This is a genomic window from Niastella sp. sgz303648 (assembly GCF_059587045.1).
This window is the reverse complement of sequence record NZ_JCAPSW010000002.1, coordinates 692,058-749,728: the sequence shown is the minus strand read 5'-3', so window position 1 is coordinate 749,728 and position 57,671 is coordinate 692,058. Positions and strand designations below refer to the sequence as shown.

Genomic DNA, 57,671 nt, shown 5'->3' with positions numbered 1-57,671 from the left:
TTAAGAATGAATAGAAATCACTTCCTATGTAAAATGATTTAATCTATAACAGAGCCGCATGTGACATTAATAACAGTACCTGTAATAGCAGATGCATTATCCGAAGCCATGAACACGGCTGTGTTGGCTACTTCCTCCAGCTTGGGAAGCCTTTTCAATAAAGTGAAACTTTCCATTAAGTGCTGAAATTCTTTGTGCGATGGCATTCCAATGGCTTTTGCGTGCAATCCGAATACCTCGGTAATAGTATCTGTTTCTGGTAAACCATCAGCCCGCAAACAGGATACCCGCACACCATAGCTACCCATTTCTGCCGCTAATGTGCGTGTTAATGCTTCTATAGTGGCCCAGGCAGCGGCCATTCCGCCAACCAGCCGGGCGGGAAATTTTACCGGAGTGGCCGTAATCGTTACAATTACTCCCCTGTTTTGAGTAGCCATAACTTTTGCCGCAGCCGTAGCAGTAATAAAATGCGACCTTGAATAATGTAAAACCGGTTGCATAAATGCTTCCGGCGAAAGCATGGTTAATGGAATTCCCTGCACACCAATCTGCGGTATTCCTGCAGTATTAAATGAAATATCAATCTTGCCTTCCTGTTTTATTACCTGCTCCAGATGATGGTTCACCGCCTGTTCATCCAATACATCTACCTCATGCGCTACGGCAAAGCCGCCGATAGCGGTAATATCGGTGGCCAGTTTCGTCACCAGCTCCTTTTTATTACCTGTTAGAAATACCCTTGCGCCTTCACGGGCAAAGGCCCTGGCAACGGAAGACCCGATAGCACCCCCTGCCCCATAAATCACAGCTGTTTTGTTTTTTAACTGCATGCAATTGATTTTAGGAATGAATAATAAAAGATTACAGGGCAAATCTATGACCTAAATACACCTGTTAAGTGCCGCTATTTTGACATTATAGGGTGGTGATTTAGACATTTTTGATCATCTTTATAGTAAAAACATGAAGCATCTTGCGCTTACATGGCCTCAGGGGGGAACCACTTTAAGTAGTATGATCCTTACTGCAGAGGTAATTGAAAAGGCCAACGAATATTTTATTGTAAAAGGAAAGCAACCGGTATTCAACATTTCAATTATCGGCAATGACAAACAAAGCATGGTAGATAACAAGGTATTTTATGTGAAACCTCATAAAAGTATGAAGGAGGTGAGCCATGCCGATCTTATTATTATTCCATCTTTGGGCGACGATATAGAACAGGCATTAAAACAAAATAAGCAGCTCATAGAGTGGATAGCCACACAATACAGGAATGGGGCAGAGATAGCGGGGCTTTGTACGGGTTCTTTTATTCTTGCAGCAGCAGGACTGTTAAAAGGAAAACAATGCTCTACTCATTGGAGTGCTGCAAATATTTTCAGGAGTATGTTTCCTGAAATTGAGCTCACCATAGAAAAGGTTATTACAAGTGCGCATGGTGTTTATACCAGCGGAGGAGCACTTTCGTCCATGAACCTGGTATTGCATATTGTTGAAAAATATTATGATCGCGATACGGCTCTCTATTGTGCCAAAGTATTCGAAATTGATCCTGATCGCAACAATCAATCGGGTTTTATAATTTTTTCAGGACAAAAGAACCATGAAGACAATGAAATAAAGAAGGCACAATTATTCATGGAGCAAAATGTGGGTGTTAAAATAGACATTGAAGTACTGTCATCTCAGCTTTCTATTGACAGACGCAATTTTGACCGGAGATTTAAAAAAGCAACAGGTAATACGCCACTCGAATATATGCAACGGGTAAAAGTGGAGGCAGCAAAGAAATCGTTTGAAACCACCCGGAAAACGATTAATGAAGTAATGTATGGCGTGGGATATTCAGATGTAAGAGCATTCCGCGAACTGTTTAAAAAAATCACCGGCATGTCACCGATGGAATACCGCAGCAAATACAATAAGGAAGCAACGTTTTAAAATCGGCCATTTAACAATGAACAACTTAATATATTAACCTGCTAATACCGGCTGATAACAAAGTGTATAATAAAAAAACAAACCCGCCCATTAATTCCTCGAACCTAAAACGCCTTCAAATACAACGATTTGAAGGCGTTTTCCTATCCTGTGTCCCCGAGGGTGGAAAACTCGAACTTTTTGCTGGCGGATTTGATGAATTTGGGTGAATTTTCAGGCAGTTAGGTGCAAATTTTCACCAAGAAGGGTTCGAGGAAAATATTGGGGTTGAGGTTAAAAAAATGGGGTTGAGCCAGCATTTTTTGTACAATTCAATTCAATACCCCCACTTACTTCCATAATTCTGCATCCAAGTAACTGTTCTAACAGCTTGCAGAGAAAGTATGTAGAAGCAGTTCATTTGTCCCTGTTTAGGTAATCGTCAAAAGTCTTATGAGTTGATTCTATCTTACCGTCGCCATTGATTGAAAAATAGTACCCGGGCATTTTCATTATTTCCTCCATAAGTGTCTCACTTAATCCTTTCATATGTAAGATACCTTTAATTAATGTTCTATTTTTGTAATCCATTGGCATGCAAATACTGACCTCCTCATCGTCATGGCTATGTATTTTCATGTCGTCTTCTAAAGAAAGTTCACAGTCATGTATGTAGTACCTTCGATTATTAACAAAGAACCTATTAAATTCTTCAATTGTCTTAAAAGTTTCCAACACGTCTTCTCCTAAATAGTCGTTCTTATGGTAGGCGACAATCTTAGCGGATTTAATTTTGGTAGTGTCATCCAATAAAGCAGTCACTTCCAGGGTTGTTATCTCAGCAAGATGAAACATTTCCCGCTGAGGTTTTTCTATATTATATAATAATCGTTCTATCATCTTTTCCTAATAAAAGTAACTCGTAGCTTAAATTGCGCCTAACGGCAGCATTTAGCTATTGCTTTCAATTTACTTAGGTTAATTGAATCTCAACTTGTTTGCGTTCGGGATCAATTTTAATCCATTCATCTGAAGAATCTTCGGGAATACATTTATTCAAGTTTTTCCGGTTAATATAATTGTCCAATGCACTTGGTCCAAAATAAATTGTCATTTCGTATTCATCTTGTCCATCTTTTCCAATCCAGGCTTTTGTTTTGATAAATTTTTCCAGTTTCAGATTGTCAGCCGATAGAGATTTTATGTCCATAGGCAAATGGTCGATTCCGTCACACCAAAATCCTTTTACATTTTCATCTTCAAGCTGGTTAAAATCAAGTTTGTATTCTAAAACAGCACAAAAGTCCTTATTAAAAGGCGGTTCTATTTTTAGGTTATAATTGAAAGCTTTGCATTTGGGGCATTCAATATATTCTTTGTCTAACTCTGAATAATTACATTGGTGGCACTTTCCAAACTCTGGATTGAAGTGACTAACCACACCCTTCGCTTTACCGTGGTCAATTCCGAATTCATCTTTGAGTTTCTTAACCGCATAGAGTTTTGATTCCTGTACCATAAGCCCCCATAATTCCAGCAGCATTTCTTCGGGCAAGTCAAGCTTTTCTACATGCCATGAACATTTTTTACAAATTGAAGTCATATCCTTTTTAAATATGTTTGAGCCGATAGCTTTGATTTAAAATTCCTATGCCGTTTGCAGATACCCGGCAAAGTTACAAAAGTTCATCGATGGGTGAATTTTGATGCAATTGGATGCAAATGGAGGGGAAAATGTTCGAGTGAAATGATGGGGGTGTGATAAATTATCTTTACTTGCACTGACTGTAAACTAGATATTTCGTTGTAACTATTTTTTAATGACATTTAATATAGTATACAAAGACTTTCAGGTTTCTCTTTTTAACGATACTGATTATAATCCAAGCTCTGTGGATAATTCAAGAAACTATAATCAGGTTTATATCAACAGAGATCATAGCGATTATCTTTATTTAACTAAACACGGAATTAATATATACAGAAACGAAGAATTACTAAATTCTGCATTAGTCATCAGTAGTGGCGGTGCAGCAGGCATTAATGAAACATCTTTTTTAATTGACAATGATACGTTCTTAATTTGTTGCGCTGACAGCATCTTTTGTTTAACACTTCCAGAACTTAATTTAGTTTGGCGTACAATGGCGGATATGGCAACCTGTTTTGAAATTTTCAAATATCAGCATAATTATATTGTTCACAGCTGTCTCGACAAAAATGGAAATGTTACATGGAGCTTTTCCGGAACGGATATTTTTACTACTCCAACAGGTAAGAATACATTTAGAATTATTGACAATATTATTTATGTCACCAATTGGGACGACGTTACGTTTCGATTAAATGCTGATACCGGGCAATTAATCAAATAACCCCAAAGAGACCCCTCGAACCAAAAACGCCTTCAAATTCAACGATTTGAAGGCGTTTTTTTAACCTGTGTCCCCGAGGGTTGAAAACTCGAACCCTTTGATGCTCGATTTTATAGAACTGATTGAAATTCAATGTACTTTATTTACAAAACCAAAGGAAACAGTTCGAGGAAAATGCCCGGTTACTGATTCCGACCACAAACCTTAAAAATTTATTGACACAACGCCTTCATTAAAACTTACGTATTTTGATTGTGTATGGTTACAAAACCAGGTGTGGCGTTGTCAAATCTATTTATCAATTCCTGTATAATCTATGACTTTTGCTAAAGGCAGTATAATAATGTTGCTGGGAACGGCCGGTTTTTTGTCCTGTAAAAAGCACACCAGCGCTCCGGTTGACATAGCAGGTGGGCCCGACTATGGCGATTCGGTATTATACGTTCCCAACCAGCAGGCCGATTACATCGTGTATCCATTAAAAATCCGCACTGGAACATATAGCGGCTTCCCCGAAGGTATTGTCATTGATGCTAATACAGGCGCCATAAATGTGTCAAAAAGCGATGCGGGCTTAAAATACAAGATTTCCTTTGTTCCGGTGGGCACCACGGATACATTTTCAACTTTTATCGTTATTTCGGGAATAAATTATCTCGATGGATTTTATAAGCTCAATACAGCCGACTCCATTCTGCATCCTGTATATAATGCCAATACAACCAATGCCATTCCAGGGATCAACAACGGAACATTATTCGATATTGGCACGGGCTGTAACAGCCAGGGCTGTAATGTAATTGTAAATAATGGAAACATTAACCTTGCGCAAACCGTGCGTAATGGTGTATTTGGCACGGTACCTCAAAATAACGACCGGCATGAATTTGATTTGAATTACGCTATAAACGACGCCAGCAACAAGGCCATTCAAACCATACGGGTCAAGTTGTATTATTTCAATACAATGAACGACGTTACCCAGGAAGTTTTTGATATTATTTCTTCCCGGGTGGGAACTGTTATGCTGGCGGGTAGAACTGCTCCGGCTCCGCCTGCAAAGCCTGCGCGTCCCCGTCCGCCATGTATTTTTATTGTGAGCCATTAAGATGGGGCTAACAACGGTTTTTCGTATTTTCATATGCAATTAACTGATTGTTGCCCAAACCTTCTGCATGTTAAAAGCCGTATTTTGGATCACTTTGTTTTTTATTGAAAGCGTTTCAGTCTCTGCCCAAACCGGCCGGCATACCATTAGCCCTTTTTTACACGCATGGAAACAAGCAGAAGGGTTTTATAATCGTAATCCGGCCTCATCACAAACCGATGCACGTGCATTGCATAGTTATCTGACAGCCATTTCACTGTTTAAAAAAAATACCGATAGCGACAGCCTGTTGTTCGATTGTTACACAAAAACAGGCATTCTTTTCATGCTGAATAACCAGTTTGAAGAATCACTCGCAAACTTTGTTAACGCAATACAGGTAAAAAAAAGTTCGGCAATTTTATCAGATACACTTTTGTTTAAGCCATACCTGTATGCCGGAAACGCCTCTTATCAGCTTTTTAATTACGATTCGGCGTCATATTATTACCGGCTGGCTGAAAACATAGCCGAACTCAACCCCGCTATTACCGATATAGAACGTTTATATAACAAAACCGGTGTTTTATTTTACGATATGGGTGATTACCGCCAAAGCATCCGCTATTTCAGCAAAGCGCTGGAGCTCACCCGCAATAATTCCGGCAACACAGTTTATTTTGTTTTGAATTATACCAACAATATTGCTTCGGCTTACCGCAAATTGAAGGACTACCCCAAAGCATTGACCCTGTACCAAAGTCTGCTCCCTTATCATATCAACACCTCAGAAATATTGCATAATATAGGAGCTACCTACCTCAACGCCGGTGATTACAAGTCTGCATTGTATTACCTTAAACAGGTAACGTATAATAATCAGGTAAGTAACAACGATATGGCCCGAGTATACCTGGGGTTAAAAAAATATGATTCAGCCTTTTATTTTTTGGAGGCGGCCCAACGCTTATATCAGGGCCAGGCAAATCGCAGAAAAAATTATGATTACGCTATTACTTTAAAATGCCTTGGCGACTGGTATGTTGAAAAACAAAAACCAACAACTGCTTTGGTTTATTACCAGCGCGCCATAATCCAGGCGGATCCTGATTTTAATGATACCAGTATAACCCACAACCCGCTCACTTTTGAAGGGTTGCACCAATACATTTTTTTATTTGAAACGCTTGTTGCCAAAGCAAGGGTGCTGGCAGCGATACCTGCCGGCCATGTCAATAACTGGTCGCTGTTGCAGGGCTACAATACTTACCAGGCTGCCATCAATCTGGTAGAGCACGTTGAACGGGTGTATACTACCGACGAAGCCAGGCTTTTTCTGAAAAAACAAACCGATGTTGCTTATAAAGAAATAACAGATCTGGGGCTTCAATTATACGAACTTTCAAAGAATAAAGATTACCTAGAACGGATATTTTCCAACATTGAACAGTACAAGGCATCCGTTTTACAAACCGACCTGCATGAACTGGAGTTGACCAATTTAAAAGGTGTTCCGCAGGAACTTCTACAGCAGGAAAAAAACTTAAAAACTACTGTTGCCAACCTGCACATTCAATTAAGTCATGTACAGGATCCGCTTCAAACAAATGTTCTGGAAGAAAAAATACGCGATTATGAATTACAGTTGGTACAAGTACAGCAAAAGCTTGATACAAATTACCGTTACCATCAATTAAAGTTTTCCAATAAGATAATCGATATCAATGCTATTACCCGGCAACTGAAGCAACAGGATGGAGCGCTCCTCTCCTATTTCTATACCGATACCCGGCTGATATGTTTTTATATATGCAATGGGCAGTTTGGTTATGTGCATACAGCAAAAACAAAAGAGTTGATTGCGAGCATTATGCAACTGCGAGGGGAATTAGACGCAGGTAACGGCAGCAACCGGGCCGCCGTACAAAACCTGTCAGTTTATCTTTTCCGTCAATTGGTGTCACCGGTATTGAACCGGCTTCAGCATGTGAGCAGGATTGTGATTGTTCCCTATAATGAAATTGGTTATATTTCATTCGATATGCTTATCGATCCTAAGAACGATGCATATCTGGTAAAAAAATTTGCTACCAGCTATCTATATTCAGCCAATTTTTTTTCCGGTAATCAATCAGCCACCCAAACTTACCGCGTGCTATCCGTTGCGCCTTTCACCGGCTCTGTACCCCGAAACATATTGCCTACCCTGAAAGCATCCCGTAAAGAGATCTTTGAACTGCCCGGCAAACAGTTGCTTGATTCGGACGCAACCAAACAACATTTCATAACATCGTTAACAGGTTACCCTGTTGTGCACCTTGCCACCCATGCATTGGCAAAAGACGAGGAGCCAATGAACTCCTTCATCGCTTTTTATCCATTAAACCAGTTTGACACCAGTTACTATTTGTATGAACGGGAAATTTATAACCTCGATTTATCAGGTGTAAAACTTGTTATTCTCAGCGCCTGTGAAACAGGGAGGGGACAATTGGTGAGCAGTGAAGGCATTATGAGCTTATCAAGGGCGTTTTCCTATGCAGGATGCAAAAGCGTCGTTGCTTCTATGTGGAAGGCAGATGATGAAACTACAGCCAACATCACTTCCCGGCTCCATCATTATCTTATGAAAGGAATGGCCGTCGATAAAGCCCTGCAACAGGCGAGGATCGATTTCCTGAATAATGAAACCGTTGGTGCGCACTATTCGAACCCTGCATATTGGTCGCAATTGGTGCTTATAGGTGATTTTCACCCGGTGGCTACTTCCTCTTACCAATACCTGTACTATACGGGGGCAGGGTTGTTACTGCTGTTTTTTATTCTTTTTATACTAAAAAGCCGTATGCTTAAACAGCATACGGCCTGGAAAATGCGGCTTTTCAAATAGGATCATTTGTGTAGTGTAATCGCAGGCAGATGTGTATCATCTTTACCGGCTACTATTACCTGTTGTATAACGGTATCTTTATAATTGCCGGCAGTAGCATGAACCAATACAGCATAGGCGCCAGCTTTCAGTCCAACTATCTTAAATTCACCTTCCCCGGAAGGTTTTGCACTGGCAGTGTCGGCGCCATTAATGGCCAACACCAGAGGAAGGGCATCGGCAGGCAGTACGCGGCCTTCAATGCTGCCCGCATTTTCTTTACGGAAGGCTTTCACATGCGGTTTAAGTTCAAAGTCGTTTCCATGACGCCGAATAGAACTATTGGCATCAAAATCAAGCCACCAGTTTAATTGGCTACCCCTAACCAGCTCTTCCAGATTTATAACAACAATATTGTCTTTATCTTTTACAGTAAGCGGGAATCTGATTCCATTGAGCGTTACACTGTTATTAGCTCCCAGCGTAAGCCGTATCTTTTTCAGCGTTTTGGTATTGGGAAAATCACTGCTTGCCAACAGGGTGTCGAGGCCATTTCTGAACCTGAGCACATCATAAACACCTGCATGGATCGAGAGTGGCATCCACCCGCCTTTGGTGTCGCCACCGGCATCATCGCGACCATGTTCTGTTTCATGCTCGCTCTCATCTTCCAACTCAGTGCTGTCTTCGACTTTTATTTCCAGTTGCCGGATATCAATGAATACATTGTCAAAAACAAAAGAAGGATCATCGGTGAGATGAACGTTCACTGTACTGGTCGTGCCCGAACCACCAACGCTTTTCTGGCAAGCGCAAAGCGAGCACAATATTATTGCGGAAATGAATAAAAATGCGAGGGCGCCATATCTGATACTTTTCATACTACAAATTTTTTGGGTGAATAATTATTGTCGCTTTAATTATTGGACAAACTCACATTTCAATTTGTAACCACCTTCACCCAAAAAGTAGCAGATTATTTTTTACGGATAAGCCAATGTAACTTTTGCAGAAACCAGCCACTCACCTGTTTATTATAAGGATGCGATTTATCGGCTTTAATTTTTTCAAACAAAGGCAGCGCTTTATGAGGTTGATCGCTTTGCAGATATGCCATTGCGAGGTAATACTGTAAATCATCTTCAAAATAATGCGAATGGTTTTGCTGGTTTTGTTGCTGGGCCAGCAGAAAACAGGTTATAGCAGTGTCAGCTTTATTCAAACGCATCGCTGCATTCCCGGCAAGAAAACAATCCGTTGCTGTTGGCCGGTGCAACTGATTAAACAATTGCAGTACCTTATTATAAGACCCGGCATTGTACAGCGAGTCAATAGTTGATGCACTTGAACTTCCCCTGCTCTCGTGCAATACAAAAGTTTGGTATTGATCCCTGAACAGGGCGCTGGAAGACAATTGTGTATATTGATATAAAAGACCTATACCAAGCGCCACTATCAATATAGCAGCTATACGTACCCAGGGCTTCGCCATCCGCCGGACCACGCCGGTTTTCATAGCCGGTTGCCCATGCAGTTCCTGCATCATTTCGGAATGCAGCGTAGTGACTTTTTGTTTCAGCCCATGTAATTGAACAACCAGGCGGCTCATCCGAAGGGCCTCCAGTTCCTGTTGCATCGCTGTATTAACGGCAAGTTGTGATTTAAATTCTTCCAATTCATTGCCGCTTAATTCGCCATCGAGGTATTGAATTAAAAGTGCAGTATTTGTAGAGTTATCGTTCATGCGTTAAAAAAGATTGAAGAGTTTCCCTGATCGCTTGATTGCCCGCAATAATTTGCTCCAGTTGTTTCATACACTTATACTTTTTATTCCTGAGCACCTGTTCGTTTTCGAAATGCATCATTTTTAGTATTTCTTTCATCGAAAGGTTGTCGAAATAAAAAGCCAGTAAAATTTTTTTACAATTATTACCCAGGGCCTGTAACAGGTTTTCAATTTGCGCAGTAATTTCCCGGGTGATCATATAGCCACTGGCGTCTGTTTCAACATCCGGTTTTTCGTTGTGAAATTTTTCATCCCGGCGTTTTATCCGTTCTCTTTTTTTTACTTCATTGATCCAGGCATTCCTGGCCAGAACGCTTATGAAAGTGCTGATGCTTGATTCGGCCCTGAACATACCGGCCTGAACGGTTTTTACAAAACTGATCACCACTTCCTGAAAAATATCCTGTGCATCAGCGTCGCTGCCATTGTTTTGTTTGATATAATAATTCACCATCCTGTAATGAGAACGGTATAAATTCCTGATCACATTATCAAGATCGCTTCCTGCCTGCAGTTTTTGTAATACTTCCACATCGGAATAACCTGGGCCTTTTTCCATGCTGATATATCTTTTAAGACAAATGCTGAATTGAAAACGTAATCAAATTATTTCTTTTTTTTTACAAAACACCTGATCTGAAGCATCCGGTGCAGTACCAACCCGGCGTGACATTTACAAATTAAAAACGCCTTCAAATTCAACGATTTGAAGGCGTTTTCCTATCATGTGTACCTTAAGATACAGATTTCGAACTTTTTCCTACCGGATTTGAAACTTTTAGCCAATATGATTGCTTGATTAGAATCACTATTTTGGTTGATAATCAATATAATATATTATCCTAATAGGCATGCCAGCCAGGTGATGGCAACCTCTGGTTATTTTCCTTAATTGCAAAAGGATGGTGCGGAGCCTGAGCTGGAAATGGGGCTGGTGAAAATATTAAAGTAATTTCTGGCAGATTATAATATCCGGTTATGGCTGGATTTAAAGGGCAGTATTCGCAATTACGTTTGAATAATTCTCAGGTTTTTGGCCGCGAAACAACAAGATTACCGGAAATGATAAACCTAATCATTTGAAGCCACACGCCCATTATTAGTATCGGGCGTTGAATCAGAATACATAGTTTAACGGCGCAACATATTAACGGCACTTCCATAAAACGGAAACCAATCTTTGCTTCAGAAAGTGTAACCAAAAGTGTAACAAAATCGGTAACTGAAACTGTAAAATCAGGCAATAATGTGAATTGATACAGAAAATAAAAAACGCCAAAACCAGCCATGGTGATGTTTTCGGCCATAGTAGCCGAATATATGTTGAATTGTCATAAAAACAAAAGGTCATCGTATCTTTAGCAGCTTAAAACTCCGCTTTAATGAAAGGAGAAAACTACCTGCTATCGATTGCTATTGATAAGTACACAGGCCCTACTTACGGCTCATTGAATAATGCCGTTCATGATGCTGAAAGATTAAGAGGTGTTTTGGAGTTTCGTTATGGATTTAAATCAATTCGTCAGCTTTATGATGAGCAGGCAACCAGGGAAAATATCATTGATACATTAGATTGGCTAACATACAACATTACCGAACATGATAACTTGATTATCCATTTTGTCGGACATGGTGATCAACATCCTGTGTCAAAGCAGGGTTTTTGGGTCCCTTATAACGGCGAAACCATGAGCGGTCGTATAATGAATTCCTCAATATATGACGCCATAGAGGCGATTGGAGCGAGGCACATCCTTCTTATTTCTGATTCCTGTTACTCGGGCACTTTTATAACAAGGACTCGGGGCCGCCAGGAAAAACTTACACTCGAAGAATTGGAAAAGCTGGATTCCAGATGGGTGTTTGCTTCTTGCGGTGAAGAAACCGCAGGAGACGGACGAGCAGGGAAAGGAAGCCCGTTTGGCCGTTGTTTGTGCGAATTTTTTGATACAAATCAATCGGAGATAATATCTGCAGGGGAAGTTTTTGAAGCAGTCAGTCGTGCAACCAACTCAATATCCCAACAAACACCCCAAGCCGAACAGATCAGACGAGAAGGCAATAAGGGGGGCCAAATGATATTCAGATTACATTACACAAGAGGAGGAATCCCCAGACCAGTAGAGCCATTGCCTGACCATGCGATAGAAAATACTATTGAGAAGCCTTCATTTCCTATGCCTGAATTACCCGACAAGGCAAATTATATTACGCGCACTGTAACCTTTTACGAACACCAGCAAGAGGAAATTGCGTACTTTTTTCAGCAGGAAAGGGGAAAGATTAAATTATCCGAGGCTATTTCGACTCATAAACGCATCGTCCTATTAGGTAGTGCAGGATCGGGGAAATCGGTTGAATTACTTAAACTCGCTGAGGAACTTTCCCTACCAAATGTACCAACAGTTCCTATCTACAAACGATTAAATCTATATACTGGTCAAGACATTGAATCTTACCTTCCGGATGGATGGAATATGATCCCACCAGAAAACCTGGTAATACTACTTGATGGATTGGATGAAATACAAAGTCAACACTTCTTAACAGCTGTTAAAAAGATAGTTGATTATAGTATTAGATATCCAAAAATGAAATTAGTGATCTCCTGCCGTACCAACTTTTATGACCTTCCGACAAAAAACTTTTCAGGAACCCTAGAAGGGTTCAGTGTCTATACCTTAGATGATTTTTCGCTTAATGCTATTCAAGAATACTCAACAAAAAAATTAGGCATTGATGGTAGTAAATTCATAGAAGATATTTATGAAGCATCCTATCTAGATTTAGTAAATAAACCCTATTTTCTTCATTTACTAGCGACACACTATATTGACAATCGAGATTTTCCATCAAATAGGTCTATAATATTAGAACAATCCGTTTCAAATTATTTTACCATTGATAGGGAGCATTTTAAAAATTCTGGCCTACCATTTACAAAAAGAGAGGCCCTTGCTATTCTCGAAAAAATCGCTTTTATAATGGAGGTTATGGGCAAAAATTTCTTGTCCGAAGATGAATTACAAGAACTATTTCCAATTTCATCAGAGTATGAAAAAATTAAATACCTGCCTACATTTAAAAAACGTTCGGTAAACAATCTATGGATGTTTGAACACAATAACATTCAGGAATACTTAGCTTCTCGCGTTTTGGCACATAAACCTCACAGTAAATTAATCGATATAATTTCATTATCTACCGGTGGAGAACAAAAAATCAAGCCAACCTGGATGAATACTTTGTCTTTTCTTATAAGTATTGGGAAAGAGGATGTTGTTCAGCAACTCTTAGATTGGATCATTCAAAATGACATCGAAGTTCTGATTAAATTCGATCCGGATAGAATATCTAAACAAAAAAGAATAGAAGTATTTAAAAGAATCTTTAACTTTTATAGTGACAAACAAATATGGCTATCTTCCAATAAGTTTACTGATAATGATTTAACTCGATTTGGGTACTATTCTGAAATAATTGAATTCTTGCTGAATCAACTACAAGATCCGAACAGTTCCCGAATCATTAAGTTTAATGCTCTCCGTGTGTTAAATAATTTTAGAATTGCTGATTTTGAACAATACAAGGATTCAATTAGAAATACATTGTTCCCTTTGTTGTATGACCCGCAATTGACTCAACATGATATTTATTATCTTCTTAGTTCTATTGCAAAACTTGGGTTCGCGGATGAGACTACAGTGGTTACTATTGTTTCAAAGTTTAGAAACCGAAAGAACCAATACATCAGAGCTGGCCTTTACAAAATTTTACATACCTCAGAATATATAAATGACTTTGTTGACGTTCTAATTGAAGGACTTGATTTAAGCAGAATAAATAACCCAATAGACGATAGAGACTCCATTAATTTATTAGACGAATCGCATCATCTAAAAATTGCGTTACAGAAAATTTCCAGTCCTGATTCCTTAAAGAAAATTATCAATTATTTTTCAGAGGAAAGAACAAGAAATTTTTATCTTTCTGATTACAGAGAAATTGTAGCTTCATTTATCGAGCAAGCGGTTTTCTTATTCCCAATTGATCGAACCATCTATTTTTCTATTAAAGATTTGTTCATTTCGTCAGAAATATTCCATGAAAAAGGTATTGTAGAGCAAATACACTCATTTTTTAAACAAACAAATACAAACAAAGATTTATTCATATCCATATGGAAAGATGATGATATTACATCCTACCATAAAAGTGAATTAATCGAAATTATATTAGATTCAGATGTGGTTAGATGGTTTATAGAACTATATCATAATCATCATTTCACAAATGAAGATATACAGAAAATACACCAAATAATTTCAATCAATCAGTCTCAACATTCTAATTTCCCAGATTTCTTAACCCAAATAGAGAGCGCTGCAAGAATAAGTGGCTTTATAATTGAAAAGCTTGAATTTAAAGATTGGAATGAAATCATTAGGAAAAGAACCCAAGCCAGTTTTAACCTGCTTTTTAAGCCTACAGAACTGCTTAGGGAAACTAACTCAATCTTCGTTGAAATAGAAAAGGACATACTAACCCATCATGACATCTTTAATTATCAAACATCCCACAACCGTTATCTTGATGAAGCCTTCCTTACTACTGCAGTCGAATTATTAAGAGACTTCACAATGCGAGGTAATGTTGTAAAATATGAAGAGGTTCAGGACTTTGTTAACAACAAGGATTTATTCCCAAATTATCAAATACAAGAAATCCATGATTACTTGACTGGCTCATATAGTCATTACATCAATTTAACAACTAAGCAAATTGAATTCATTCAAGAATGGTGCATTTCGGATGGAAGGAATTGGCGATTATTGTGGTTCTTTATACACCGGTTTAATATTTTGTTGCCAGAGAATAAATTGCTTGAATTGACATTGTACTATGATTTTAATGCCGAATCCAAACTTAATGACCCAGGCACAATTGAACAACTTGACAAATTTTTATCCCGGAATAAATTAAATAAACGAGTTGCTGAAAATTTTAAAAAAGGTATTGAGAACCCCTTAGCATGGATAAGTAATGCGGGGTATGCCATCCGAAATAATCTTGCCCACTGCTATCCAAGGATACTTCAATATCTGGAAATTGCACCAGACAATGACTATAAATTCAATGAAGTTTTAGAGCTTTGGTTTAAGAAGAGTAAAAACAGCGAAAGACTCGCAACGTTCGCGAAAAGTGCTTACTCAGAAACATTAAGATGGAAAGCAATACACTTACTCGTTGATAGCGCAACAGAAACTGCATTTTTGAAGACATTTCTAAATCAAATTTTAATTAACGAACAGAATTCTTTAGACAACCGTTTTACTGCCGCAAATTTTTTAATGGAAATGAATGATATAGATGGTTTAAGATTCGCAACTGACTATATATTGGAGCACAAAAATCCAATCTTTGATTTTCGGCACTATTTGCACAGTATGACGCAACTCACAAATGTAGATAGCTTACCACTTCTTATGAAGTTATTGCGTCTCGGAAAAGAAAAGGAATTTCAAAAAGACAATTTCAATAATTTAGAATCACTGGTAATTGATACCATTTATCGAATTGGAATTGAATCTGACGAAAACTTTAGTAAAGTTCGTGCCGCAGTTGTTAAATTTATAGAAGCATATAATGCAACTATAAAACATCTTAATTTTCTTCACTTCACAGTCGCTAGAATTGAACAACAACTAAATATGAACAAATCAAAAAATTACAACATTCACGAAGCGATTGCAGAGTGGGAGAAATCCGTATACGAATAATGGAGCCAGGCCTTTCTCTGGTTACCCAGCGCAACCGTGTTCAGCGTGTTATAAAGTTCATTAATAAACACATGAAGGAAATAGCGGGTGAATTAGAAATAGAGATGGGAGCGAACTATGAATTAACAACCTATGTAGCCCGGCACTCTATTACTACTAGGCTTAAGCGCAAAGGTGCTTCAACCGATGAGATCAGCGAATACCTCGGTCATGCCAGTGTGGAAACAACTAAACTACCTGGATAGTTTTAAAGATGAGCTGTTGAAGAAAAGAAGTCAATGGCTGGCGGATGATGCGTAGAAAAAGTTGAATAGTTGGAATTTTTCGCTTGTCAAATTCACAAAGTAATTTCTTCTTTTTTCATGTGAGTAGCATAATTATTTAAAACTCTTTTCGTGGCATATTCGAATATCTAAATAATAGTTTTAAAACAAACAGTTCATGTGTCCACCTAATAAGGGAGTAAGCTTCGCTTTTTCTTTAATAAATAAGAAGAATTTTTGCAAGAGGTATATTATTGTATTATTCTCTACGTTTTTGTCCTTATATAATTTTTATTATTCGTTTTGAGAATAATTTCTATTGTCAAATTAGCAACTTGCAAATTTTATTAATTCATTAATTCTTATGTCACTATCTATATCAGAATTGAGATATCTAATTAGCGGTAACAATTTGTTAAATCCTTTCTCTAAAACGTTTAGCAAAGATTCTCTTCAAGATTTAGTAAAGAGCCATGATTCTTTGGATAGTAACGCAGAAAGTTTTATAAGATTCATTGAAATTTCAAGTGAAAGTTATTTGCAATTGATTCAAATGATATGGCACACATTTGACAAGCTTTCTTTAACCAAGGAGGAACTTATAGATGTTCTTTTTCAAACATGCAATGAAGAACATTTTAAAAGTTCTATTTTAATAGGGAAAGCTATGTTGTCAGACCTTTTGAACATATAGCTCAAAAGCAGTTTAATATTCACCAGGCTTATAAGATAGCGATAGCAAAAGGACTTGTATGTTCTCTGAACAATTTTTGCCATGCTTTACGAAACCGGAGGCGATGACAACTGCTACTAATACAGATTTTCATCAAATGTATGGCGTCTTAGAGCTGGCTGGTATACGGGTTACAACCTCTTTTGTTTTTTTAATAAAGGAAACAGTTACGGAATAGAGTTTTGCATTTAATAGAAAAAGCAGGTAGCAAAGAAACAATCACTACCTGCTTTGCGGTGCCGTATTAAATATTAAAGTGGGCTACAAAGCCAATTAATAAACTTGTCCAACCATGTAGGATTTCCAGAATCTGTTGTCATAGAAAAGTGTTTTTAAATTAAGTAATTAATGGTTTTAACTCTCCGCGTAAGAGTATCTGTGGAAGCTCAACTTTGGAATATTCCGTAATAAAAATATTCTACACTAAGAAGAAAAAAATTAAAATATTTTAAGAAAAACTTCATCAATAAACCCTCTAACTTATTTGCACTTCGTTTACGGGATGAAAAAGATTAAAAAATTAATTTAAACAATTTGCTCTTAGCAAAACAACACAATACATTATAACATTTTTTAATCTCATGTTATTTATACGACATCCTGAGAAAAAAACTCATAAAAACATGTTGTTTTTCCCATTCAACTATTTCATTTATAACATTTCATATTAATAGTTTTTTGGTAATTTAATTATTATTAGCCGGCATTCACGCCGAAAGCAAAAACATTAAATAATCTTATCAAATGAAATTACTTGATTTTTTAAGCGCAGTGCAGGCACCCGGCCCCTCAAGAATCAAAATTCAACCACTTTCACCTGCCTTACAAGAACATTTAAAAACAGTTTTAAAAACAAAAGCCCTTTCAAAAGGAGAAAACCTTTTGTCAGATGGGGAAATTTCAAAACATGTTTTTTTTATAGAAAAAGGTCTTCTCAGATGCTTTTACATTTCAGATACAGGGAAAGAAGTAAACAGGTGGTTTATGCGTGAAGGAGATGTAGTATTTTCAATTTCCAGTTTTTATGAACAACTACCCGGACAAGAATTCATACAAGCTCTGGAACCTTCCAGTGTATATTATATCACATACGAAGAACTTGATGAGATTTATTACCAGTATCCGGAATTCGAAAGAATTGGGCGGTTACTGACAATTAAATACCACATTTTATGGGATAAGCAACTTTCCTCGGTTTTGACTAAAACGGCGAGGCAGCGATATGAATGGCTAATGTCAAATCACCATGAATTGTATATGCGGATTTCAGATAAACACCTTGCAAGCTGGCTTGGAATTACCGACGTCACTTTTAGTCAAATAAAATCGAAACGATAATTTCTTATGAAATTTTAATTTTTTTGTGAAACCCTGATAGTAATTTACAAATAGAAAATTATCCCTTCTTGCCGTAGAAAGCCGCAACCTTCAGTTGTTACCATTTCATTTTTATAAACTAAATCTTATCACTATGAGAAGATACACAATAACGATACGGAAGGAAACAAAACTTATTGACGATGCAAGACGCTATTGTGAAAGGAATGAGGCTCGAGAGATCAAAGGTTGTATATGGGAGAACAACAAATATAACCTTATTAAAAATCAATTTGACCTTTTTTGGGATTTAGCCTACACGATTAACATATCAGGAGTATACGGAATAATTATTCCATTACAGAGTAAGGTGATTGTATTTTGCGATAAGTCTAATTCTAAAACACATTTTCCAGATAGACAGCTACTATTATACAAAGATTACAATGGAGAATATCATACGGAGTTAATCGTGCTTGTTCCTGATAATAATTTTCTCACTGACCCATTAACAGGAATACTTTTTTCCGACAACTGGATCGGAAATACACTTCGTCAAATAAAGTACAAAGCAAATAAGAAGTGGGCCGGAAGCATTGGTTTACATTATGATGAAATTCAGCACAATGATTTTATTGAAAATGGCAGCAAAAAACCAGTTGAATTAGTAAATACATTCTCGGTTACAGGGGGGCATAATGGGATTGGTAATATTAAAGATTACATCAAATGCTTTGATAATAATCCAGGCAATGACCATTTATATCAGGTAACTATATGTGTATGTCAGCCAGTCCCTGGTTCCAGAGATCCGTGGGGATTTTCAGGTAGCAATTCTTCGAATACTGGCAATCCTGTATCTGTTGGACATACGTTCCTTATATTGACCGAAAAAACAACCAACAAAATTGTTACCCGTAACATAGGATTTTACCCGGCAGGCAGTGTTTGGCCGTATGATCCCATTGAGCAGGGCCAGTTAAATAATGACGCCTACCATGATTATAATATTTCCTTAACTATTACGACAACCAGCAATCAGTTTACGCAAATACTCCAGTATCTGTCAAAAGGTAATGATCCTGGATACCGCTATAATTTAAATAGTAACAACTGCACAACATTTGCACTAGATGCATTACGTAATGGAGGAGTAACTCTGCCTAGAACTGTCGGGCAGTGGGTACACGGAAGTGGCCTAGATCCGGGAGACCTTGGCGAAGATATCAGATCGCTTAAACTTTCTTCCAAAATGACAAGAAGTATTGTTTATAAGGACCATCCAAATGAGGGCAATTGTATTTAATATTACAGTTATGAAAAAAACATTTGTTACTATAACTTTAATTATTAGTGTCGCTTTTTGTTACTCCCAGCGCATCAAATGGACCGAAACGAAGAACTGGAAACTCTATCGTTTAAATAAGCAAGCTGCTTTTTCTTATCCAGTGGACACTTTGATGAATTTTAAAAGTATTAATTTGGATCAGAAAGTTATTGATTCATTTTTGTCACAGGCGACGATTTGGCAAAACAAAGGAACAACGTGGATGGGGCTTTTTATCGCTACGTACGAAAATAAGGACAATAAAATTAAAAAAGTGGTTTTAAGTAATTATGGTGGTTTCTTTTATGATGAATCATCAAAGCGTTACTATGAACTGCCAAAGAAATTGAGAAATCAATGGATGGACTATTTAAACAATTGCATGGAGAAATTATTTGAAAATTAAATTTTCCGTCGTGGAGAATATTCGCAGGTATAAAAATTTATTAAAAGCATTTGCTATCATTTCCATATATGCACTTTTGGTATTAATATTTTTCCATTCAGACACTATTGGTTTGGGAAGCTTTTTCAATGAATTTATAATTCTAATTTTAACACAATTTATTGGATTGGTTTTAGGCGTTATTATGGTTTTACTACGGATTTCAAGGTTGTTTAAAAGCTCGTCATCTCTGTTATATATTCTGGCAGGGACATTAAATATATTTATAGCAGTTACAGGAATAATTTTATTTCTGGTAAACAAGGCTGACATGTCCTGGCTCCATAAAAGCATTGCCAATTTGTTTGTTGGATTTTTAATCTTGGCTGATGCTTTTATTATTCCTGCAAAAACCGAGAAATAAACGTCCCCCCTACTATTTAACCCTTCTATTTTAACGTATCAAGCTGTACCACAATTCGCCTCGAATTTGTGTGGTCTTAATTTGCCTATTTGCAAAAACATTCCTACGCATGCTTAACCAGCTTTTTTATAATTAAAAAGTCATTCATATGAAAACTTTTATCGACAATTTACATAATCAGATGAACAATACACTTGACGAAATTGCAGGAACCCATGACAATAATCCAATCAAAAAGGCCCAACAAAGCATTACGGTAGTAAAAGAAACCCTCCTTCAGTTAAAAGGCTTTATTATCTCTTTTACATTTACTGATATAAAAGATGAAATTAATTTTTTTAAAAACACTCTTCCTGATTACTATAGCTTGCTTATTTATTATGTTCGAATTGCTAACATTGAAACAAGATTACCAATTGGCAGTAATGAACAAAAAGAAAGCTTTTATCGAAAGGAACTAAAGAGAATTGAGGTATTTTTTTATTTAAATCAGGACGTATACCGTTACTACCGGCTTGAAGAAAATGACAGAGATGAAGAATATTTTTTACGTGATCAGTTCGATAAAATTTTACCATTCGAGGATTCATATCTTTTATATGACACTCGCTTTGCTACCGAAATGAGCTATTTATTTGCTCGCATAAAGGCAAATGAATTACTTATAACTTATTTGCAGCAAAAACTCATGGAATTAAAAGGGCATAAACCAGTTCAGCTAAACCCTTTAATGTGGAAGGGAAAGAAAGTCTTTTTGGCTTTATTGATATATGCACTTTATGCAAGCGAAGTTTTTGGTAAACAAACATTGAAACTCGTAGCTGATACTATTACAAGAGATTGGAATTGCCCACTGTCTAATATATATAAAACAATCGAAGAAATAAGTATTCGAAAAAAAAATCGACTACAAGAACTGGAGCAACTTATAATAGACACTGAGCGTAAAATGGACGAGGCGGAAGAATAAGCCTGATAGGTGATACTCCAAAGGATAGGAAAAGAATTTATGAAAGTGATATGTGGAAATTCAACACTGCATTGGGCTTAATTGAGGAAAAAAAGCGCTCAAAACAATAGATAAAATACCGCATGCCGGGATGAGAAGTGAAGCTGATGGCTTAGTTACAGCCCGGCCACTTGGTGAAGCCGTTTCTTTGCTTCTTTCTTTGTGGAGGTCAAAGAAAGAAGGCCGCGAACAGGCGCGGCGTTATGGGCCTGCCAGCAGGCCGGATAAGGTGAATAAATAGCCTTACCATAATTAAACCTTTAAGGGCCGCCGTTTAAATTCCCTTATATCAGAGAATACACCTCTGTTTTCCGTCATTCCATACCGGAATAAGCTCCACAACAATGCACTGCAATCGTTGGCTATATCAGGGTTGATAAACAAATCCTGCTTTGTCAACGCTTCTGCCAATGAGCAGCTTGGTGTATCGTTTTCTGTCGCTTGCTGTTCCAGCAACATATCTTTAAATTCATCAGTAATGAATGGCAGTTCCTCTACCGTGGTATATTTGTCAGATGCTGGTTGCTTGCTTTTTCCCACTGTTGCTAATACCACCTGCCCTGTATGTTCACTATTGCCACAGTCCAGCCAGTAATAAGGCTCATCACGCGTCCGTACATACCGTTTCTTTATTTGCTTAATTAATGAGGCAATTTCAAATCTTGGCCTTATTTTGTCTACACAGGTAATGTAAATATTAGCAGCGGCGCTTACTTTTATATAGGACCCGCTTTCTTCCGAAAAATTATAGGGAACGGCTTTCCAACTTGTTCCTTCAAAACGATTGATCCGTAAAATAAGTGCTACTGCCTTTTTGAGTCCGATTTCTGCCTCGCTGAATAGTTGCCGTCCGGGGCTTGCATCCGTAACTATATCTTCATCAAACACACGAACGTGCAGGCCGGGATGGTTAAATGCTTTTAAACAATGATGGATAGCAACCAATTTGTGAAGTACCTGGCTGCCAGTGCCACCGGCGCCTATAAGATTCACAGTTACCGGATTGGTAGGGTCAAGCAAATAAGGATGGGTAAAATGCATACGTGGCTTTGTCATTGTAAAATGTCTTTAAGTTTTTTTGATGTTTTGATTAATTGCTCAGCCGGGAATGGTTTGCCGGTAGCAATCAACTCCTTTAGCAGATTTGACAGATTTCCTTTAATACAGTTTCTTTCAGATATTGCATGGCTGAAAAAACTATTGAAAAAATAATCTTCCCATAGTTTCATAAACTTTTGCAGGGAACAGGATGGTGAAAATGTAATGTCCACAGTACCCATACACACTTTCCCATCGTTATGCAAATTGAAGAAAGGTGCATGATACAACAAAGTGCCTGACACCGGCCTTTGCTTATGGGATAGCGCATATATGTACAGATCTTTTTTATTCGCTTTCCATATCATCGTCGGCACCTGCATTTTTCCATCGCGTATTTCCAGATCATCAATAAAATGTAGCACTCTTTCCTGTGCTGGAGTATACCAGATAGCATATGCATTTGCACCAGTCGAAGTGTATAATACTTTTTCAGGCAATACCCCGTCCGATTGTAAAAAACCGGCATTGCATTCATCTGAATACCTTAGCAATGCCGCCAGATCCGCCCCTTCTTCGATGGTCAGCGGCCTTCCATTGAGCGGAAAGCCATCGTGTCCTATGTCGTAAAGCTCCACATATACCTGATCCTTCCGCTGGCTTTTAAAAAACAATAGTGCATGCACTGGCTGGTATACTTCTTTAAATAGGTTCGTGATATTTTGCATACAATTGGTTTAATAGTTGACAAACTTCTTCCATGAGGCTGAAAACCTTTTTTTCAAAATGTAGATTGTGAAAACTTTTCCTTTGTGGCCGGTCAAATAGCTGATAGGCTGTTGGATAATCTACATACTGTAGCTCTCGTAAATGTGAGTTGATATAATCCATGAGAGAATCATAAAGTAACCCGGAATAATCGTAAATAAAGGATATGTAGTGTTGTAACTCCATTAAGGTTTCCTCGCTCTCATCCGTGTCTCTTTCTTCCAGATCGGTAGGAATAGATTCAGCAAGTGAGCGTGCCGGATATTTCTGGTAAAAATCCAATGTCTTCCTCGCCAGTTTATGCACCTCCTTCCCTAATGTATCTGAAGGCCGGAACGCCTTCAGCCTATTCCCAAACTGCTGAAGGTTACCGGGATTACTGATTTCCTTAAATATCCATTCTCCTTCTTTTTCTAACTCTTCCATTTCTGCCGGTTGGTCGCCTGTATCTTCCCCGTCAAAGATCGCAGTATCCAGCCAGTCTTTTATTATAGCATAGCAATTTTCAAGATAACTGCCTGCATGTTTAAAATAAGCGACACCAACAACCTGATACAGGTAGGAAAAAATGGAAATTAACAAATCTGCTTCCTGTGCACGTTCTTTGTCGGCTATTAGCCACACCAGCGGCCTCACCGGTACATAATACAAATTATACTCAGGGTAAAAAGGTTTGGCAGTGGCAATGCACACCGATTGTTTATCACTTACAGTAATTAAGGGCTTTACATCTGACTTAGATTTATTTAATGTATCTACCAGCTTATCGAACGCCTGCCCGATGTTCAAAGGGAACGGCAGAGCGCTGGTATCTTCAATACTGATATTATACAGTTTAGTGATATACTGCAATGACTTATAAAAGTCTGCCGCTACCTTGTCCGGGTTATCCAGAAAAGCAATCCCATCCCTGCGGGGAGAAAAACAAGTCTTTAAAAACTGATATGAAGCAGGTGCAGGGGCGCAGTTGTAGTCGTTTGCTTTTTTACAACTGCGCTGTCTTGTACTTCGCTTATTCCTTGTACGAACTCTGCCAACTGTTTGTGTAATGTGCATTGATTATCATTTGAGATTACTTCCACAGTCTTTAGCGGTGGAATAGTCATTGTTGTTTTTTTATTTTTCATGTTAATACTTATCCTTTTGTGCCCAACGTCGGAACAAATTTGTATTGCACTTCGTCGTTTTCCAACTCCGGGCCTTTGATTGTAGCGGTAGTCAATACCGTATAAGTATGCGAATAAAGATCAAGTACTGCCTCCGGGCTTAAAGAATCATCCGGGTCTGAAAGTCGCATCACTTCACCTTTATATTTAAAAAGGAAAATTCTTTTTAGCTCTATTGCTATTAATTGGTCTGTTGCTGACATATACATTGCTTTTTTTTGAACATTGATTTATACAAACAGTTCCCCGTGCTTTTTGCGTAGTTCTTCCAGCTTCGCCTTAATTTCTTCGGCGAACTCCGGGAATTCTTTTTCCTTCGGCATCTGCCCAATAGCCTGCCCAAACGTGCCTTTGTCTTCCAGTTCCTTGACCTTTGCCATCTGTGCATCATATTTCTTTTTGCGTTCTGTTTCTTCTTTTTTAACCGTCTTATCCTTGTCTAGTTCCTTCTTTGTCTTTGCTGTGGCTTCTTCCAATGCCTTCAGGTAGTCGGCTGAGTTATCAAAGGCTGTTTTTGTTTTCTGCATAGGCACTGAAATGGTAGCAAAAAACTTCTCATCGAGTATTTCGGGTGTATTGGTCAATGCCAGCGGTACCAGTTTTTTAAATGCATCGTCATTTGTCTTCTCAGGCGAAAGCAGGATCGTTACATTCATTAACCCGGTGCCGTTTGTTTTAATTACAAGCGTCCATGTGCCTTTTATTTGCAGGTCTTGCAGTGTTTTAAAAAAGTTCATATACATAATATTTTAATTGATTAGTTTAAAAGCAAACCACTGTCATTGCAAACAATGGTTTGCATACGGGGCCAGGTCAGCAGATTTTGAAATAGCCACGGGCATCCGTTGTTGTATTGATTTGCCTTATGTAGTTAGGGAAACAACTATACAGGTAAGAGTTTCTTTTGGTACATACCTGCAAGGTGTTCTCGTTTATCTGCATGATCTCCCCATTTTTGTGGCTGGCCGTTACAAACTCTTTGAGAAAATCCATATCACCGTTGCCTTTCAATTCTCTTATTTGTTGATTAAAGGCAAGGTGAACTTTATTGATTTTGGTTTTGATAACTGATTTCATAATGAATGGGAATTTTAGTGTGTTGCTATCCTGTTATTCCTGTTCTTGGGCTTCAGGTTTGAATTGCTCATAAAATGCGGATGCCTGTGCCTTGTCAGGGAAAAAAATATCTACACGCTGGTTATTAAAAAATTTAAGGGCCGCCTTATGGCCTTTCCATAAATATTCCTTCTTAGTATCAATACCCCTTCTTAATTCGGCCATTAGATTATAATCCGCTTCTGATAATTGGTTACTATCGAAATAATAAAGTTGTAGGGCAAGCAATAACTTTGGCAATTTTTTACAATCGGGGTCAAGCTGTAAACTGCGGCAGTACGGCGCTGTCGTAAACATATTAGGGAACATTATCTTTTGGTGACACAGCACTGGTATCTTGCTTCTCAGTGACAGGCATTCTTTCAATTCCCCGATAATATATTTTTTCCCGGCTGCGGCCATATCCGTACCTGTCTGAGTAATGATATTTTTAAGCACATCTGAGTAGTGTTCGAACTTAGCGTGTTTCAGCCCTTCCGGTATTTCATATGGGGTAAATGGTACATGGTAGGTGTTCGTAAAATATCCTTCCAGTTCTGCCACGAAGGAAATATTTACCTCGGCTATAGTTGCAGTAAGTTCATTGGCATGCTTTTCCAACACCCGTTGCTCATGGTAAAATGGGTCTTGATATGTTTTTTCAGGTAAATGAGTATTACGATATGAAGCTCTTAGCGCTTCCAACACATTGTATGCGGCCAGATATTCATAGTACAGGTTGTCGCAAAATAACCGGTCACTGGCCGATAATGCATCAGCCACATTAACTTCATTTGATATAGTAAGCATATAAGGTAATTTTTATGGTTAATAAATATGGAGGTTGCCGGGAACAATACCGTTACTTCTCTATAAAGCAGCAACGGTATTTGTATCGGCTGGCATTGTGGTGTTTTCGTCTTGGGGCTGGTTCAGTATATAATCAGCGGCTGCCCTTGCCTGTCTGGCCGCTTTCAGGAAAAACTTATTATCGTTTTTCAATTTTGATAACCAGCCTTTGATATAAGCGGCGCTGTTATCTATAGTCTTTTGCTTGATACCGGATACCCCGCATAAATAAGCGGCTGTTAGCTCAGCGGTTAATTCTTCCTGTGAATAAACAACACCACCGAACCGGTCGGTTTTCATTACTTCTTCTCTGTTCAACCGGCTCCTGTGGCCTGTGGAGTGCGCCAGCTCATGGAATAATGTGCAGTAATAATTCTCATCGGCCAGAAACAGGGATTGTTCAGGCATATATACTTCATCGCGCAAAGGATAATAACAGGCTGAATCCCCACTGTGATGTATGGCAGGCTGTTGGGGCATGCCTGCAATAACTTGTTCGCATGCCTCAATTTTCTCGGTATGGCTGCGCTTTAATAATTCGTCAATAGCGAAGGTGATGCCTTCAGTTTGGGCAATGTTAAATACGGTGTGAAGTTTAGGTACGCGGATCATTGGCGATACCTCCGTTTCCTGTCCTGTATGTTCATCCACTACCAGTACTTTCTGGTATTTACTTTTCACGGATGCCCAGTAAATAATCTGGCAACCCCGTTCACCCTTTTTAACGTTGCCACCCAACTGTTGGGCCTGCAGGTAGGTAATAAAATAGGGAATGGAGTAGTTTTTAATCAGGCAAACGAAGTTGAGCAGGAAGGCGTTCCACCCCCGGTAAGGTTTGCACCCTGTTACATTCTTGGGTAGCCCGTAACTGTTCCACGGCTTGTTCCAAATAATATCACCTTTTTCAAGGGAGGCCACAACATAGTCGGTGACCTCGGTGTAAACGTCGTACCGCTTGCTGTAATTGGATTGTGTGTGTGTAGGCATAAATGATGGGTTTTTAAACGTTTTTAAATATTCGGCTACGCCTCATTCGGCCTGCCGATAGGCACCCATCATTGCGCGGTGGCGCGGAACGTCAAAAAAATACGACCGCCATCAAATTATGTACATGCCAGGCGCCGGGGCGCTCTGGCTGAGCATAGTGCTATAGCCGGAAGAATGCGAAGAAGGCTGGTAAGAGAGCGCGCCCAGGCGCCTGGCATGACAGCTTGCGGTGGAGATTTTTTTGACTTCCGTTCTGTGTGAGCCAATATCTTTGCCTTCCGGCAGGCCGAATAATTGCCATCCGTATCAGTAGGCAAGATTTAATAGTAGAAAGTGAGTTTATTAAAGCCATGTGCACAGAGATAAAAAATGGCCCTCCGTTACCAGAAGGCCACCTGGGCTTATCCCCGTGACTAACCCTATTGCTGGCAGGTTGCACTCCTGCAGAGCCTGCTTCCTCTTCGGGTTAGTATTTTTAAATTAAGTGTATCCATTACCTTCTCCTTAATCCATTATCCTTGCTTGCTTTGATAATTCGCTCAGATAAAGAGAGTGGATTTCGTTTGATAGCAGTTGATTGATGTTTCTGGATTTTTGTTATTTGTCCAATGACTTCGTTCCAGGGAGAGGAAAAAACCATTTGGTCATTATTTTTTGAATACTCGGCTATAATAACTGAATCAGCTGATGATTTTACAGAAAGAATTTCTTTGGCGCGGGAAACATATACGGAATTTACTTTACTATTGAAGTGAAGATATAAACCTTGCTTTTCAGGATTGCCATTCACACTTCCATAACGATTAGCCTTCAGTTTCACCAGTTCGTTGCCCTGGTCATCATGAATACACACCTTATGAATCCATTCATTTTTATTTTTGGCATAGGCTATGACATGATCAATTGAATCCATATCTGTTTTTAATAGTTTATAGCATGCTTCGTGCAGGCTGTTACTGTATGAAGTTTCTTTCAACATACCGTAGTAGTGATATTGTGAAGGCAATTCCATGTCAAATACCTGTGATGTTTTAGTAACGCTAAATTGCATAGACTTTTTCAGGGAAGGACTGCTTGTCAATCGAACATCCGTTTGCAATCGCTCAAACCCTGGATCTATCAGCAGTTTATTTTCTTTATAATCATATAACGCAACCATCATCATTATTTGGTTGGGATTGTACCCTGTGCATTCCTTTATCCGTATATCGGGATACGTTTCGAGAAAGCCCAACTTGCGGGAAGAAAGAAAATATACACCCGAAGGAAAGGTTAAAACCTTCCTGGGATCTTTTATTTGGTATGCCTCCAATAAAGGCACTTCCGCTTTGTTACTCTTTATTTCATATATGCAGGCATTTTCGAGGTAATATTTTAATGACTTTTGTATAGCCGCTTTTTCATCATAATGGTGAACATCAATAGCGCAAAACCTGTTGAATGCTTCCGGAAATGTATCAAAATGAAAAATCTCTACCAATGGCGGTTTCCGGAGCGTTCCGCTATCATTATACGCAAAGTCAACCTTATCCAGCAAAAGTGTATATGTTCTCTCTTTATCCATATCCTCACGTTAACTTATTATGTACATGGTTTCCTTCCGGTAGCAAATGTCTCGCAGCATGCATGCTTTTTCTGGATAGCTCCTTTCGCTGAGTGGCAGAATTGACCTTCCCAAAGCAAAAATATGGTGAACCATGCAGTTCCATTACCGTTATATAAGGTCTAACGGCCTTCAATGCCTCTATGGAAATACTGTTCATATACAGTTTGACCAAATCACCTTTGACATCATTTACTTGTGATTCCTCACGTACAATCATTGACCTTCCACTGGCTGTATCCAAAATAGTGGCCTGTTTAATCCAGACAAGCGATTGCTGCCTGTAGGCTTCTTCTTTATTGAATAGTGCAGGGTTAATATTGCAGAGATCCTGTATGGCTTCATCGATTTTGGTATAGTTCCTTTTCAGCACTTCAAGTTGTCCGAGATGGTCTTTACCGGCAAAACTCTCCCGGTGCAGCTCCAGCCGGTATGAAGATTGCTGGCTTATATCATTATTTTCTTTTTGTAAAAGCGCTGTCAGTTGTTCAAAGCCGGCAGTTGGTGACAATACCGGCTTTGCCCGGTCATAACTGGCAATCAATGCTACATTGGTGCTAGGTTCAATGTTCAGTAAGGAAATAAGTGGGATGTTAAGCTCTTTTTCCAATACATGAGGCTGACGTTTACATTGGAGATATAAACCCTTTAAAGGCGTCTTGTCATGGCCTTTATCCAACATTAGGGTTTCCATTGTGTCAATGGAAAGGACAGGCACATTAAAACGGTCAGAAATCTGGGCTTCAAAAATGTGTTTTGGCAGTTGGTTGTAAAAAGATACATATCCATGCAAAAGAGGCAGTTCAGTTTGGGATAGCTGGTTAAAAGCTCCGTTTAGTTCTTTGTAATGCCATACTTCGTGAAAACGCCATCCATTTAACCTTTTCTCATCGTCCAAATAGACGGTATTATGATTACCCCGTAGATGCACGGCGTAATTCCAGCCGTATTCCTGGTGCGACGCTCGAAGATGTTCAATCTCGAAATCTGCCACCAGGTTGGAAATATTACTGGGTACAACAAATCGGTCATTACTTTGTCCGTATGATACAAGTTGAAGATAATTAGCATTCACATCAAAAAACCTGTCATCACTCAACAGGATACCAGTCTGTTTTTGAAAATGCCCAATTGTCTGAGGAAAATGCAGGTACAAACCTTCCGGCAGGCGCAGTAGCCTGTTTTTTTCATAGCCATAAGGCAGCACCTGCACTACGATATCCCCACCGACCTTTTGTATGTTGGCTGATTCAATATATCTGTTTAATTCAGCTTCTACCGCAGCCTTTTTATTGAACTCCCGAAAGTCATGCCTTAAAAGGGCCACAAATGCATCATGCAAACCGGTAAAATATAGATCCTGGTGAATAAATTGCTGCCCCGGTTTTGCATAATCGGAAAGAGTACAGTCAACCACCTGCAATTTCAATACATAATCAAACTTTTCCTTCATATCCAATCCGCTAATGATTATTAAACTGTTTTTTAAATAAGACTATTGGGAAATACCTTTATCCTTGTCCGGTCCCATTTCTCTCTTATTGTGGCGTTGGCGCCGGTGCGTGTTAACAGAACCCTCCTGCTGAAATTTCTGACGTAGCGCCGTAGCCGGTACAATAAGGTAAAAGTCCATTAATGGCCCGCTATATTCGTTTGCTGGTAGTACAAACCCGGTCTGTTCCTGCAATTGTTGGGGTGATAATTTTTTAGAATCCAGCTCTATATAAATGCCGCCGCCAGGCGAGGGAGAATCCGTAAGCCGGGCAAAGCGTTTCGTCAATAATAATGAGTACTCTTTATCGAAGATGGCGGCAGATTGAATAAAGCGTGGTAGATTATTTTCACTGACAAGTTTCTGATCGTAAAATGCATCCTCAAATTGCTGCAGGATATTGAACGCTTCTTTCAAAGAAGTATATTCCTGCCGCAGGTTAAAATGCCACGGATTTTTATTTGAAAATTGTGTCCCTATTTGCATATCCAGCCCTTCCAGTGCAACCATAAATTTTCCAGGCTCCTGACTTACTCCACCCATGTTGTGTAATTTTATTAATCAGCAGTACAAATGCTGCTGTATAGCATCTATAAAAATGTCTTCAGCAGCATTTGTCCGCCTACGCTCAATAACAATTCATCATTACATCCCATCGCCGACCCTATCGCCTTAACCCCTGATTCGCTCCATCTTCCTGTACCACGCGGTCATTTTTTTTACCTTTTGGCTTCACCAGTTGCTGGTCACCGGGTTTGTTGTTATTGTTTTTTTTTGAAGAGTCACCATCCGGCATTACAGTGTTGCCCTGTACATCTTTACCGTTAGCCGGCTCAGGTTTTGCAGCGGCATGCGATTGTCCTACCGGCAAATTGTGCTGGTCAGTGGTTTTACCTGTATGTGTAGCAGCAGCCTTTTCTTTAAACTGGGTGAAACGGTTGGCCCGTTGTTCCTGCGTTTCATCAACAGTCTTTTTTACATTACGGGCGGTAGGATCATCTGTTTTTGACAATTTCACATGGGTACCTACTTCTACCCTTAGCTGCTCTTTCAAATAGGGCTTATGGTTATGGATAATTTCGCCTGTCAGTTTGCGGAAAATAAAATTTTTAAACTCCGCATCCACTTCCATCAAAATTTTGGGATCTCCCGTTTTATTCAGATTGGTAAGTTCTACCTGGCTACCCTTTTCAAGATAATATATTACATCATTGCGGGTATACATGCTTTTTAGCTCTTCAAAATTGTACTCACGCAATTTTTCCCGCAAATTGAAAGGAGGGTAAAACTTGATTTCAGCAACACCATCCGGGCCACGGTTTTCAAAATCGGTTTTTACCCATGTTTTAAATGTCCTGTTAATTTGTTGTTGATTTTCCTGTTGCTCTCCCTCCGCCGGCACCTGTTCTTTATCCTGTTTAGTTTTGAACAATGTTTTTAAAACGGGCCTTTCGTTCATTGCACTGTACATTTCCAGCACAGTCAGGTTATAATAGGTAGAAAAGGTATTGGCCTTCACCAGACCAGATTGCAATTCTTGCTGTTGACCTCTTAGTTCTTTAGGAATGTCGAAATCAATCACCGGGTTGTGTTTTACAATCAGGGCATTAAATGTATCCGGCGAGTGCTGCATCAGCCATTGCATATTGCCCTGCACCATCTGGTGGTGGTCATGTTTAGCCAGTTCAAAGTCCTGCATATTGCCAGGATGTACATTATCAGGCTGTGGTTTGTTCATTAATAGCCTTTCAATGTTGACTGTGTCTATATCACCTATTATCATATGTGGTACAGCTACTTCTTTTTGCAGCATGGTATCCACTGAGTTGAGATACACATCGAGGCTATCATTCTTTTTACTAAGCCCGAAATTGAGCTGGTAGTCCATCCTGTCTATCCTGTCCTCGCCAAAGAGAACTGTGTCGTATGCCGCAAATTCAGTAAGCCCTTTTTCAAGGTTGGTGCGTACCTGTTCTTTCACTTCAGGGCTAAATCCCATTTTTTCCACTCGGGTGAGCAACTGCTCCACTTTTTTCTGTTCCATAACAAAACTTTTTAACTATGAAAAAAAAATAATTACAGGTGTTGTGATTTGCCGTTTTCAGAAGCAACAGTACGGGTTGAATGATGGGTTCTTTTTTGTACAGTATCGTCGCCGGGTATGCGAACACTGGGCATTTGCCTAGGGGCCATATCCGGGCCACCTACTGGTAAGCCATTTTGTACCGGTAAGCTATTCTGTACCTGCTGTTGCCGGGGATTTGACAATATATCGACTCCCTTTGCAGGCCGGTTATTGAAAAAATAAGAAGCAATATTGGCCGGCAGGTCTATTAATATCGCTTTCAGAGGTGAAGTGGCAACGCGAACGGCAGATCTTGCCACCCGCACTATGGGGTTAGGATAAAGCCTACGGTTCATGTGATTGATTCGTCCCTTCTGTATCCGTAACTCCATTTTATCTTCAAAACTCAATTGGGCATTTCCAAATTGTTTGTGGATACCCCTGAGCGTTTCCATTTGCACTTTCTGGTATTCGCGGTCGTTCACCACATCACTGCCATAACGCTGTATGTATTTCTGCTGCTGAGCTTCCCATTTTTGCAGGGCTGCTTCCAAGTTACTACTTTGTTTATTTTCTGCTTGCATATCCCATCAATTTTAAGTGTAATAATCAGGTGCCGTTCGCCTCAATGCAAGTATGCTTACTGACTGCTAAAATCGTGCGGCCTCCAATATGTGACTGCCCCGTATATGCATGCTCAGCTCGCGGTCGCCGTTTTTTTCAAAAAGCTGCACAGTGAAATATTTGTGGTTTGCAATGGTAAATTTGTCAAAGGCCACCACTATTTTACTGTTTCCCTTTGCAGGTATACAACCATCTGTAGCATTATGCAAATACACAGGTTGCAGCTCTTTTTCCATATTGGTGCTTCTTTTGGTTTGAACGCGGTCCTGTTCAAAAAACCTGGTATAGCTTATATCATATGGAATATGGCTTTTGTTATGTACGTCGAAAAGGAAAAAGAGTACATTATCTTTAATAAATGTGCCCTGAAATTGAAGACGCATTTTATAGTCATTTATCCTGGGACGGTTTGCACGCGGGCTGGCCTCTGTTATTAAAGCGGCGCATTCCCTTATTTCAGGCATAGTCATACGGCCAGCCATATCAGTCATAGCAGAAGCAGGCTGACCGGTATAATTATACACGAGCTGAGCCGGAAACTCCCGGTAGCATACACTGGCGCAATACACTTTACCGCCCTCAGTAAACACTGTAAGGTTCGTCGGTTTAAAATCGTTCCTTGCTGCTTTCACCTTCAACACTCTTCCTTTTGCAGCAGGTTTTATTAAGATGTCATCTGAACCATAGTCTGCACCTTCAATCGCTTCGGGAAAAATCAACACGGTAGTTTTGTTGAAACACACTTCAATGGTGTCCTTTTTGGGTGTAGCTGTTGAATCCTGCGCCGTCGCATACATCACATTCATTATAGCAATCCATCCCATCAATCCCTTCATCCACATTTGCTTCATATCTTCCTGTTTTTAAGTTCACAATTTTAATCTTCACGTATTTTAATATAGCAATAACAATATCAAAGAGCTACTGACCACTGTTATCCTTTAATAAAACCGGGTGGCCGGCTTTGAGCAATACCTTTACAAGGCGTGTTTTTCTACTAAGCAGTGTTTTCACCGTTTCAATGCCTGCCGAAGCTGCCTGCGCAGTCAACGATGGGTCAAGGCTGGTGAGCTGCATGCTTTGCAGGCCCTGGTCAATACCTTGCTTAGCTACTTCGCGGCTTATTGCACCGTCTACTAATACGCCTTCCAGCCCATCCAGTCCATACACAGCTAAATGCACCGGGAATACAGAGTTGCCATAATGGATGCTCTTAATGTCTATAAGAAACCGGTCGCCGCTCAACTTACCTTCCCCATGCACAAAAGAGCCGGCAGGTATCAGTGTGCCCTGTACGTACATATCCTGCTCCAGCCTTAATTTAATAGTGGCCCCACTTACTACACTCTGGTTTTCATGAATTACTGCTGCTATAGCATTGCCTGCACTGCTCACAGTGGTATTGGCCGACATTTCATAAAAGCGGTTATTGATATTACCCTGCCGATTATTCGAATCAGCCATTTCCCTGCCCTTAAACAAATCAGTAATGATGGGTTCTTCCTGTGCCTGTACAGGAAAAACCTTCGTTTTTTCTTTTACAGAAACCTCCTGCAACCTTTCCTTCACCCTTTCCGGGTGTTGTATATCGAGCACCTTTTCAAGCATGCCGTTAATTTGTTCCATTTCCGGATCTGGCGCTTTTTTAGACGTTTGACCAATAAGCGGTGAATAGTCAGGCGGGATTGCGGGTTTTTCAGTATCAGTAAGCAGGCTTGCAATAGGATTATTACGGAAGCCCGTTACTGTATTATTATCAGTATTTGATTGCAGCTGCTTTTGCAGTTCCGCCAGTTTGCGCCTTACCTTTTGTTCGTTGGAATCGCTATAATGTTGCAGACCATTCATTGACCTTGCCTGCGCGTTCACGTTAAAGGGGCTTACGGGTGCTTCCTGCATATACGGCTGCGCTGCTGGCTGTGCTGGCGTTTGTCCAGGCGTCTGCTGAAAAAAGGGATCTTTGCTTAGCAGTTCAGCCTTTTTTGCCGAGTCCTGGTCGGCCTGCATGTAAATACTTAGCTTATCAAGTGCAGTGGATCCGTCCGCTTTGGTAGTAGGTACCGATGTATTAATACCCAATTTACCATCACCAGTTCCCTTTTTAGTTTTTCCACCACCTAAGCCATAAAATAGCAGGGCAGCAAAGAATGCCAGCGGCAGCGGCACTATCAATAACAATTGTTGTTGTCTCTTCTCCATCTTCTTCATACTCCACACATTTAATTATTAATGAACCCATTTTTCTAACATCTTCAGGCTGTCCACCATGCCAGGCCGGTGCTGAAAAAAATTCTGCAATTGCTGCCTCCCTTCTGTAGTTAGTGAAAGGCTGTCAATGACTTTGCGGAAATGGCTCACAGACAACCGGGGCAACGCTTCCGACGAAGGTGGTAACGCTATCTTTTGGGGGGTAGTTACCTGCATCACCGACACCTCCGGCGCTTTGCTCATGAACGTTTGCATTAATACAAATACGCTATAACCACCAGACAATACACAAAAAACAATGCAATAGGTTTTCTTCCGGCGAATGCTCCACTTGCTTTCAATCTGTTGCATCTTATCCGCCCATCTGCGCTGAACCTTTAAAATGGTTTGCATCAGATAGTTTTGTACAGCGGCTTGCACCTTGTGCTCCTTTTTTCTTTTTCTCCAAAACCACATCGTTTATCGCTTTTGCACGTTTAAATCTTTGTTTTCCAGGATGGCCCACTTTTCAATCAAAAAACCGTTAGGGTTATTGTCTGTTCTTGTTTGCAGGTCGCGCAGGTAGCCTTCCGTAATCAGGCTTCGGATAGTCACGGACATTGGGCGCATAATCCGTTCCTTACCATAGAACCGGAAGTAATAAGGATGACGTTCCTGCTGTACCACAATGCTGTCTACCTGTAGCTCCTGGCTGATATTGGAACTGATGACCTGTGAGTAGTAGCCATTTTCTTTCAAATCGTCATACACCCGTTTGGCGCTACCATCCGCGAGGTACATAGCCTTCTTTATGCTCTCTTCAATTGCCTTGTCGTCGGGCGCAAGTGTAAAGAAATAAGTATGAAAATCCCTTACATGACGCCTACCCTCTACAGGTATATTATCCTTTCGGGTACTCATGATTGCCTGCATGGCTTTTCCGTCCGGTAGTATAACCACCTGCTGTTGTACCCTGTCTGCAAATGCATAGCTTTTGTAAATAGAATAACAGCTAAGCAGCACGGCTGCCAGAATGAGTATAAAACTAAATAGCCTTATATGCCTGAATGCGCTTTCAATATTCTTTAGTTGTTTAAACATATCCTACCTCCATTTTTCACTAATCCAATCACTTACTTATCCGTTTCCTGATAGTTTATTGCGCATATGGCTGTTGCTATCAGTAAAATAGTCACCTGAACCGGATGCCGCCATGCCTCCGCTCATCATACTGCGTATATTGCTGTATACATCCCCTACCATGCTGGTCGCTGTGGCTGCCGTTCCATAGGTCACCGCATTAGAACTACGACTGTACATATTTGTAATTCTTTGCTGCATCCCGCCGCCGCCACCTACAAATACAATTTCATCCGCAATGCTGGGCACCGTAGTAAAGCAAATAATGCCGATAATCATAAAAATGATATAACCCAAATCATAGCTACTGAAAAAAGTATCTCCGTTCTGCTGGATCTGCGTGAGGTCAATCTTGAGCATATTTTCCTGGATTTTTCCCAGCAATGCACCCAGTATATTGCAAATGGGTAACCACAAAAAAACATTGATGTATCGGGCAAGGTATACCTGCAGGATATGCTGAAAGCCGTCGAAAACCGATAAGCCCAGCACCAACGGGCCGATGATCGCAAAAATTATTAGCTTGAAAATTCTCAATGTGTTAATGCAAAGCGAGGCTGCTTCGTAGATAATCTGTAGCACAATGGCAATTACCTGCTTGATGGAATTGCGAAAATTATAGCTCATCTTAGCCATCGCAAACTCCACGCTGTTGCTGACTTCTCCAAAAAACCCTTCTTTACCTACCTCATCCTTATGGGCATATTGCATCCATAGGTCCCGGTCGCCTTCACCGGTTATGCCTACCAGCGCCTGCCATTTGGTGGTGGTTTTAATTTCTGCCTCCTTTTGGGCCAAAAGAGCTGCTACCGTTTGATTGCTGTTCTTCACCAACAGCGAAGTGCCATCTACCGTCGGCTGTAGTACCCCGTTAAAAATATCAATGACGGCAGGCCACAACCCGACTGCCATCAGCAAGGCAAATGGCCGAAATAGCGGGTAGAAATCCACGGGTTCTGCTGCTGCGATACTTTTCCACACACGGCTGGCAATGTACCAGGTAGCCGCAAATCCGCCAATAGCCCGGCCTACACCAATCAGGCTGTCGCAAAGCGGAAGCAGATCTTTATACAGTTTTTTAAGCACGTCCTGCAGGCTTTGTATTTCGTTTGCCACCTGCGCCTGCACTACAAAAGGCATTATTATCACCACTGCTACCAGCACAATACTCTTTCTCCACTTCATACATCCTCCTTTCGTTATCACTTATCACCTTACTTTACTCCATGCAGACTTTTCAGCCCATTCAATTCGCCATAATCCTTCAGCCGTTGCAATGCCAGCAAATGTGCCGAACTGTTAAAATGCCGCAGGAAGAGCAATTTGCTTTCCATACCATTATATATCCTGTCTATAGCTTGTATCCGTTCATCGTCCGACATACGGAAAGTCTGCGCGGTTATGACCATTAACAATGCATCAAGGTCACCGACGCTTTCATTAAACAGATTTTTATATACGCCGGATATGTAATCGAGTTCGCTGCTGTTGAACATATTCGAACCTCGTAGCATATCAAAAGCCGCTTTGTATTCTTTGACGAGCACAAATTGATACTGGATAATATCTGCCACTTTGTGGTATTTTTTGATAGCAGGATTCACCAGGTACAGCCCATCGAGAAATACCTGATGCAGCTTGAAATTGCCGCTGGCAATATCCTTTATCTTATTGTAACCGCCTTCCAGGATCTTATATCCATCGTACATATCCTGCAGGATTTGCCTGAACTGGTTAAGTTTCTCAATGTCGAGTATCAATTGCTGTATTTCTTCCTCCTGGGCATATGTCCTGCATGGGTTTGTAACCAACAGCGCCAACATCATCACCACACTTACACAATACTTCATACTCCCTCCTTCTTCTAAAAGCCTTATTTTTCACCGTACAATTTCCGCAATGTGCCAATCTCAATGGTTTCCGCCATGCGCTGGCGGGCCATTAGATGCACTTCGTTTTGCATTTTCAGCACATTGGTTTGCTGCTGTAAGCACTGCTTTTGTAAAGCAGTTACCTGCCTTATGCGATCATCATCGGTCATTTTCAGTTTATCATCCGTAGTGACTTGTACCATGTCATCCAGCGTTTGCATTACCTCATCCATTAGTTGCATGAATGACTTGTAAAAGATATCAAGTTCCGAAGCAGTGAATTGTCCGCAGGCCCTGGCATTTGCCAGCGTTTTACTATAAGTGTTATAAATAGATACCTGCAATGATATAAAATCGGCCACACGTGCAAACTCCTGTATAGCAGGGTTAACCTTTTGTAAAGAAGTAAAAAAAGCATTGTGCAGGTTGAACTCCCCCTTTTTGATAGAGTGGATGGCATTTAAGCCATCACGCACAATCTTATAACCTTTTTCGAGATAACCAATGTATAATTGTAACTCTGCGATTTGTTCCAGGAGGTACTTTTTCTGCGCCTTTTTTTGACGAAACCACTCGTCCCAGGTTTGCGCCCTGCACAACGGTTGCAGGCTTACACATACCAACACCAATAATATTGCCTTGCATCCTCCTGCTTTAATACTTGCCTTCATAACCTTTGTCCTTTTTGTTGTGTCGAATCCTCGCTAATTATTCTTGGCTTTGGCTTTCGTACTTTCGGACGAACCAAATCATACATTTCCTTCGGGGTAGGGCAATTTTTCGGATGCATGAATACCTGCATCTTCCAAAGCCCTTTATGGTGTGCCTCCACGCTGGTAAGCTGTAGTTGCTTCTGTGCCGAATCAAAAAGAAAGTTCAATTTAAAATCAACCACATCACGTTTGCTCCTGAACAACCCGGTCACTCCCAACCGCAATGCTTTGATACCGGTTTCTCTTGCCGGTGGATAATACACCTTCATCAGGTTTTCTCTTAGCTCGTTCATCAAGTGACCATCTGGCGTAGGTGATTGCAGGTCTTTTTCAGTGTATCCTTTTTTTGCCAGCAGTTCACATTGTTCCTGCAATAACAGTTCAATTTTTGTCTTGTCGTCCATCTCACGCTATTTATACCCCCTCTAATCACAGTTATCACTACTCTAAACCGTACATTGCCTTCACCACGTCAATTTCCTGCTGGTCTTTTGCTCTGCGCAGGCTCAGCATGGCATTACTATTATTGAAGCGGTACAGGTCATCCAGGTTTTTGTCTATTTTACTGGAGGCCGATTCAATAAGCTCCATTCGTTTAGCATCACTCATTTGTGTAGTAAAAGAATTGACCACCAACATTAGCAGATCAATATTGTGCAGGCTTTCTTCGAGCATGCCGACATATACATCACCGATGTATTTGATTTCATCCGAAGTGAAGTGCTTGTCCTGCTGGAATAACCCATAAGCCCTTTTATACTCATCTACCAGGTACACCTGTTTCTGGACAATGGCTTTTACCTCCCGGTAATACATTACCGCAGCCTTTACTTTCCATAATTCTTCGTAATAATCAGCGTATAATTGCCGCTGTTTTTCAACCCAGTCGGCAATCTCCTGTAGTTTCAGTTTGGAGAGGGTGTTTTCAACCGTTTTCTGGACGTTTTGTAGCTTAATCGTAGCATTTTGGAGACGCTGTATTTGCAGGTCTATAGCTTTAATTGCTTTTTTCACTGCCGCTTTAATAGCTTCAGTAACGGGGTCCTGTGCTTTCGCAGGACCACTATACATAATAGCAGCCGAAGTCACCACGGCCACCGTGAATAATTTCCATACACAACTTTTCATACACACAATTTTTATTCACCTCAAACAATAAGATTCCTCACCCGTGTACACACGGGCATTCACATACCGTATAATAAATCAACAACTTACTTTACTTTGGTAAATGTTACTTTACCGTTACTCAGGGTACCTTTATTCATATCCACGGAATACAAGTCGCCTATATCCTGTATACTCAGTGTATGGGCGCTGGGGTCGTATACAGCCGTCCACTTTTTCGTTTTATGAGCCATAGGCAGGGGCTTTCCCTTCTCGTCATTATACTGTATTCCACTGGTATTGACGATTGCCATCAGGTTTTCCGCTTCGCCTTGCACTTTTGAAAGTGTAAGTGTATCCCATAGTTTACCGGCCTGGTCAGCAGTATAACGTACATATTGACCTGTAAGGGATTCAGCAGGCTGGCTACCCATATGGCAACCGGCAGAAAAAGCTGCAAAAAACATTACATACAATTTTCTTTTCATATAAAGGTATTTGGTGATAAAAATGAATGTTATGAAGGGTGAAGCTCGGCAACCAAGGCTTTTATGCCCTTTTGCATGCTGCCGAAACGTTGGGCAAATTCGGCTACTTTGACTTTTTCTCTTTCTTCCGTGGTATATGTATAGTACTCTTCCGGGGAGACTTCAGTGCGGTATACTTTGCTCAAAACTCCTGCCAAAGATATAAATACTTCTTTATATTTTTTGCCGGGTTCGTTTGCTTTATTCATGCTTAAAATCAGGGCCTTCTCTTTTTCGGTTAGCCCGAGCAGTTCCTGTATAAGGCCAAACTTGTTCTGATACTTTGATTGGTCGAGCAAAATCTTACAATCACTGTTATTCACAATCGCCTGCTTGATGATAGGTGAGCTGATAATATCCTCGACATCCTGCGTTACCACAATGGCTTCACCAAAGAATTTCCTGACTGTTTTAAAAAGGTACTTAATATATTCCGCCATGCCTTCCTTAGCGATTGACTTCCACGCTTCTTCTATCAAAATCATCTTGCGCACCCCCTTCAGCTTCCTCATTTTGGAAATAAACACTTCCATAATGATGAGGGTCACGACAGGAAACAAAATCGGATGATCTTTAATGTTATCAAGTTCAAATACAATAAAGCGCTCATGCAGTACGTCCAGATTTTCTGTCGCATTCAGTAAATAGTCAAATTCCCCGTTTCGGTAGTAAGGCCGGAGTACGTACATAAAGTTATCGGCATCAAAATCTTTGTCTTTCACACCATCCGTTTTCAAGATAGCCATGTAATGTTCCTGCAGGTATTCGTAAAAACTGTTGAAACACGGGAAAATGCTTTTGTCTTTATCTAAGTATTCATAATAGGCAGTCAGCGCATTAGACAAAGCCACATATTCACTGCGCTTAAATTCCTCGTTGTCCTTTTTCCAAAGTGCGAGTAGCAAGGTCTTAATGGACTCCTTTTTTTCCGTATCAAGTACATCGCCTGCTGTGAGGTAAAAAGGATTAAACCGAATAGGATTTTTTTCTTCGTATGTGAAGTAATACCCATTCACTAATGTGCAAAGTCCCTTATAGGAGTGTCCTACGTCAATTAAGACAATGTACGTTCCCTGTTCATAATAGCTTCTTACCATTAAATTGGTAAAGAAGGATTTCCCTGATCCGCTTGGTCCCAATATCATCTTGTTTCTATTGGTGATGATACCCTTCTGCATAGGTTCATCACTAATGTCCACAAGAACAGGCTTGCCCGTTATCCGCTCACCCAACCTGATACCCACAGGACTAACCGATGAACGGTAATTGGTTTCCTGGTTAAAAAAGCATACTGCCTGTTCCGCAAAAGTGTCAAATGTGTCATTGCAAGGAAAATCCGCACTGTTGCCTGCAAGGCCGGCCCAAAATATTTGCGGCGCTCCTTTCACTTCCTGCCGGGGTACTGCATCCATCTGCGCCAGCGCAGCAGAAGCCTTGTTGCGTACCTCGTTCAGTTCATCGCGCCGGTCGGTCCACACAAGCAAATTGAAATGTGCTTTGACCGGCAACCGCTGCTGGCTGATAGCTTCATTTAAAAAGGCGTTGGTAGCATCCCTGCTAATGGCATTCTCCCGCGAGTAAGCTGCCAATGATTGCAAACGCCTCCGTTTGCTTTCCATCCGCTTCAGCGTTTTTTGCGCATCATCTACAAACAGGTATTGATTATAAATGTGATTACAGGACAATAACTGGCCTACGGGCGCCGCAAAGCCTACTGAAAATTTGGTCTTGTCAGTGCTATATTTATCGTAGGTAATTCGCGGGCCGCAAAGCGCCGGTAAATCTTCCACATCGCTCATCGCATATAGCTGGCAGTATTGTTCACCAATTTTCCATTCCGGCTTAAAAACAATGTCCTTTATTACCGGCTTTTGCTGCTCATGCAGTAGAAAACAATAACGCTCCAATAATCCTGTGCTTTGTGCAGTACCGGCTATCTCCTCCTCCCTTAATCGCCTTACCTTAATAAAACCATTGTCACCCAATAACTTTTCAAACTGGCCCACCTTATTAAGAAATTCTTCTAAAAACACTGAGCTTATACTGTCGGGTGGTACAAAGGAAGATCTGAGCAAATTGGAAAACACTGAACTTGCAGGTTTCCTGTTTACAGCTTTACGGGTAATCATCAGGTAACACTGGTGATCCAGGAAAGGCCGTTCGTGGAAAAACTTTTCACTGCAACCAGCTAAAAAGCTCTGGTCAGGATTACTAAAATCAGCCTGGTAGTTGACTCTGGTAAACCAATCCTGCTTATGCACCACTGTATGGACAGGGAGTACTTTTATTGCCCTGACCCAGTTGTGGTGCAGGGTTTCACATTCCTCGTTGCTCAACGTGAAAATCTCCGGCAGCTCCAGCCGGAACACTACGGTCACATCCCCGTTTTTTGATATTACACTTCCGTTCTCTACTTTGTACACAGGTAACAGCTTTTCAAGCTGTTTTGCGCCTGTTTTATCTTCCCTTAGCTGAAGCATGAACGCTGCTATCACTACTACTGCCATTACTATCACTACTACCATCTCTCACCTCCACTTTTATCATGTCAAAGAACTTGTTCCTGCTGCGGCAGACAATAGCAGGGGGTATCCGTTTATACGCAGCCTTTTTCATCAAACCATACTGACCATACTTGTGGCTGAACTTCCCGACCCATGTAAAGAGTCCAAATCCGAGCACCATTATAACTCCGAGGCTTATATACACCGGTACCCCTGCTATATACGCTACCGCAAAAAGGATCAGTAAACCCACAAGCCCTACCGCCAGATAGGCGATATACTGTGCTTTCAATCCCTTAAACTCTATCGCTTTGTTCACTCCCTTGTTAATCTCATACACACTTGCCATGCTTCATCACTTATTTTCCCAGTCCATTTGATTGTTTTTCGTCACCTTCCCTTATCATCCTTACAAATTGTATTCTTCGGGGGTTAGCTTTTTGTATTTCACTGATCGTCTCTCTAAGGGATACCACTGGTTCGGTTTCCCATTCATGTGATACCTCTACCTCTTCCACTTCAGTTTTGTCACTTTCTTTCGCTTTTTGTTCCTGCTCCATCTGCTTTTCCTTTATCTTCACCGCTATTTCCCTTTCCAGTGTTGCATGCGCAGACTTCAACTGCTTTAATTCTTCCTCTTTGTCAAATGGCTTGGCAATAATATCCTGCACCATTGCAATGTCTCTTTGGTATGTATCCAGTTTCTTCTTCTGTTCTTCCAGCAAACTGTCTACCCGGTCAATAGCATTTAGAAAATGGCGCACTGCCAGCTTGGGATTGTCCACATTCAGCCACCCATCGTTGTAGGTATAATTGAGTGAGGTGGCGGCGCTACGGGCAAACAGGTTGTGATAGCTTTCAATACTCTTGTCGTTCATCACTGTTTTGACCTTCATATACAAATCGAAGCTATAAAGCGTACCTACTTTATGTATCTCCTGGGTACCAACAGGTACCTGTGTGTCCTGGTATAATTTGATGAGATAATTGCCCAGCGTATCCTTGTCCGCACTGTTACATCCTGCAAGCTCGATAGGATTTTCTTTGGTCCCGTCTTTCTCATAGTAAAGCTGGCCTTTATACAACTCCTGGTCTTTTGAATATCGTTCTATTTTCCACGTCGCTTCCTCCTGCAACCTGAATAAGAAGTTCAACCTGTCTTTGGATCTTGAAAGCTCTCTGAAATAAGCCCCTTTAAGGCTTTCCATTACCGCTATTTTCTTTTCCAGTTTGGATTTTTCCAGCAGCGTAGTGTCGCCTGAAAGCACAGCAATGTATTCGCTGAAATTCATACCGCTTTTTTCATCCATTGCACCTTCATCAATAGTCCTGGTATGCAGTGCACAATTTTTCATTTGGCTAATGAAAGTCTGCTTGTTTTTGAGCAAATTGAATTTGTAATTATCCAACGTTTGCTCTACAGCGTAGATATAGTTTTTTACCTTGTTGCCATAGTGCTCTTTAGCCAGTACATTACCTTGCCGGGCGCCACGGCCATTGCGTTGCTCCAGTTCTGAAGGCTTCCACGGTATATCCAGGTGATGCATGGCAATGACCCTTCTTTGTACATTGAGCCCTGTGCCTGCCTTATCGGTGCTGCCAATGAGTATCCTTATCTCACCACGGTTCATCTTCTTGAACAGGTCGATCTTTTTTTCATCCGACCAGTCATGGATGAACGTTATTTCATGTGGTGGAATCCCAAAGTCACTTACAAGTTTATCTTTCAGTGCATCATAAATATTAAACCCATGCGATTTGGGAGTGCCAATGTCACTGAAAATTATTTGTGTGCCTTTATGTTCGCTGCCTCTGTGGTACAAATCCGCTACTTTCCTGGCACAGATATTCACTTTATTTCCCGGATGGTCGCTGTACTGCGCACCAACCAGCCGCATGTCTGCCGCCATTTTTTTAGCGTAATTGGTTGCTATCAGCATCCGGCCTTTATCTTCCTCATCGGAAAGTTTCGGCCTGCCGATAAGACTGGCATCACCGGTTTTTGCAAACCTCATTAATCGTTCTATGAAATCCCTTTGTTCAGGTGTAGGGGGAATATTCACCAGCTCTTCATCAAGCTCAGGCTTATCCAGTTTGATATGCTGAGCGGTTTTATAGTCCGTTATTTCATTATAAAATAAAGCCAGCTCAGGTACTTTGATAAAATGCCGGAAGCGTTCTTTAGCAATAATTTCATTGGTAACCGAAAACTCAAAATCTACTGTCTTCCGGGCAAATACTGCTGCCCAGGCATCAAAGTTTTCAATGTTTTGCCTTTCCAGCTCCCTGGGCCGTAAATACTTAAAAATTAGATACATTTCCGTCAGGCTGTTAGAAATAGGCGTGCCTGATAGAAAGGTTACACACAGGTCAGCATTGAATTGCTCTTGAAGGGTACGTACAGCAAAGAGCATATTAAGCGCTTTCTGGCTGCCCTCCATGTTGCCCAAACCGGCTACACGGTCGTGCCGAGTAGTGAAAGTCAGGTTTTTAAATTTGTGCGATTCATCCACAAACAGGTGGTCAATTCCGAGATCATTAAAGAAAATGTCACTGTCCTTTTTTGATTCAATACTGTGCAACACTTCTTTCAACTTCACCTGCAAGTTCTTTTTACGAACTTCCAGCCCTTTGAGCAGGCGTTTGGTTATTTGACCTTCACCCAAATCTTTGAGCGTGTATAGGTCTTTTTCCAGGTTATGCAGCTCTTGCTGAAAAATCAGCTGTTGTATGTCGGGCGATTGCTGTATTTTACCAAACTGGTCGTGAGTCATAATCACGCAGTCCCAGTTGTTGTTTTTAATTTCAAAAAAGAGCCGTTGACGGTTAGCGGGGGTAAAATCATTTTTACCTGGCGCCAGTATACGGGCGCGTGGATATGCTTTGCGGTACGTTTCTACAACCTGTCTTATATTGGCTTTTAATGCGAGGACCGCTGGTTTGCGAATAATGCCCAGGCGTTTCATTTCCTGGCTGGCCACCACAAGCGTAAGCGTTTTGCCCAATCCAACCTCATGGTCTATAAGAGAACCTCTGTTTTGTACAATACGCCACACAGCGTTTTTTTGAGAGCTGAATAAGTCTTCAATACCCAACGCTTCTTTATTAAGCCCCGGAAACTGTTGGTGACTGCCATCGTACTCCCGCAGCACATAACAGTTATAGGTATCGTTATAGAGCTTTTCAAGGGCCTGCTGTTCATTCTCTGGTAGGTCACGCAACCATTGGATGAACTGTTCACGGATAGATTCAATCTTCCGGTTAGCCAATTGAATGGCATCATTATCCGGCACACGGATTTTATCCCCTGTTACTGTTTCTATTTCATAGGAAAAAAAAGGCGATGTGTTTTCAAGCGCATGTTCAAGAATGGTATACCCATACATTTTGTGACCGCCTTTAGGGTCTACCGCATATTCCTCGGTAATTTTAGGATTTTGACCATTTGTGACCACTTTAAAACTGTCCACGGATCTCAAATATGAAACGGTCGTCTTCAAATCAAATAATTGCGATGCAAACCGTGAATAATAATCTTGGGGCATCCATCTTTCACCGAGGTTAAAATCAAGTATATCAAATGGGATTTTCTCTGGTTGTACCTTTTCAATAGCCGACAGGCTTCGCATGTACTGCTCATTGCCTGGTTGTTCCTCCACTTTTTGCCTGGAGGCAATCAGTTTTTCTACCACATTACCACTCAGATACTCATCCGAGGTTTCCCAGTGATTGCTTGCAGGGTTGATATAAATATGTTCTCCTAATATGCGGATAGTCTCCTGCTCGTCTTTACCAATGGCGCTGCTTATAAAGTGCAGGTCTACCAAACCTTTGTCGTTCAGGCAGCGGGCCAGCGCTTCTTTAGGGTCGTCCGTTACAAACTTTTCCTGCGTTGTATGCAACCCTTCACGCAGCAAATCGGATTTTGTATACCCGTTTCCTTCTTTTCGTTCCAGTGAGGAAAGCATCATCAGGCCGAATGCATCATCATTCAGGATAAGCCTTTTATTGCCGGTGTCATTGAGTTCGCCAAAAGCGCCTGTAAACTCATCATATAAATCATTAAGCCGTTTCCTTAGTCCGTCATACCTCACACCCCGGATTTCCTTTTCCTTTCCGAACAATTCAAAATAGTTGTCGCGGATCTGCACATATTGTTCATACAACTTCCGGTGCTTGCCTCCATCATCAAAAGCCTGAAAGCTCGCCTGGTCATTTTCCTTGTCCACATCCTGTATTATACCGGCCTTACCTCTATACATGACCAGCGTACCATTCCTGTAGTAATCCTTTAAGCCTGTAAATACTGCAGGGCCATCCTCACTCAATCCAAACATCGCCTGCAGGCTTAGGTCACCATTATAACGATACTGATAATCATATTGCTTTAGCGTAGCAGATAGCTCCTGTAGGGTGGCGCCCAATTGCGATGCCTGCATCCATTTCGCAGCAAACTGTAGCTCGCCCACATTGGAGTACAGTTTATACAGGTACTGGTTATTGGTCTTGCTTTTAGCAGTAATTAATACCAAAATCTCATGGTCGGGTTGCGCAGACGTGGTGATGGAGCTAACCAACCTGCCGGTTTGCTTCTGCACTGTTTTTTCGTCGGTATCGGTTATATATGCGGTGGCCTTATTAATAGATTCAGCCGGGGCGGTATCGAATAAACCTAACTGTGCTACAGTAGTTTGCTGTTTTACTTCAGGAACGGCTAAAAAAGAAAACTGTTTGCCTTTCGGGGCCTGCTTTTTATTCCATGATTCCTGTAGCCTGTAAAACGCACCCTTGTCAAAGCGGCTTGTGAACCCTTCGCTTACAATATGGGACAGTGATTCGCCAACCTGGTTTATATCGCCATGCTGCCATATTTCCATGTGCGCTTCGCCATATTGATTCTTACCCTGTTTTATTTCATCCCCGATAATCAGCTCCCTGTGCTGATGTATATAACCATTGAGAAAATACTGGCCCAGCTCGTTTTGCTGTGCTACTGTACTGATGAGCAACTCTTCTTCAGGTGAAAATCCGCTTTTGCCGGTGTTCTTTTGCACAATCAGCAGGTGCGTGGGCGATTCTGTATTGCCGGTATCTTTCATAAGGTTGTCCGGCATCGCCGCCACGCTTACAAAATCAGCCCGCATAAAAAGGTACTGGCGGGCAGCCTCATTGGAAGGGCTGTTTAAAAAGCCATCAGTAGTAAGAAATGCCAGCAACCCGCCATCACCGATTTTATCAAGCCCTTTTGCAAAAAAATAGTTATGTACTTTTCCCGAAAGCGCACTGCTTCTGTAGGCAGGGTCATAAACTGAAAAATTGCCAAAAGGAATATTGCTCGTTATTATATCATACTTCCCGTTGTCGTTTACCGGCGCTTCTTCAAATCCACAGGTATGAACAGTGGTGTGCACAGGCAATACGGAAAGGCTTTTAGTAAGCAGGAGGCCGGAAACCAGGTCTTTTTCAACTGCTGTAATTTCTTGCAGGTTGAAATGCGGTGATTGCATTTCGGTAATAAATATACCTGCCCCCGCGCTTGGCTCATATATTCGATGAGGTGGTATGCGGCACATGGTCAGTTCAGTAGCCAGCACCTGCGGTATCACGGAAGGAGTATAGAAAGCAGTAAGCACACTGTCTTTAAGCGATTGCACCAGTTCATGGTAGCGGCGGTCAGGATGATCCCGTTTTAAAAGGTCATGCAACTCTGTTATCTGACCATGCAACCGTATATCATCTTCTGTGGCCCCCAGTTTTTGCCAGGATGGAATATCACCATAAGGATACAGGATAGCTTTTATACCGCCGAAGCCACTGTAACGGCGCAATACCTGCACATCAGTATCCGGCATTGGTTTACCAGTTTCACTTTCCAGCAACACCCGGATAGCGGTTATATTATCCTGTAATTTCTTTGCGGTGTTATAAGCCATATACACACTTTTTCAATACTTCACCTGTTTTCCAGATACTCGTTTATGGTGCCGGTAACCGTATAGTAAAGTTCCCGGTTGTCGTGGTTGTCTTCGGAGAATTGATATGCTTCAAAGAGAGGGTTGCAAATGCCAATGATGTTTATAATTTCATACACCAAAATGCCGTTTTCATCCCTCGATGAAAAGTCTGGACCAAACTCTTCTTCCAGTATCATACGGATATAGTTATACTTTGACGGTCTAAGGTCTGCCGTCATTTCGTGGAGACAGCGTTCTTCTATCATATAGGGCTGCTCGCTTTCACTTATAATCCGATCCAATAATGGCTGTACAGACTTCACTTTTTCTTCCAGGTAGGCAGTCACTTTATTCTCTTCCTGTAGATGCACAAGCAAATCAGGATTATTTTCAATGAGATAAGCGTGTAGCTTTATCTTTAAAAGTGCTTCCATTTTGATGATATATTATGAATGAACGATATAACAATTTAGGTTAGACGCCAAAGAATCCTTTCAGAATAGTAGCCACTACTACCAGGAATATACAACTGCCAAACCACGCGCTCGCCACCTTGCCCGTATCTTGGTCGCCGTTGTTCCATTTGTTATACACTTTAATAGCTCCCACAATTCCGGTCACCGCACCTATGGCGTACATTAGCGTGGTACCCTTTTGAAAATATGTTACTACCTGGCTGGTAGCATTGGTGAATCCTTCTCCTGCTGTTTGTGCCATTGTTTCAGCACCACATGCTATCATTAAACCAACTGAGATATATATCCGATTTACAACACAATTCCTATTCATCACACATCCATTTAAAAGTGAAAGAAACCCTGCTTTCACTTGTCACACTGCTCATTCTCGGCATTGCAGGGTTTCTTAATTGCTGTTTCCTTCTTCACATATTCAACCCATCATTACAGCAACTGTCTTTGCTCATCAATTCTCCCACAATTGTCCTGCTTCCGCTTCTGTAAGAGATATATTGCATTGTTGCCTGGACCGTTGGATAATTACATTATTAATAGCTACTCTGAAAGGCAGTTTGTTGAGCTGATGGTAATTCATAATGAGTGAGCGTAGGCGGGTCAGCAATACTTGCTTTTCTATGCCCGCTTCTCCCTCGTATAATACTTGTTCTATGCCGGCAGAAAGTTCTTCGAGGTCGTCAAACTCTTTACCTTCTTCTTCCATACTTTCCGGAGGTGGCATATTGTCCATGTACACACTTTCATCATACTTAGGCTGTGCAGGTTCTCCTGCAGGATCCTTTACCTGCCACACTCTTTTCCCGGCTCCGCCATTGGGGGGAGGTTTTTCTGGTGGTTGGCGGTTGTGCTTTAACTTTTCTTTGGCGAGCATGAAAAACAGCACTATGTAGTACACCGCTATCATACAGCCGACAAATACAAAGAATTGCTTCCATGAAATGTTTTCCAGCATCTGCGCTTGTTTAGATTGTTTTTGAATCCGGTTGACAAGGCAAATATGCTATGCCGTGAAAGCGACATTTCACAGATTTTTCCCAGATGGGAAAAATAAATATGCGCAGGCGCCATCGTCCCGCACTTTTCGTAGTAGGAGATTCGATTTGACCATATCGAGGAAAACAATTGGGCAGTCAGTAGTAGAACTCTTAATGTGGAGATAAGAAGTGAGATACTTGGTTAGCAGGGAGGCTAAACATATTTTCAACCAAGGAGGCGGACTGTGTGCGGTAGTAATGATGAACTGTTGCTGTTCAAAAATCCTTCCGGCGGCCTACTTGTCACTTAATCGTGATGACGGTTTTGGTTATTTAGATAATCGTTTTGCCAGGGTTAGTGTGTATTTTCTACAGATTAGCAAGCGTGATTGGAGCATGTAATTATCAGAAAACAACAAGGGATAATGAAACAATTGTCAGAGTAGTTATCTGGTATTATCAGATACGCAATAATAATGGGTTTTTCCCCCGCTCAAAGAATGATTGTATCGACTCCCGTTTCGATAAAACAAAAAAATATCTCACATGTTATACCGCTTTGTTCTTTGGCTTTCTGTATTTGTAAGCTATGATTGTAATGTATTCTTTATCATAATACTGGGTCTTAAGGCTTCCTTTAATTCGTTTGTTGTCGTCTTTTACTTCAACCGTGAGAGGTTTTTCCGAATAAAATTTGATTTCCTTCAATAGCTGCTCTATCTTATAAAATGCCTCAATATGAGTCTCCCCAATGATTGCCATTTCGGGATCTGATAGCTTTTTGAATATGATACTGAGTGCATCTTTGTCCCGACCTGCCAGCTGTATTTTTATTATTTTGTTAAGTTCCAGATCTGGTATTGTTGACATGTTTATGGGTTTAAGCAGTATTTCATAAAATTCAATTTAAAGAGTGAATAATAGTCCGATGTAAAAAATAAGCTTTAAATTCTTGTATTTGTTCCGGTCAAAACGAAATATAGATTTGGACAAATCGAATTGTAACAAAAAAATAAAAAATACTATGGGATCAAAAGGGCGTTAATACATGCAAATAAATGGTGAACTAAAATTGTGACGTCTTACCGGGGATTTTGTTCCATTCCACTAAAGGCTATAACATCTGGCGAAATGGGCAATACATATCGTATGTCACCCGGTGGAAGGGTGTATACCTGTTGGTTTTATATTCTTTGTAAGGTAATGGCAGCTCCTTGCTTATTCAACCGGCGGATATCGGCCCAGCGAAGCCCTCGAAATACCAGTTCTTTCCGCCGCTCTGTCAATACGAGCTGCAGCACGTCATTAGGTGTACTTACAGCAGGGGAGATATAAGCGCCGTTCTTCCACCGGCTCTTTAATAAGGTAACAAGGTCGTTTAATGCTCCGGATGCATCTTGCAAAGGACCTCTACGTTATTTCTGTTAAACGGATTAATTAAAGTAGTATCGATACTGTTATAGTCCAATAGTTCTGAATAAATCATCAAACAGCTGTCGGCATATAACTTGGCCTTTTGGAAATCGTTCATACTTAGATACACTCTGGCCAATAATGCATAGGCAGCGGGCAACGATGGCCGGTTCTTTCGTGAAGGATCTGGTATTCCTGGTAGCCAGCGAGTTGCTTCATTTATATCCCTTATTATTTGTTGGTAGGTTTGCGCCACCGTTGCCCTCACCGATTTTTGAAGGGGATCTGGTGTTAACCACAAAGGGATACCAGGTGTTGATTCAGCAGTCATTGAATCGTACAAGTTTGCAAATTGCAATGCAACATTAAAAAAAGCATATCCCCTTATAAAATAGGCACTGCCCAACACCCGATTTGTCTGAACCTGGTTGTTGGTTGATAAAGAAGGAAATGCGTCAAGGACAGAATTGGCATAATATACTTGTTCGTAAGATTTATTCCAGTCCCCTTACTGGTTTCGTATCATATATATCCTTCTTCCACAGGTAAGTATTTATTTCTACCATGTCAAATAAGCTGGAATCCGGGACATAAAAATTGTCTGCCGAGATCTCCGACAAAGTTGGTGTTACCCGCATCACATTTGTATTGTCAAGTATGGCCTGAGCATCGTCCATACTTGTCATTACGGCCAAACTACTATCGGGAATTTGTTCTAAATCAGATTGCTTTATACAGGCCGTCCATAATAAAAGTGAAAAAGCCAGGAAGGTTTTTTTGTTCATAACCGGTTTTTATTACACTTAATTTTATGAATGTGCTTAGATCATTATGTCAACTATTGGTTATAGTTAAAACCTATATCCAAAAGATAGCATTATAGATCTGTTTTTGAGTTGATGATGCACATCGTCTGGACGGCTCCATGTTGCTCTCCAAAACCTACAATTTAAATCATACCGCTTACCAAACATTAAGCCGGCGGTATAAACTACCACATAATTGTTTTCGTCAAGGTCAAAATTATTTTCGTATACCTGGGTGGGTGTACCATAATATGGTTTATTATAGTGAATGGTCAGCGTGTTCTTGGAAACGTTTGACAACATCATACCTGCACCAATACCACCATAAGCCGAAGTTTCCACCGCCAAGGAACACGATATAAAACTAAAACTACAGGTGCAATGGTGCGCGCCTTTATCTCGTATTCATCATATCTGTCACTATTTGCATACCCGCTTGCATGCGAGTGCAATGGTTTATATTCTACTTCAGCTCGGAGTATAAAGCCCTTAAGTTCATCCATATCCCCCATATCCCAATCGACTACAGCAGAGAGGTAAAGTTGCGTTGGGTGATCAAATTTCAAATAGTCTATCAAGTAACCCGATGTTTTCATTCGATCTACACTAAGACCGGCATGTAATGATACATATACACCATCTTCCTTGAATTTGTTTTCCGAAGTCTTCTGAGCAATTAAATACTTACTGGTAAAGAACAGTAAAAGGATTAAAGAGTGTTTTAGCATTTTGTTGGTTATATAATTTGATTAAATGGTATCGGCCACCAATAAAATGGGCATATTCCTAAAATAGCAAAACATGGTTTTATTGATTTGATGTGTCTGTCGAATACTGACTATCCAGTTAATTTCTCAATCACTTGATAGATATTTTATGAGCAGGTCAAACAATTGGAACCATGTTCTTATAATTCAATTTATATTGGGAAGCAAAAATCTTAAGTGATTTCTCACTAAGGCACCTAATATCCCCCTGCTTGGATCTCCTCGTAAAAACAAGGAAAGACGCTGATTTTACTCCCTTGCCCTGTTGCGGATCAATATAGCGATTTGGTTTTCCAGGTACAGGTTTAAAGCGGTTCAAAATTTTGCGGGCGGTAGCTATATCAATTTTCAATCTCTTGGAAATATCAACAACTGAAAGTTCACCGTCTTGTTTTACCGGTAGGGGCGCATAGGCGAGTTGAAATTTTTTCAAATCGCATTCCCTTAAACATCGAATGGTGCGGCCTGTAAATCGTCTTGTAACGATTTTGAAGGTGGCGTGACTTTTTGATGGATTTTCGGGGTCAACGAATAGGTCTTTGGAACCGCGCTTAGGGCAAAATCTCATTATAATCCTGGTAACCGTTTCGTTTCGCATATTAAGCCTTTTTGAAATGTCGAAGGCTGAAAGCTCGTCCGGTTTTTTATTTTCATGAGGGGCAAATGCTTGTTTAAATTTATCTAATTCACTTTTCTTCAGGCATCGGATGGTATGCGCCTGCTGCATACGTCTGTATACAATTCGGAAGGTAACAGGAGTATCAAGTTTAGGATGGTAAAAAAGTTCTTTAGAACCACTTAAAGGCTGAAGTTGGTTTACTATCCTTCTGACTGTTGAGGGATCCATTTCAATTGCCTGCGCTATGTCTTCAATGGATAGATCATCCGCTTTTTTTATTTCATAAAACTTGTAGGCAAGGCAGAATTTTTCTAAATCGTCTCTTTTGAGGCAGCGAACTTCTTTACCACAGCTATCTCTAAGCAAAATCTGGAATGTAACGCGATTTTTATTTTTATCGTTTGGGTCATAATATAGGTTTTTTACTTTTTTTACTGGCTTTAGCTCTTCCAATATTTTATAGATTCTGCTAAAATCTGCATGAACTTCTCTGGCAATATCGAAGGCTGAAAGTTCATCCTCTTTCTTCCATCCTAATATGGAACCTTGCTCTCTTATTTTCCTGTTTTCGTTTATTACTGCGTTTACTTGTTCTGTATGCCAATAAACTTTAAGGCCTTTGAGAAAATTTTCAGCTGGTCGGGCGTTAATTGGATGAAAATATTTAGATCCTTTTTTCCCAAAAGGTCTGCCTTTAAGAAATATATTTTCAATTTCAGGTAAGATGCAAGAGGCCTGGCCGATGACATCACCATATAACAAGGCTTTTCTTTTTAATTCAGTTCCCTCGTCGAAAAAATCGACGATCAATGCGGTCTTGTATGGATTAGTTTCGTCGGCACGGGTAGCCCTTCCACCTCTTTGTACTACATTGACCATTGAAAGTGAAGGCGCCAGGTTCATGCATAGTTCTATTTTTTTGTCGTCATGGCCCAGAATTAAGAGGTCAGAGTTTGCTAATAACAGGATTTCACCATGACGATGCGCAGACAAAATTTGTTTTCGCAATTTTGGTGACATATAATGATCTGTCGACCTGCCATGAATAGCTTCGCAAATAGTTTTGCCGCCAATGCTTGAAGACTTTATGCTTTTTTGGAAGATCTTCGCAATGGAGTACGCATGGTCAATGCTCACGCAATTGATAAGGCCTCGTTTACCCAATAAGGAGTGACCTGTATAAGGATCAATGGCAGATTGATAAAATTCAGCAGCTGCTTTATTACGACTTAGTATATTGACGGCTTTATCCAAAGACACAGGATGAAAATCTCCGGTATTTGAAATCTTTACTTCTTTCAAATTGGCGAGACGGCAACTAACTTTTATATTTCTAAATCCACAAATCAGGTGTTTATTGACGGCCTGCTGTATCGTAATTCGGTAGGCAAGAGTAAAATGCTTAGATAGTGCCTTATTCTCAGAATAACTGGGTGTGGCCGTAAGCGCCAACCATATAGCGTTTTTAAATTTCTTTCTGTATTCAATCCTGGCATCCGATAAAGAAAGGTGTCCTTCGTCCCAAACCAAAAAATCAAACTTATGGGCATGATATCTTGCGAAGTAGTGAAGGCTAGCATAAGTCGTTACAACTACGGGATGATCTAATTCTTTTGCGTGCGTGTAATACAGTCCGACGGAAATGTCAGGCGCATGTTCCTCAAATCGAAGTTTTGTTTGAACCACCAGGTTCATAGAGCTGGTCACGATCAGCACCTTTACTTTGTAACCATCACATAAGAGAGCATTTACAATTTGAGAAAAAATAACCGTTTTGCCGGTACCCGTCGGAAGGTCAACATATACGGCACGGTGGCCTGAATATATGGTGTCAGCTATGCTTTGAACAATATCCACCTGCTTGGGGAACAATATAGAATGCCCCTTTTTGAGATGCCTACGAATAGCAGTAACCGCATGCCTCATATTTTCAATTAGAACATCGGATGCTCCAAAAGGGCGCGTAAAAGTTGTATTGGTCATTATTGAACCAGTTTAATAATCAGGAGAAGGGCCTTAATGATAAATTATTTCGCCTCCGTATCATAAAATTCAAGGAAGTTTGAAACTTTACTAATCTTAGTTAAAGCATTCTTTTCTTTATTTTTTTCCGGGATGCCACCTATAATTATAGCCCTACCAAAAAAACATTTTGGTTCACCTGAAATATTTATACGAAATGGGAAAGTCCCCTGAGCTTGATCTTCCTCACTTACAAATAACCGGTCCCCATTTTTAAAAGTAAATGCATGCATACTTTGATTGCACTTAATGAGCTCACTTATTACGTCTTTACAGGTTTCATCTTTGGAACGTGCAAGTTTATATTTCATGATATGTTTTCGCCTTGGATCTATTAATACTATATACACGATTTTGGCCGGGTCATTAATTCGTTTATAGACTTTATTCAGATCAATCGATCTATTTCTCTCCCACCATTCTTCGTTAGTAAGGTGATCAAATAATTTCTTATTATGATCCGAAAGCCTTATCCAGGAATTAAGTTCCTCTTGTTCATCCTGCATAAGGGTTTCTTTTTTATTGACCTTGCCAATGAGAAAAGAGACTCTTTTTATTTGTGCTTCTTTTGTTTCTATGTTTGCTTCAATGAAATTTTCATTTAGTAATTTCTCCCGCACTTTTTTAGAAAATATCCCGATTATCGATATAATTAATCCGATAATCGCTATTATTAATGTAATATTCATAATTGGATAATTTAGGATAAAACCAGATTCTCAGTCCAAATACCTAATTAAAATATCCTTTTTGTTTTTTGGTCACATTCAGATGGTTGCAGTTATTCGCTACGGAAAGTTATTCTTCCTTTACATTTAGTGAAAATTAATGCAATCATTACTCAAAAGAGTATAACACTAAACGCAGCATAAAGTAATGCGTGTGTCAATTTTGCAAAATTGAACTGGTTTAATTATTATGGCATGTCGGAATAAGGGACAGCTAAGGTAGTTGCGCCTTTTTATTTCACAGCTTTTAAAACAATGTTATAATATCTACTGTCGTTGTTGGGCCCAAATACACCCATAGTCCAAATCATTGATTCCCTTCCGTCATCATTCTGGCTTGCTGGACACCACTCGCTGCAGCTGAAGCTTGTAGAACCTAAAAGAATATAATAAAGATCTGAATTAATATCCCCTCTAGCATCTGACCATGTTGTAGCAGTATCAATCATAGTAAACGAACGGGCCTCATCTGTTGCATTTAGCCTTCCGTTTTTATAGAAAGTCATAAAACAGCTATCAAATGTTCTTTGGTGTGATGTATCATAGAACACCCTATTTGAGTCCTGGTTAAATTTATAATAATCAATTTGTGCAAATGTAATTTCCCACTTTTTACAATTGCTTCCCGTTAAGTCATTCGGGTAAATACTTGAACGGCAGGATTTTTCCTCTTTATTACAACTGGAATAAAGGTAAACTGGAAGAACGAGTGAAAAATAGAACGCTAAAAATCTATATTTCATTTTTAAAACTTTTTAAGATAATTGCAAATCAAGAATGGCACGGATAACAAGCCCAAATTCATATTCGTTGGGGCTAAAATGAACCTTTGTTACAGTTTAAGCCCAGGCCACTTTTTTTTCAATATTTTATTAGCGGACTCTCTTAATCGTTT

55 protein-coding genes and 1 pseudogene (1 of these 56 only partly in view) are annotated in these 57,671 nt (G+C 40.3%); 12 read left to right on the top strand and 44 right to left on the bottom strand.

From position 1 onward, the window contains the following. Positions 1 to 38 precede the first annotated feature (38 nt). A complete protein-coding gene (locus AC59IL_RS07620) occupies positions 39 to 833 on the bottom strand; it encodes an SDR family NAD(P)-dependent oxidoreductase (RefSeq protein ID WP_496551507.1) in 795 nt (264 codons plus the stop codon). Positions 834 to 966: 133 nt separating this feature from the next. Between AC59IL_RS07620 and AC59IL_RS07615 the strand changes: the two genes are divergently transcribed. Further along, the gene (locus AC59IL_RS07615; protein WP_496551506.1) at positions 967 to 1,947 is read left to right on the top strand and encodes a GlxA family transcriptional regulator; all 981 of its coding nucleotides are present in this window, start codon (positions 967 to 969) and stop codon (positions 1,945 to 1,947) included. Between the two features lie 396 nt (positions 1,948 to 2,343). Here the strand turns inward: AC59IL_RS07615 and AC59IL_RS07610 are convergent, their stop codons facing one another. Together AC59IL_RS07610 and AC59IL_RS07605 are read right to left on the bottom strand one after the other, a co-directional pair. After that, complete coding sequence (locus AC59IL_RS07610) at positions 2,344 to 2,826, bottom strand: hypothetical protein (RefSeq protein WP_496551505.1); 483 nt, start codon at positions 2,824 to 2,826, stop codon at positions 2,344 to 2,346. A 73-nt stretch (positions 2,827 to 2,899) separates the two neighbouring features. Continuing rightward, a complete protein-coding gene (locus tag AC59IL_RS07605; protein WP_496551504.1) occupies positions 2,900 to 3,529 on the bottom strand; it encodes a hypothetical protein in 630 nt (209 codons plus the stop codon). A 217-nt stretch (positions 3,530 to 3,746) separates the two neighbouring features. Between AC59IL_RS07605 and AC59IL_RS07600 the strand changes: the two genes are divergently transcribed. The 3 genes from AC59IL_RS07600 to AC59IL_RS07590 all read left to right on the top strand — a co-directional run bounded on the left by AC59IL_RS07600 (position 3,747) and on the right by AC59IL_RS07590 (position 8,278). After that, on the top strand, positions 3,747 to 4,301 hold the full coding sequence (locus AC59IL_RS07600; RefSeq protein ID WP_496551503.1) for a hypothetical protein: 555 nt from the start codon (positions 3,747 to 3,749) through the stop codon (positions 4,299 to 4,301). A gap of 316 nt (positions 4,302 to 4,617) precedes the next feature. After that, positions 4,618 to 5,409 carry a hypothetical protein gene (locus AC59IL_RS07595; RefSeq protein WP_496551502.1) on the top strand — a complete coding sequence of 264 codons (792 nt, stop codon included), beginning with the start codon at positions 4,618 to 4,620 and terminating at the stop codon, positions 5,407 to 5,409. Between the two features lie 67 nt (positions 5,410 to 5,476). After that, positions 5,477 to 8,278 (top strand): CHAT domain-containing protein, encoded by a 2,802-nt coding sequence (locus AC59IL_RS07590; RefSeq protein ID WP_496551501.1) that lies wholly within the window; start codon positions 5,477 to 5,479, stop codon positions 8,276 to 8,278. A gap of 2 nt (positions 8,279 to 8,280) precedes the next feature. On the opposite strand, the gene AC59IL_RS07585 is transcribed toward AC59IL_RS07590, so the two are convergent. The 3 genes from AC59IL_RS07585 to AC59IL_RS07575 form a co-directional block, all read right to left on the bottom strand. Then, positions 8,281 to 9,138, bottom strand: coding sequence for a DUF4382 domain-containing protein (locus AC59IL_RS07585; RefSeq protein WP_496551500.1), 858 nt, complete (start codon positions 9,136 to 9,138; stop codon positions 8,281 to 8,283). Between the two features lie 95 nt (positions 9,139 to 9,233). After that, positions 9,234 to 10,001, bottom strand: a complete 768-nt coding sequence (locus AC59IL_RS07580) for a hypothetical protein (protein ID WP_496551499.1) — start codon at positions 9,999 to 10,001, stop codon at positions 9,234 to 9,236. Continuing rightward, a complete protein-coding gene (locus AC59IL_RS07575) occupies positions 9,991 to 10,602 on the bottom strand; it encodes an RNA polymerase sigma factor (RefSeq protein WP_496551498.1) in 612 nt (203 codons plus the stop codon). The genes AC59IL_RS07580 and AC59IL_RS07575 overlap by 11 nt, the downstream gene beginning before the upstream one ends. Positions 10,603 to 11,425: 823 nt before the next feature. Between AC59IL_RS07575 and AC59IL_RS07570 the strand changes: the two genes are divergently transcribed. The 8 genes from AC59IL_RS07570 (at position 11,426) to AC59IL_RS07535 (ending at position 21,522) form a co-directional block, all read left to right on the top strand. Continuing rightward, the gene (locus tag AC59IL_RS07570; protein WP_496551497.1) at positions 11,426 to 15,823 is read left to right on the top strand and encodes a hypothetical protein; all 4,398 of its coding nucleotides are present in this window, start codon (positions 11,426 to 11,428) and stop codon (positions 15,821 to 15,823) included. Next, on the top strand, positions 15,823 to 16,068 hold the full coding sequence (locus AC59IL_RS07565; RefSeq protein ID WP_496551496.1) for a tyrosine-type recombinase/integrase: 246 nt from the start codon (positions 15,823 to 15,825) through the stop codon (positions 16,066 to 16,068). Before AC59IL_RS07570 ends, AC59IL_RS07565 begins: the two co-directional genes overlap by 1 nt. Positions 16,069 to 17,563: 1,495 nt before the next feature. Further along, positions 17,564 to 18,157, top strand: coding sequence for a Crp/Fnr family transcriptional regulator (locus tag AC59IL_RS07560; protein WP_496551495.1), 594 nt, complete (start codon positions 17,564 to 17,566; stop codon positions 18,155 to 18,157). A 133-nt stretch (positions 18,158 to 18,290) separates the two neighbouring features. Continuing rightward, positions 18,291 to 19,442 carry a hypothetical protein gene (locus tag AC59IL_RS07555; protein WP_496551494.1) on the top strand — a complete coding sequence of 384 codons (1,152 nt, stop codon included), beginning with the start codon at positions 18,291 to 18,293 and terminating at the stop codon, positions 19,440 to 19,442. A gap of 10 nt (positions 19,443 to 19,452) precedes the next feature. Then, positions 19,453 to 19,869: a hypothetical protein gene (locus tag AC59IL_RS07550; protein WP_496551493.1), complete on the top strand. Its 417-nt coding sequence runs from the start codon at positions 19,453 to 19,455 to the stop codon at positions 19,867 to 19,869. A gap of 10 nt (positions 19,870 to 19,879) precedes the next feature. Next, positions 19,880 to 20,272: a hypothetical protein gene (locus AC59IL_RS07545; protein ID WP_496551492.1), complete on the top strand. Its 393-nt coding sequence runs from the start codon at positions 19,880 to 19,882 to the stop codon at positions 20,270 to 20,272. 148 nt (positions 20,273 to 20,420) lie between these two features. Continuing rightward, the gene (locus tag AC59IL_RS07540; RefSeq protein WP_496551491.1) at positions 20,421 to 21,242 is read left to right on the top strand and encodes an RteC domain-containing protein; all 822 of its coding nucleotides are present in this window, start codon (positions 20,421 to 20,423) and stop codon (positions 21,240 to 21,242) included. A 130-nt stretch (positions 21,243 to 21,372) separates the two neighbouring features. Beyond that, on the top strand, positions 21,373 to 21,522 hold the full coding sequence (locus tag AC59IL_RS07535) for a hypothetical protein (protein ID WP_496551490.1): 150 nt from the start codon (positions 21,373 to 21,375) through the stop codon (positions 21,520 to 21,522). An 11-nt stretch (positions 21,523 to 21,533) separates the two neighbouring features. Here AC59IL_RS07535 and AC59IL_RS07530 read toward each other — a convergent pair whose 3' ends face one another. The 38 genes and pseudogenes from AC59IL_RS07530 to AC59IL_RS07345 all read right to left on the bottom strand — a co-directional run. Next, positions 21,534 to 22,337: a PRTRC system ThiF family protein gene (locus tag AC59IL_RS07530; RefSeq protein ID WP_496551489.1), complete on the bottom strand. Its 804-nt coding sequence runs from the start codon at positions 22,335 to 22,337 to the stop codon at positions 21,534 to 21,536. After that, a complete protein-coding gene (locus AC59IL_RS07525; protein ID WP_496551488.1) occupies positions 22,334 to 23,047 on the bottom strand; it encodes a hypothetical protein in 714 nt (237 codons plus the stop codon). The genes AC59IL_RS07530 and AC59IL_RS07525 overlap by 4 nt, the downstream gene beginning before the upstream one ends. Beyond that, entirely contained in the window at positions 23,022 to 24,143 is a 1,122-nt protein-coding gene (locus AC59IL_RS07520) for a hypothetical protein (RefSeq protein WP_496551487.1), read from the bottom strand. The genes AC59IL_RS07525 and AC59IL_RS07520 overlap by 26 nt, the downstream gene beginning before the upstream one ends. 79 nt (positions 24,144 to 24,222) lie before the next feature. After that, positions 24,223 to 24,456: a PRTRC system protein C gene (locus AC59IL_RS07515; protein ID WP_496551486.1), complete on the bottom strand. Its 234-nt coding sequence runs from the start codon at positions 24,454 to 24,456 to the stop codon at positions 24,223 to 24,225. A 27-nt stretch (positions 24,457 to 24,483) separates the two neighbouring features. Further along, positions 24,484 to 24,990, bottom strand: coding sequence for a hypothetical protein (locus AC59IL_RS07510; protein ID WP_496551485.1), 507 nt, complete (start codon positions 24,988 to 24,990; stop codon positions 24,484 to 24,486). A gap of 76 nt (positions 24,991 to 25,066) precedes the next feature. Continuing rightward, positions 25,067 to 25,330 (bottom strand): hypothetical protein, encoded by a 264-nt coding sequence (locus AC59IL_RS07505; protein ID WP_496551484.1) that lies wholly within the window; start codon positions 25,328 to 25,330, stop codon positions 25,067 to 25,069. A 33-nt stretch (positions 25,331 to 25,363) separates the two neighbouring features. Beyond that, a complete protein-coding gene (locus AC59IL_RS07500; protein ID WP_496551483.1) occupies positions 25,364 to 26,158 on the bottom strand; it encodes a hypothetical protein in 795 nt (264 codons plus the stop codon). 60 nt (positions 26,159 to 26,218) lie between these two features. Next, positions 26,219 to 27,184: an ArdC family protein gene (locus AC59IL_RS07495; protein ID WP_496551482.1), complete on the bottom strand. Its 966-nt coding sequence runs from the start codon at positions 27,182 to 27,184 to the stop codon at positions 26,219 to 26,221. 493 nt (positions 27,185 to 27,677) lie between these two features. Further along, a complete protein-coding gene (locus AC59IL_RS07490) occupies positions 27,678 to 28,748 on the bottom strand; it encodes a hypothetical protein (protein ID WP_496551481.1) in 1,071 nt (356 codons plus the stop codon). Between the two features lie 4 nt (positions 28,749 to 28,752). After that, positions 28,753 to 30,240, bottom strand: coding sequence for a hypothetical protein (locus AC59IL_RS07485; protein ID WP_496551480.1), 1,488 nt, complete (start codon positions 30,238 to 30,240; stop codon positions 28,753 to 28,755). Between the two features lie 42 nt (positions 30,241 to 30,282). Beyond that, entirely contained in the window at positions 30,283 to 30,822 is a 540-nt protein-coding gene (locus tag AC59IL_RS07480) for a hypothetical protein (protein ID WP_496551479.1), read from the bottom strand. Between the two features lie 121 nt (positions 30,823 to 30,943). Continuing rightward, positions 30,944 to 32,323, bottom strand: coding sequence for a hypothetical protein (locus AC59IL_RS07475; protein ID WP_496551478.1), 1,380 nt, complete (start codon positions 32,321 to 32,323; stop codon positions 30,944 to 30,946). A gap of 32 nt (positions 32,324 to 32,355) precedes the next feature. Then, complete coding sequence (locus tag AC59IL_RS07470; protein WP_496551477.1) at positions 32,356 to 32,928, bottom strand: hypothetical protein; 573 nt, start codon at positions 32,926 to 32,928, stop codon at positions 32,356 to 32,358. Positions 32,929 to 32,994: 66 nt separating this feature from the next. Continuing rightward, positions 32,995 to 33,819 (bottom strand): conjugative transposon protein TraN, encoded by an 825-nt coding sequence (traN, locus tag AC59IL_RS07465; protein WP_496551476.1) that lies wholly within the window; start codon positions 33,817 to 33,819, stop codon positions 32,995 to 32,997. 70 nt (positions 33,820 to 33,889) lie between these two features. Beyond that, the gene (gene traM, locus AC59IL_RS07460) at positions 33,890 to 35,176 is read right to left on the bottom strand and encodes a conjugative transposon protein TraM (RefSeq protein ID WP_496551475.1); all 1,287 of its coding nucleotides are present in this window, start codon (positions 35,174 to 35,176) and stop codon (positions 33,890 to 33,892) included. 18 nt (positions 35,177 to 35,194) lie between these two features. Further along, the gene (locus AC59IL_RS07455) at positions 35,195 to 35,569 is read right to left on the bottom strand and encodes a hypothetical protein (RefSeq protein ID WP_496551474.1); all 375 of its coding nucleotides are present in this window, start codon (positions 35,567 to 35,569) and stop codon (positions 35,195 to 35,197) included. Between the two features lie 66 nt (positions 35,570 to 35,635). Continuing rightward, positions 35,636 to 36,256: a conjugative transposon protein TraK gene (gene traK / locus AC59IL_RS07450; RefSeq protein ID WP_496551473.1), complete on the bottom strand. Its 621-nt coding sequence runs from the start codon at positions 36,254 to 36,256 to the stop codon at positions 35,636 to 35,638. A gap of 36 nt (positions 36,257 to 36,292) precedes the next feature. Beyond that, positions 36,293 to 37,480, bottom strand: coding sequence for a conjugative transposon protein TraJ (traJ, locus tag AC59IL_RS07445; protein WP_496551472.1), 1,188 nt, complete (start codon positions 37,478 to 37,480; stop codon positions 36,293 to 36,295). Positions 37,481 to 37,509: 29 nt separating this feature from the next. Then, positions 37,510 to 38,145 (bottom strand): TerB family tellurite resistance protein, encoded by a 636-nt coding sequence (locus AC59IL_RS07440; protein WP_496551471.1) that lies wholly within the window; start codon positions 38,143 to 38,145, stop codon positions 37,510 to 37,512. 23 nt (positions 38,146 to 38,168) lie between these two features. Continuing rightward, positions 38,169 to 38,837 (bottom strand): hypothetical protein, encoded by a 669-nt coding sequence (locus AC59IL_RS07435; RefSeq protein ID WP_496551470.1) that lies wholly within the window; start codon positions 38,835 to 38,837, stop codon positions 38,169 to 38,171. Further along, a complete protein-coding gene (locus AC59IL_RS07430) occupies positions 38,834 to 39,283 on the bottom strand; it encodes a hypothetical protein (protein WP_496551469.1) in 450 nt (149 codons plus the stop codon). The genes AC59IL_RS07435 and AC59IL_RS07430 overlap by 4 nt, the downstream gene beginning before the upstream one ends. 37 nt (positions 39,284 to 39,320) lie before the next feature. Beyond that, positions 39,321 to 40,007 carry a conjugal transfer protein TraI gene (locus AC59IL_RS07425; RefSeq protein WP_496551468.1) on the bottom strand — a complete coding sequence of 229 codons (687 nt, stop codon included), beginning with the start codon at positions 40,005 to 40,007 and terminating at the stop codon, positions 39,321 to 39,323. Positions 40,008 to 40,093: 86 nt separating this feature from the next. After that, positions 40,094 to 40,474, bottom strand: a complete 381-nt coding sequence (locus AC59IL_RS07420; protein ID WP_496551467.1) for a hypothetical protein — start codon at positions 40,472 to 40,474, stop codon at positions 40,094 to 40,096. A gap of 29 nt (positions 40,475 to 40,503) precedes the next feature. Then, positions 40,504 to 42,993: a TraG family conjugative transposon ATPase gene (locus tag AC59IL_RS07415; RefSeq protein ID WP_496551733.1), complete on the bottom strand. Its 2,490-nt coding sequence runs from the start codon at positions 42,991 to 42,993 to the stop codon at positions 40,504 to 40,506. After that, positions 42,971 to 43,366, bottom strand: coding sequence for a DUF4133 domain-containing protein (locus AC59IL_RS07410; RefSeq protein WP_496551466.1), 396 nt, complete (start codon positions 43,364 to 43,366; stop codon positions 42,971 to 42,973). Before AC59IL_RS07410 ends, AC59IL_RS07415 begins: the two co-directional genes overlap by 23 nt. A 10-nt stretch (positions 43,367 to 43,376) precedes the next feature. Further along, positions 43,377 to 48,950, bottom strand: a complete 5,574-nt coding sequence (locus AC59IL_RS07405; RefSeq protein ID WP_496551465.1) for a helicase-like domain-containing protein — start codon at positions 48,948 to 48,950, stop codon at positions 43,377 to 43,379. 20 nt (positions 48,951 to 48,970) lie between these two features. Next, positions 48,971 to 49,405 (bottom strand): DUF1896 family protein, encoded by a 435-nt coding sequence (locus AC59IL_RS07400; protein ID WP_496551464.1) that lies wholly within the window; start codon positions 49,403 to 49,405, stop codon positions 48,971 to 48,973. A gap of 40 nt (positions 49,406 to 49,445) precedes the next feature. Further along, positions 49,446 to 49,712 (bottom strand): DUF4134 domain-containing protein, encoded by a 267-nt coding sequence (locus AC59IL_RS07395; RefSeq protein ID WP_496551463.1) that lies wholly within the window; start codon positions 49,710 to 49,712, stop codon positions 49,446 to 49,448. 183 nt (positions 49,713 to 49,895) lie between these two features. After that, positions 49,896 to 50,399 (bottom strand): hypothetical protein, encoded by a 504-nt coding sequence (locus tag AC59IL_RS07390; RefSeq protein WP_496551462.1) that lies wholly within the window; start codon positions 50,397 to 50,399, stop codon positions 49,896 to 49,898. Between the two features lie 571 nt (positions 50,400 to 50,970). Further along, complete coding sequence (locus AC59IL_RS07385; protein WP_496551461.1) at positions 50,971 to 51,291, bottom strand: hypothetical protein; 321 nt, start codon at positions 51,289 to 51,291, stop codon at positions 50,971 to 50,973. Between the two features lie 314 nt (positions 51,292 to 51,605). After that, positions 51,606 to 51,824, bottom strand: coding sequence for a hypothetical protein (locus AC59IL_RS07380; RefSeq protein ID WP_496551460.1), 219 nt, complete (start codon positions 51,822 to 51,824; stop codon positions 51,606 to 51,608). Continuing rightward, positions 51,800 to 52,279, bottom strand: a pseudogene (locus tag AC59IL_RS07375) (RagB/SusD family nutrient uptake outer membrane protein); the annotation flags it as partial. The gene AC59IL_RS07380 and the pseudogene AC59IL_RS07375, both read right to left, overlap by 25 nt. 49 nt (positions 52,280 to 52,328) lie before the next feature. Beyond that, on the bottom strand, positions 52,329 to 52,619 hold the full coding sequence (locus tag AC59IL_RS07370; protein ID WP_496551459.1) for a hypothetical protein: 291 nt from the start codon (positions 52,617 to 52,619) through the stop codon (positions 52,329 to 52,331). 323 nt (positions 52,620 to 52,942) lie between these two features. Continuing rightward, on the bottom strand, positions 52,943 to 53,368 hold the full coding sequence (locus AC59IL_RS07365; RefSeq protein ID WP_496551458.1) for a hypothetical protein: 426 nt from the start codon (positions 53,366 to 53,368) through the stop codon (positions 52,943 to 52,945). Positions 53,369 to 53,525: 157 nt separating this feature from the next. Next, positions 53,526 to 56,009 (bottom strand): DEAD/DEAH box helicase, encoded by a 2,484-nt coding sequence (locus AC59IL_RS07360; RefSeq protein ID WP_496551457.1) that lies wholly within the window; start codon positions 56,007 to 56,009, stop codon positions 53,526 to 53,528. A gap of 44 nt (positions 56,010 to 56,053) precedes the next feature. Next, entirely contained in the window at positions 56,054 to 56,737 is a 684-nt protein-coding gene (locus AC59IL_RS07355) for a hypothetical protein (RefSeq protein ID WP_496551456.1), read from the bottom strand. Positions 56,738 to 57,009: 272 nt separating this feature from the next. Then, positions 57,010 to 57,519, bottom strand: coding sequence for a hypothetical protein (locus AC59IL_RS07350; protein WP_496551455.1), 510 nt, complete (start codon positions 57,517 to 57,519; stop codon positions 57,010 to 57,012). 89 nt (positions 57,520 to 57,608) lie between these two features. Beyond that, positions 57,609 to 57,671, bottom strand: partial view of a hypothetical protein gene (locus AC59IL_RS07345; RefSeq protein ID WP_496551454.1) — the 3' portion only. It continues 375 nt past the right edge of the window; 63 of the gene's 438 nt are visible here — the last part of the coding sequence; the start codon falls outside the window, past its right edge — the gene reads right to left on this strand; its stop codon occupies positions 57,609 to 57,611.

Coding starts and splice junctions, on each gene's coding strand:
- AC59IL_RS07620 (WP_496551507.1), bottom strand. CDS start 833: ATGCAGTTAAAAAACAAAACAGCTGTGATTTATGGGGCAGGGGGTGCT.
- AC59IL_RS07615 (WP_496551506.1), top strand. CDS start 967: ATGAAGCATCTTGCGCTTACATGGCCTCAGGGGGGAACCACTTTAAGT.
- AC59IL_RS07610 (WP_496551505.1), bottom strand. CDS start 2,826: ATGATAGAACGATTATTATATAATATAGAAAAACCTCAGCGGGAAATG.
- AC59IL_RS07605 (WP_496551504.1), bottom strand. CDS start 3,529: ATGACTTCAATTTGTAAAAAATGTTCATGGCATGTAGAAAAGCTTGAC.
- AC59IL_RS07600 (WP_496551503.1), top strand. CDS start 3,747: ATGACATTTAATATAGTATACAAAGACTTTCAGGTTTCTCTTTTTAAC.
- AC59IL_RS07595 (WP_496551502.1), top strand. CDS start 4,618: ATGACTTTTGCTAAAGGCAGTATAATAATGTTGCTGGGAACGGCCGGT.
- AC59IL_RS07590 (WP_496551501.1), top strand. CDS start 5,477: ATGTTAAAAGCCGTATTTTGGATCACTTTGTTTTTTATTGAAAGCGTT.
- AC59IL_RS07585 (WP_496551500.1), bottom strand. CDS start 9,138: ATGAAAAGTATCAGATATGGCGCCCTCGCATTTTTATTCATTTCCGCA.
- AC59IL_RS07580 (WP_496551499.1), bottom strand. CDS start 10,001: ATGAACGATAACTCTACAAATACTGCACTTTTAATTCAATACCTCGAT.
- AC59IL_RS07575 (WP_496551498.1), bottom strand. CDS start 10,602: ATGGAAAAAGGCCCAGGTTATTCCGATGTGGAAGTATTACAAAAACTG.
- AC59IL_RS07570 (WP_496551497.1), top strand. CDS start 11,426: ATGAAAGGAGAAAACTACCTGCTATCGATTGCTATTGATAAGTACACA.
- AC59IL_RS07565 (WP_496551496.1), top strand. CDS start 15,823: ATGGAGCCAGGCCTTTCTCTGGTTACCCAGCGCAACCGTGTTCAGCGT.
- AC59IL_RS07560 (WP_496551495.1), top strand. CDS start 17,564: ATGAAATTACTTGATTTTTTAAGCGCAGTGCAGGCACCCGGCCCCTCA.
- AC59IL_RS07555 (WP_496551494.1), top strand. CDS start 18,291: ATGAGAAGATACACAATAACGATACGGAAGGAAACAAAACTTATTGAC.
- AC59IL_RS07550 (WP_496551493.1), top strand. CDS start 19,453: ATGAAAAAAACATTTGTTACTATAACTTTAATTATTAGTGTCGCTTTT.
- AC59IL_RS07540 (WP_496551491.1), top strand. CDS start 20,421: ATGAAAACTTTTATCGACAATTTACATAATCAGATGAACAATACACTT.
- AC59IL_RS07535 (WP_496551490.1), top strand. CDS start 21,373: ATGAGAAGTGAAGCTGATGGCTTAGTTACAGCCCGGCCACTTGGTGAA.
- AC59IL_RS07530 (WP_496551489.1), bottom strand. CDS start 22,337: ATGACAAAGCCACGTATGCATTTTACCCATCCTTATTTGCTTGACCCT.
- AC59IL_RS07525 (WP_496551488.1), bottom strand. CDS start 23,047: ATGCAAAATATCACGAACCTATTTAAAGAAGTATACCAGCCAGTGCAT.
- AC59IL_RS07520 (WP_496551487.1), bottom strand. CDS start 24,143: ATGCACATTACACAAACAGTTGGCAGAGTTCGTACAAGGAATAAGCGA.
- AC59IL_RS07515 (WP_496551486.1), bottom strand. CDS start 24,456: ATGTCAGCAACAGACCAATTAATAGCAATAGAGCTAAAAAGAATTTTC.
- AC59IL_RS07510 (WP_496551485.1), bottom strand. CDS start 24,990: ATGAACTTTTTTAAAACACTGCAAGACCTGCAAATAAAAGGCACATGG.
- AC59IL_RS07505 (WP_496551484.1), bottom strand. CDS start 25,330: ATGAAATCAGTTATCAAAACCAAAATCAATAAAGTTCACCTTGCCTTT.
- AC59IL_RS07500 (WP_496551483.1), bottom strand. CDS start 26,158: ATGCTTACTATATCAAATGAAGTTAATGTGGCTGATGCATTATCGGCC.
- AC59IL_RS07495 (WP_496551482.1), bottom strand. CDS start 27,184: ATGCCTACACACACACAATCCAATTACAGCAAGCGGTACGACGTTTAC.
- AC59IL_RS07490 (WP_496551481.1), bottom strand. CDS start 28,748: ATGGATAAAGAGAGAACATATACACTTTTGCTGGATAAGGTTGACTTT.
- AC59IL_RS07485 (WP_496551480.1), bottom strand. CDS start 30,240: ATGAAGGAAAAGTTTGATTATGTATTGAAATTGCAGGTGGTTGACTGT.
- AC59IL_RS07480 (WP_496551479.1), bottom strand. CDS start 30,822: ATGGGTGGAGTAAGTCAGGAGCCTGGAAAATTTATGGTTGCACTGGAA.
- AC59IL_RS07475 (WP_496551478.1), bottom strand. CDS start 32,323: ATGGAACAGAAAAAAGTGGAGCAGTTGCTCACCCGAGTGGAAAAAATG.
- AC59IL_RS07470 (WP_496551477.1), bottom strand. CDS start 32,928: ATGCAAGCAGAAAATAAACAAAGTAGTAACTTGGAAGCAGCCCTGCAA.
- traN (WP_496551476.1), bottom strand. CDS start 33,819: ATGAAGCAAATGTGGATGAAGGGATTGATGGGATGGATTGCTATAATG.
- traM (WP_496551475.1), bottom strand. CDS start 35,176: ATGAAGAAGATGGAGAAGAGACAACAACAATTGTTATTGATAGTGCCG.
- AC59IL_RS07455 (WP_496551474.1), bottom strand. CDS start 35,569: ATGCAAACCATTTTAAAGGTTCAGCGCAGATGGGCGGATAAGATGCAA.
- traK (WP_496551473.1), bottom strand. CDS start 36,256: ATGTTTAAACAACTAAAGAATATTGAAAGCGCATTCAGGCATATAAGG.
- traJ (WP_496551472.1), bottom strand. CDS start 37,480: ATGAAGTGGAGAAAGAGTATTGTGCTGGTAGCAGTGGTGATAATAATG.
- AC59IL_RS07440 (WP_496551471.1), bottom strand. CDS start 38,145: ATGAAGTATTGTGTAAGTGTGGTGATGATGTTGGCGCTGTTGGTTACA.
- AC59IL_RS07435 (WP_496551470.1), bottom strand. CDS start 38,837: ATGAAGGCAAGTATTAAAGCAGGAGGATGCAAGGCAATATTATTGGTG.
- AC59IL_RS07430 (WP_496551469.1), bottom strand. CDS start 39,283: ATGGACGACAAGACAAAAATTGAACTGTTATTGCAGGAACAATGTGAA.
- AC59IL_RS07425 (WP_496551468.1), bottom strand. CDS start 40,007: ATGAAAAGTTGTGTATGGAAATTATTCACGGTGGCCGTGGTGACTTCG.
- AC59IL_RS07420 (WP_496551467.1), bottom strand. CDS start 40,474: ATGAAAAGAAAATTGTATGTAATGTTTTTTGCAGCTTTTTCTGCCGGT.
- AC59IL_RS07415 (WP_496551733.1), bottom strand. CDS start 42,993: ATGCTTCAGCTAAGGGAAGATAAAACAGGCGCAAAACAGCTTGAAAAG.
- AC59IL_RS07410 (WP_496551466.1), bottom strand. CDS start 43,366: ATGGCAAGTGTGTATGAGATTAACAAGGGAGTGAACAAAGCGATAGAG.
- AC59IL_RS07405 (WP_496551465.1), bottom strand. CDS start 48,950: ATGGCTTATAACACCGCAAAGAAATTACAGGATAATATAACCGCTATC.
- AC59IL_RS07400 (WP_496551464.1), bottom strand. CDS start 49,405: ATGGAAGCACTTTTAAAGATAAAGCTACACGCTTATCTCATTGAAAAT.
- AC59IL_RS07395 (WP_496551463.1), bottom strand. CDS start 49,712: ATGATAGCATGTGGTGCTGAAACAATGGCACAAACAGCAGGAGAAGGA.
- AC59IL_RS07390 (WP_496551462.1), bottom strand. CDS start 50,399: ATGCTGGAAAACATTTCATGGAAGCAATTCTTTGTATTTGTCGGCTGT.
- AC59IL_RS07385 (WP_496551461.1), bottom strand. CDS start 51,291: ATGTCAACAATACCAGATCTGGAACTTAACAAAATAATAAAAATACAG.
- AC59IL_RS07370 (WP_496551459.1), bottom strand. CDS start 52,619: ATGAACAAAAAAACCTTCCTGGCTTTTTCACTTTTATTATGGACGGCC.
- AC59IL_RS07365 (WP_496551458.1), bottom strand. CDS start 53,368: ATGCTAAAACACTCTTTAATCCTTTTACTGTTCTTTACCAGTAAGTAT.
- AC59IL_RS07360 (WP_496551457.1), bottom strand. CDS start 56,009: ATGACCAATACAACTTTTACGCGCCCTTTTGGAGCATCCGATGTTCTA.
- AC59IL_RS07355 (WP_496551456.1), bottom strand. CDS start 56,737: ATGAATATTACATTAATAATAGCGATTATCGGATTAATTATATCGATA.
- AC59IL_RS07350 (WP_496551455.1), bottom strand. CDS start 57,519: ATGAAATATAGATTTTTAGCGTTCTATTTTTCACTCGTTCTTCCAGTT.